General features: G+C 35.8%; 49 protein-coding genes, 1 tRNA gene, 2 pseudogenes, 2 riboswitches and 1 other annotated feature (1 of these 55 running past the window's edge). Of the genes and pseudogenes, 7 read left to right on the forward strand and 45 right to left on the reverse strand.

The annotated features are described in order from the left end of the window. The 3 genes from HMPREF3177_RS01835 to pepF form a co-directional block, all read right to left on the reverse strand. Positions 1-538: helix-turn-helix domain-containing protein (locus tag HMPREF3177_RS01835; protein WP_070456603.1), on the reverse strand; the 538-nt coding region annotated here is incomplete at its 3' end. A 99-nt stretch (positions 539-637) separates the two neighbouring features. Next, positions 638-1,396: a MarR family winged helix-turn-helix transcriptional regulator gene (locus HMPREF3177_RS01840; RefSeq protein WP_070456606.1), complete on the reverse strand. Its 759-nt coding sequence runs from the start codon at positions 1,394-1,396 to the stop codon at positions 638-640. Between the two features lie 92 nt (positions 1,397-1,488). Then, entirely contained in the window at positions 1,489-3,276 is a 1,788-nt protein-coding gene (pepF, locus tag HMPREF3177_RS01845; RefSeq protein ID WP_070456609.1) for an oligoendopeptidase F, read from the reverse strand. Between the two features lie 246 nt (positions 3,277-3,522). Here pepF and rarD point away from each other — a divergent pair, with 246 nt between their 5' ends. Then, complete coding sequence (gene rarD, locus HMPREF3177_RS01850) at positions 3,523-4,458, forward strand: EamA family transporter RarD (RefSeq protein WP_070456613.1); 936 nt, start codon at positions 3,523-3,525, stop codon at positions 4,456-4,458. 408 nt (positions 4,459-4,866) lie between these two features. Here rarD and trpB read toward each other — a convergent pair whose 3' ends face one another. Continuing rightward, positions 4,867-6,045, reverse strand: coding sequence for a tryptophan synthase subunit beta (gene trpB / locus HMPREF3177_RS01855; protein WP_148128594.1), 1,179 nt, complete (start codon positions 6,043-6,045; stop codon positions 4,867-4,869). Between the two features lie 502 nt (positions 6,046-6,547). Continuing rightward, positions 6,548-6,643: riboswitch (TPP riboswitch) on the forward strand. 73 nt (positions 6,644-6,716) lie between these two features. On the opposite strand from trpB, the gene tenA reads away from it, so the two are divergent. Beyond that, positions 6,717-7,388, forward strand: a complete 672-nt coding sequence (gene tenA, locus HMPREF3177_RS01860) for a thiaminase II (RefSeq protein ID WP_070456619.1) — start codon at positions 6,717-6,719, stop codon at positions 7,386-7,388. Beyond that, positions 7,389-7,901, forward strand: coding sequence for an energy coupling factor transporter S component ThiW (gene thiW / locus HMPREF3177_RS01865; RefSeq protein ID WP_070456622.1), 513 nt, complete (start codon positions 7,389-7,391; stop codon positions 7,899-7,901). 54 nt (positions 7,902-7,955) lie between these two features. Here the strand turns inward: thiW and HMPREF3177_RS01870 are convergent, their stop codons facing one another. From HMPREF3177_RS01870 to HMPREF3177_RS01885, 4 genes are all read right to left on the reverse strand, one after another. Beyond that, positions 7,956-9,203, reverse strand: a complete 1,248-nt coding sequence (locus tag HMPREF3177_RS01870) for a peptidoglycan bridge formation glycyltransferase FemA/FemB family protein (RefSeq protein WP_070456625.1) — start codon at positions 9,201-9,203, stop codon at positions 7,956-7,958. Between the two features lie 17 nt (positions 9,204-9,220). Continuing rightward, complete coding sequence (locus tag HMPREF3177_RS01875; protein ID WP_070456628.1) at positions 9,221-10,498, reverse strand: peptidoglycan bridge formation glycyltransferase FemA/FemB family protein; 1,278 nt, start codon at positions 10,496-10,498, stop codon at positions 9,221-9,223. Between the two features lie 16 nt (positions 10,499-10,514). Then, the gene (locus HMPREF3177_RS01880) at positions 10,515-11,753 is read right to left on the reverse strand and encodes an aminoacyltransferase (RefSeq protein ID WP_070456631.1); all 1,239 of its coding nucleotides are present in this window, start codon (positions 11,751-11,753) and stop codon (positions 10,515-10,517) included. Positions 11,754-11,887: 134 nt separating this feature from the next. After that, a complete protein-coding gene (locus tag HMPREF3177_RS01885) occupies positions 11,888-13,150 on the reverse strand; it encodes a Y-family DNA polymerase (protein WP_070456634.1) in 1,263 nt (420 codons plus the stop codon). A 140-nt stretch (positions 13,151-13,290) separates the two neighbouring features. Here HMPREF3177_RS01885 and HMPREF3177_RS01890 point away from each other — a divergent pair, with 140 nt between their 5' ends. Beyond that, positions 13,291-14,262, forward strand: a complete 972-nt coding sequence (locus tag HMPREF3177_RS01890) for a DUF1002 domain-containing protein (RefSeq protein ID WP_070456637.1) — start codon at positions 13,291-13,293, stop codon at positions 14,260-14,262. A 36-nt stretch (positions 14,263-14,298) separates the two neighbouring features. Here HMPREF3177_RS01890 and HMPREF3177_RS01895 read toward each other — a convergent pair whose 3' ends face one another. The 11 genes and pseudogenes from HMPREF3177_RS01895 to parE form a co-directional block, all read right to left on the reverse strand. Next, positions 14,299-15,507, reverse strand: a complete 1,209-nt coding sequence (locus HMPREF3177_RS01895) for an ABC transporter permease (RefSeq protein WP_070456640.1) — start codon at positions 15,505-15,507, stop codon at positions 14,299-14,301. Beyond that, positions 15,500-16,398 (reverse strand): annotated as a pseudogene (locus tag HMPREF3177_RS01900) (ABC transporter ATP-binding protein). The gene HMPREF3177_RS01895 and the pseudogene HMPREF3177_RS01900 overlap by 8 nt, the downstream one beginning before the upstream one ends. 126 nt (positions 16,399-16,524) lie before the next feature. Then, positions 16,525-16,899 carry a DUF3021 family protein gene (locus HMPREF3177_RS01905; protein WP_070456643.1) on the reverse strand — a complete coding sequence of 125 codons (375 nt, stop codon included), beginning with the start codon at positions 16,897-16,899 and terminating at the stop codon, positions 16,525-16,527. Beyond that, complete coding sequence (locus HMPREF3177_RS01910) at positions 16,900-17,343, reverse strand: LytTR family DNA-binding domain-containing protein (protein ID WP_070456645.1); 444 nt, start codon at positions 17,341-17,343, stop codon at positions 16,900-16,902. Positions 17,344-17,684: 341 nt separating this feature from the next. Beyond that, on the reverse strand, positions 17,685-18,137 hold the full coding sequence (locus tag HMPREF3177_RS01915) for a hypothetical protein (RefSeq protein ID WP_070456646.1): 453 nt from the start codon (positions 18,135-18,137) through the stop codon (positions 17,685-17,687). 91 nt (positions 18,138-18,228) lie between these two features. Continuing rightward, positions 18,229-18,615 (reverse strand): annotated as a pseudogene (locus HMPREF3177_RS01920) (acetamidase/formamidase family protein); the annotation flags it as partial. Positions 18,616-18,883: 268 nt separating this feature from the next. Beyond that, the gene (locus HMPREF3177_RS01925) at positions 18,884-19,756 is read right to left on the reverse strand and encodes an Abi family protein (RefSeq protein WP_070456651.1); all 873 of its coding nucleotides are present in this window, start codon (positions 19,754-19,756) and stop codon (positions 18,884-18,886) included. 194 nt (positions 19,757-19,950) lie between these two features. After that, the gene (locus HMPREF3177_RS01930; RefSeq protein WP_070456655.1) at positions 19,951-21,705 is read right to left on the reverse strand and encodes a GMC family oxidoreductase; all 1,755 of its coding nucleotides are present in this window, start codon (positions 21,703-21,705) and stop codon (positions 19,951-19,953) included. After that, positions 21,698-22,498 (reverse strand): gluconate 2-dehydrogenase subunit 3 family protein, encoded by an 801-nt coding sequence (locus tag HMPREF3177_RS01935; protein ID WP_070456658.1) that lies wholly within the window; start codon positions 22,496-22,498, stop codon positions 21,698-21,700. The genes HMPREF3177_RS01930 and HMPREF3177_RS01935 overlap by 8 nt, the downstream gene beginning before the upstream one ends. Positions 22,499-22,564: 66 nt before the next feature. Next, positions 22,565-24,979, reverse strand: coding sequence for a DNA topoisomerase IV subunit A (gene parC / locus HMPREF3177_RS01940; RefSeq protein WP_070456660.1), 2,415 nt, complete (start codon positions 24,977-24,979; stop codon positions 22,565-22,567). Next, positions 24,972-26,945, reverse strand: a complete 1,974-nt coding sequence (parE, locus tag HMPREF3177_RS01945) for a DNA topoisomerase IV subunit B (protein ID WP_371440527.1) — start codon at positions 26,943-26,945, stop codon at positions 24,972-24,974. The genes parC and parE overlap by 8 nt, the downstream gene beginning before the upstream one ends. A 195-nt stretch (positions 26,946-27,140) precedes the next feature. Between parE and plsY the strand changes: the two genes are divergently transcribed. Next, the gene (plsY, locus tag HMPREF3177_RS01950; RefSeq protein ID WP_070456666.1) at positions 27,141-27,737 is read left to right on the forward strand and encodes a glycerol-3-phosphate 1-O-acyltransferase PlsY; all 597 of its coding nucleotides are present in this window, start codon (positions 27,141-27,143) and stop codon (positions 27,735-27,737) included. Between the two features lie 39 nt (positions 27,738-27,776). On the opposite strand, the gene acnA is transcribed toward plsY, so the two are convergent. Then, the gene (gene acnA, locus HMPREF3177_RS01955) at positions 27,777-30,470 is read right to left on the reverse strand and encodes an aconitate hydratase AcnA (RefSeq protein ID WP_070456668.1); all 2,694 of its coding nucleotides are present in this window, start codon (positions 30,468-30,470) and stop codon (positions 27,777-27,779) included. 225 nt (positions 30,471-30,695) lie between these two features. Between acnA and mscL the strand changes: the two genes are divergently transcribed. Further along, on the forward strand, positions 30,696-31,100 hold the full coding sequence (mscL, locus tag HMPREF3177_RS01960; protein WP_070456671.1) for a large conductance mechanosensitive channel protein MscL: 405 nt from the start codon (positions 30,696-30,698) through the stop codon (positions 31,098-31,100). Between the two features lie 39 nt (positions 31,101-31,139). Here mscL and HMPREF3177_RS01965 read toward each other — a convergent pair whose 3' ends face one another. From HMPREF3177_RS01965 to HMPREF3177_RS02025, 13 genes are all read right to left on the reverse strand, one after another. Then, positions 31,140-32,405: a bifunctional folylpolyglutamate synthase/dihydrofolate synthase gene (locus tag HMPREF3177_RS01965; RefSeq protein WP_070456674.1), complete on the reverse strand. Its 1,266-nt coding sequence runs from the start codon at positions 32,403-32,405 to the stop codon at positions 31,140-31,142. Between the two features lies 1 nt (position 32,406). Continuing rightward, positions 32,407-35,034, reverse strand: coding sequence for a valine--tRNA ligase (locus HMPREF3177_RS01970; RefSeq protein WP_070456677.1), 2,628 nt, complete (start codon positions 35,032-35,034; stop codon positions 32,407-32,409). Positions 35,035-35,077: 43 nt separating this feature from the next. Further along, positions 35,078-35,288: a binding site (T-box leader), on the reverse strand. A 33-nt stretch (positions 35,289-35,321) separates the two neighbouring features. Then, complete coding sequence (locus tag HMPREF3177_RS01975) at positions 35,322-36,344, reverse strand: AbrB family transcriptional regulator (RefSeq protein ID WP_168161298.1); 1,023 nt, start codon at positions 36,342-36,344, stop codon at positions 35,322-35,324. A 262-nt stretch (positions 36,345-36,606) separates the two neighbouring features. After that, positions 36,607-37,890: a glutamate-1-semialdehyde 2,1-aminomutase gene (gene hemL, locus HMPREF3177_RS01980; protein WP_070456682.1), complete on the reverse strand. Its 1,284-nt coding sequence runs from the start codon at positions 37,888-37,890 to the stop codon at positions 36,607-36,609. 2 nt (positions 37,891-37,892) lie between these two features. Then, complete coding sequence (gene hemB / locus HMPREF3177_RS01985) at positions 37,893-38,873, reverse strand: porphobilinogen synthase (protein WP_070456685.1); 981 nt, start codon at positions 38,871-38,873, stop codon at positions 37,893-37,895. Beyond that, positions 38,863-39,564: a uroporphyrinogen-III synthase gene (locus tag HMPREF3177_RS01990; protein ID WP_083286825.1), complete on the reverse strand. Its 702-nt coding sequence runs from the start codon at positions 39,562-39,564 to the stop codon at positions 38,863-38,865. The genes hemB and HMPREF3177_RS01990 overlap by 11 nt, the downstream gene beginning before the upstream one ends. Next, the gene (gene hemC / locus HMPREF3177_RS01995) at positions 39,542-40,465 is read right to left on the reverse strand and encodes a hydroxymethylbilane synthase (RefSeq protein WP_040928670.1); all 924 of its coding nucleotides are present in this window, start codon (positions 40,463-40,465) and stop codon (positions 39,542-39,544) included. Before hemC ends, HMPREF3177_RS01990 begins: the two co-directional genes overlap by 23 nt. Positions 40,466-40,472: 7 nt before the next feature. Continuing rightward, positions 40,473-41,822, reverse strand: coding sequence for a glutamyl-tRNA reductase (hemA, locus tag HMPREF3177_RS02000; protein WP_070456688.1), 1,350 nt, complete (start codon positions 41,820-41,822; stop codon positions 40,473-40,475). Between the two features lie 100 nt (positions 41,823-41,922). Continuing rightward, positions 41,923-42,510 carry a ribosome biogenesis GTP-binding protein YihA/YsxC gene (gene yihA / locus HMPREF3177_RS02005; RefSeq protein ID WP_070456691.1) on the reverse strand — a complete coding sequence of 196 codons (588 nt, stop codon included), beginning with the start codon at positions 42,508-42,510 and terminating at the stop codon, positions 41,923-41,925. Positions 42,511-42,559: 49 nt separating this feature from the next. Beyond that, a complete protein-coding gene (gene clpX / locus HMPREF3177_RS02010; RefSeq protein WP_070456694.1) occupies positions 42,560-43,816 on the reverse strand; it encodes an ATP-dependent Clp protease ATP-binding subunit ClpX in 1,257 nt (418 codons plus the stop codon). 114 nt (positions 43,817-43,930) lie between these two features. Next, positions 43,931-45,223 (reverse strand): trigger factor, encoded by a 1,293-nt coding sequence (tig, locus tag HMPREF3177_RS02015; protein ID WP_070456697.1) that lies wholly within the window; start codon positions 45,221-45,223, stop codon positions 43,931-43,933. A gap of 77 nt (positions 45,224-45,300) precedes the next feature. Then, positions 45,301-46,296, reverse strand: coding sequence for a hypothetical protein (locus HMPREF3177_RS02020; RefSeq protein WP_070456700.1), 996 nt, complete (start codon positions 46,294-46,296; stop codon positions 45,301-45,303). Then, a complete protein-coding gene (locus HMPREF3177_RS02025; protein ID WP_068129362.1) occupies positions 46,289-46,900 on the reverse strand; it encodes an NUDIX domain-containing protein in 612 nt (203 codons plus the stop codon). The genes HMPREF3177_RS02020 and HMPREF3177_RS02025 overlap by 8 nt, the downstream gene beginning before the upstream one ends. A 73-nt stretch (positions 46,901-46,973) precedes the next feature. Next, positions 46,974-47,018: riboswitch (PreQ1 riboswitch) on the forward strand. A gap of 5 nt (positions 47,019-47,023) precedes the next feature. Between HMPREF3177_RS02025 and HMPREF3177_RS02030 the strand changes: the two genes are divergently transcribed. Beyond that, positions 47,024-47,482, forward strand: coding sequence for a QueT transporter family protein (locus tag HMPREF3177_RS02030; RefSeq protein ID WP_068129359.1), 459 nt, complete (start codon positions 47,024-47,026; stop codon positions 47,480-47,482). A gap of 36 nt (positions 47,483-47,518) precedes the next feature. On the opposite strand, the gene HMPREF3177_RS02035 is transcribed toward HMPREF3177_RS02030, so the two are convergent. The 12 genes from HMPREF3177_RS02035 to HMPREF3177_RS02090 all read right to left on the reverse strand — a co-directional run. Beyond that, positions 47,519-47,728 (reverse strand): hypothetical protein, encoded by a 210-nt coding sequence (locus tag HMPREF3177_RS02035; protein WP_068129357.1) that lies wholly within the window; start codon positions 47,726-47,728, stop codon positions 47,519-47,521. A 143-nt stretch (positions 47,729-47,871) separates the two neighbouring features. Then, positions 47,872-47,945 (reverse strand) — tRNA-Arg (locus HMPREF3177_RS02040). A gap of 85 nt (positions 47,946-48,030) precedes the next feature. Next, the gene (locus HMPREF3177_RS02045) at positions 48,031-48,510 is read right to left on the reverse strand and encodes a metallophosphoesterase family protein (protein WP_246827351.1); all 480 of its coding nucleotides are present in this window, start codon (positions 48,508-48,510) and stop codon (positions 48,031-48,033) included. 8 nt (positions 48,511-48,518) lie between these two features. Beyond that, a complete protein-coding gene (gene rdgB / locus HMPREF3177_RS02050) occupies positions 48,519-49,109 on the reverse strand; it encodes an RdgB/HAM1 family non-canonical purine NTP pyrophosphatase (protein WP_070456706.1) in 591 nt (196 codons plus the stop codon). 10 nt (positions 49,110-49,119) lie between these two features. Continuing rightward, a complete protein-coding gene (racE, locus tag HMPREF3177_RS02055; protein ID WP_070456709.1) occupies positions 49,120-49,920 on the reverse strand; it encodes a glutamate racemase in 801 nt (266 codons plus the stop codon). Next, positions 49,910-50,356, reverse strand: coding sequence for a MarR family winged helix-turn-helix transcriptional regulator (locus HMPREF3177_RS02060; protein ID WP_070456712.1), 447 nt, complete (start codon positions 50,354-50,356; stop codon positions 49,910-49,912). The genes racE and HMPREF3177_RS02060 overlap by 11 nt, the downstream gene beginning before the upstream one ends. A 91-nt stretch (positions 50,357-50,447) precedes the next feature. Further along, positions 50,448-51,209, reverse strand: a complete 762-nt coding sequence (sdhB, locus tag HMPREF3177_RS02065; protein ID WP_040928684.1) for a succinate dehydrogenase iron-sulfur subunit — start codon at positions 51,207-51,209, stop codon at positions 50,448-50,450. A gap of 18 nt (positions 51,210-51,227) precedes the next feature. Then, the gene (sdhA, locus tag HMPREF3177_RS02070; protein ID WP_070456715.1) at positions 51,228-52,973 is read right to left on the reverse strand and encodes a succinate dehydrogenase flavoprotein subunit; all 1,746 of its coding nucleotides are present in this window, start codon (positions 52,971-52,973) and stop codon (positions 51,228-51,230) included. A 13-nt stretch (positions 52,974-52,986) separates the two neighbouring features. Continuing rightward, complete coding sequence (locus tag HMPREF3177_RS02075; protein ID WP_068129345.1) at positions 52,987-53,598, reverse strand: succinate dehydrogenase cytochrome b558 subunit; 612 nt, start codon at positions 53,596-53,598, stop codon at positions 52,987-52,989. A 92-nt stretch (positions 53,599-53,690) separates the two neighbouring features. Next, positions 53,691-55,475, reverse strand: coding sequence for an excinuclease ABC subunit UvrC (gene uvrC / locus HMPREF3177_RS02080; protein WP_070456718.1), 1,785 nt, complete (start codon positions 55,473-55,475; stop codon positions 53,691-53,693). A 54-nt stretch (positions 55,476-55,529) separates the two neighbouring features. Beyond that, positions 55,530-55,844: a thioredoxin gene (gene trxA, locus HMPREF3177_RS02085; RefSeq protein ID WP_040928688.1), complete on the reverse strand. Its 315-nt coding sequence runs from the start codon at positions 55,842-55,844 to the stop codon at positions 55,530-55,532. A 177-nt stretch (positions 55,845-56,021) separates the two neighbouring features. After that, positions 56,022-57,671: the 3' portion of an endonuclease MutS2 gene (locus HMPREF3177_RS02090; protein ID WP_070456720.1), read on the reverse strand. It continues 672 nt past the right edge of the window; 1,650 of the gene's 2,322 nt are visible here — the last part of the coding sequence; the start codon falls outside the window, past its right edge; the stop codon is at positions 56,022-56,024.

Genomic DNA, 57,671 nt, shown 5'->3' on the forward strand with positions numbered 1-57,671 from the left:
TTCGTTTTTTGTCTGTTGGATCTGTCGGTAAGGCGTTCAACTTTTTTAGAATGATATTTTCCAATTCTTTCATTCTAAGTTCTTCTCTTAAACGTTCTAGCTCTTCGCGTTCTGTTTCATTAAGTGGCTCACTCTTTGATACTTGTTTTTGCTTATTTTCATTCTTAGACATATGTTTTCTTGGTCTCCCTTGCTTACCCTCTAGAGCAGCCGGACCACCTGCTTGTAACTTGTGATTCCAGGTAGCGATTGTTGGATAATGCTTGATACCAAAGTATTCCGCTGTTTCTCTATAGGACAATTGATTTTCTTCTCTATATTTTAAAACAGTCAGTTTAAATTCACTAGTATATTGAGTATTGCCTAGAGATTTAGCGAGTCCTTGATGTCCATATGTCTTATATTGTCCCACCCATTTTTCAACAAGGGACTTGTTTATATTATATTTTTTACCTAAAAATCTGTATCCTCCTTCTCCATTTAGGTATTCATTAACTACTTTTACCTTAAATTCAAAGCTATGCTTTTTATACTTCATACAAAAACACCCCTAAAGTTGGATTTTAGTGTCCAACTTTAGGGGTGCAGCTCAGAATAAGCGCTCTTTTTGTTTACACCAATAATATTATGTTAACTTTTATAAGAATAAGTCATATCGAATATGATCATCTTGATTTTCTGTTTCAAAAAAGTCATGTTTTTCTAATACGCTCTCGTAATTAGCTTCTTTAGGCACATTGACATATAAGTGGTTCGCATAGTCATCATATGCATATGATATAACATTTTTTAAAATTGCATTTAACGCATCTTCCTTCAGTAAATTTTCAGAAAGTATCAATTCAGCCATCCATTCATCGTGTTTTTTATAGAGTAGGGTAGCACCATCACTCGTTTGCCACACTTTATCCTCTTTATCAAACGATTTTATATCATTATCTATTTTCTTCTTTTCTACTGACTCTACATTTAATGCTTCTTTGTTATAAATTTTAATGACTTTTAATAATGCATCATTAAATAATTCTTTTTCCTCTTCGGATAGATGTTTGAACGTTTCAGTAAATGACTGTTCTTGTTCTATTTCAATTTGTTTTCTCTTTACATCTCCATCTTTAGTTAGCTTTAAAACAAAACTTCGCTTATCGTGTTTTGACTGCAAACGATCGATTAACTGTTTATTAACAAGACTTTTGATTGTTCTACTTAAAAAGCCTCTATCTATATGAAGTGCTTTCTCGATTTGGCGTGCTGTGACTTGCTCATTTTGACCGACATAGTCAATTACATCTATTTCAGCTTTTGTTAAACCAATTTTAGTAGGGTTCTGACTGTGATTAAGGATCTCATAAAATTGTATAAATTCATAAATCGTCTCTTTTAATTTATTATCCATAACATCACCTAATATAATTGAGTAGGTCAATTATATTAAAATTAGTTGATGAAATCAAATACCCCTTTAGTTTGTCTAAAGGGGTAGTGTAATTATGATAATTTTTCTAATTCGTCGATGAGTTCACCGATATAATTAATTGTATTATCAAGTGGTTCACTTGTTGTAATATCAACACCTGCATGTTTTGCAAGTTCTACTGCATTTTTCTTACCACCGAGTTTTAATACTTCTAACCAGTCATCCACTGCTGGTTGTCCTTCGTTTAAAATTCGCTTAGATACTTCTGTTGAGATCGTAAGTCCTGCAGAATACGTGTATGGATATAATCCCATATAGTAGTGTGGTTGTCTCATCCATGTAAGTTCAGCACCTTCAGTGATTTCTACATCATCACCCCAGAATTCCTCTAGTACTTCACGTTTAATTCGATTTAAATCTGCAGCGGTTACTGTTTCGTAGTTATCGACCATTTTGTACACTTCACGCTGATATGCGGCTTCAAGTAAGTGTGTCACAAAGTTATGGTAATACGTTCTAGAAATAATAGAACTAATGACCCAGCGCTTAAATTTATCGTTATCACTTGTTTTTAATAAGTGATTTGCCATTAACATTTCGTTTAATGTTGATGGTGCTTCTATAAAGTATAGAGAAGGGCGTGTATCGAAAATATTGTTTTCTCTATTTGCATTATAGAAGTGCCCTGCGTGACCAAGTTCATGTGCAAGAACGAATACTTCTTCCATAAGTGACGTCCATGTAATTAAAATATACGGGTGTACACCATATGGGCTCGAACAAAATGCACCTGTTGATTTACCTTTATTCGATACAAAATCAATCCAGCGTTCATCGTATGAACGGTTGATCATGTTTATATAGTCTTCTCCCATAACGCTTAAGCCGTCGAGTATATATTTACGAGACTCATCAATTGTAATTTCTGGTTCTGAATCAGGATCAAGTGAAATTTTTAAGTCTTCAAATTTCATATGTTCGATATTGTTTTCTTTTTGTAAAAGTTTAGCATAGCGTCTCATATGTGGCGCAAGATCTTTCATAATCGTGTCAATTTGACGGTCATATAACTCACGTGGCACTTCTTGATCATGGAGTAGGTAGTCGATGACTGAATCGAATCCACGTAAGTCTGCTTCTGCTTTTTCTTTTTTCAAATGTAAATCATATGTCGCAGCCGTCGTATGCTCATACTTTCTTAGTACGTCGCTAAATTGTCTAAATGCTGTACGACGAACTTCTTCGTCACGGTGTGATTCTAATTCACCTTCAAATGATAAATAAGAAAGTGGGTACTCTTTACCGTCCACAGTAAACGAACCGAAGTCTAAATCGAGTAATTTCGTTTTTAAATACAGTTCGTATGGTCCACTAAATACATTACTAAAACTAGCAAGTGCTTTTTCAACTTTTGGATCGAGTTGATACGGTTTAAAACGTAGTAAGTGATCGATATAACCTGTATATTCTTCTTTATTCTCTTTTATTTGAGTTAAAAAGTCTTCTTCTTTACTTAGTAAATCACTCGTTAAAAATGATGTCTCTGTTGAAAATAGAGTAGACGTCGTACCGACAACGCTAGAAAGTTTTTGTGCTTCAGCATCGCTTTGGTCACTCGATAGTTTTAAACTCGAATATGTACTAACAACTACGAGTTGCTCTAGTAGTGAACGATACGCATCAATTGCATCGACTGCAGTGTCAACGTCATTTAAGTTGCCTTCAAACTTTGAATTAAATGCTTGAATTTCTTCTTTTAAAGCAACACATTTCTCTTTTGCTTCTTCGTCATTTTTACATAAATCCGTTAAGTTCCATGTGTAGTTCACATCTACTTCGCTTCTTAAAGGTAATGCCATATATTTTATCTTCCTTTCGGTTTTCGAATTATATTCTTATTATACATTGTATTTCTAAAAAATACAGAAAATTTAATCTTCTATCATATTGCTTATTCATATTGTTTATATTAAAATTAAGTTCATGCAATTGAACATATAAATATTATATAAATAAAGCGAAAAAGCTTTGCTATTTGTTGGCCCTTTATATACCTATATAAGGGGTTTTAAAGTGGACAAATTTAATAATGGATGGTGAAGTGAATGACTGAAAGACATGGCATTTTAACTGCGATTTTAGCATATACATTATGGGGGTTAACGCCTTTATATTGGGCATTATTAGAAGATATTCATCCAATTGAAGTCGTTTTAGTTCGAACGATTATGTCGTTTTTATTTATGATTTTAATCATACCAATTTTTAATCATACGTCTCAATTTAAGAAGGATTTAAAATATTTAAAAGAAAATAAAAGTAAGATTTTTACGGTAATACTCGCTGGTTTCGTTATCTCAATTAACTGGGGAATGTACGTATACGGAGTAAATTCTGGCCACGCAGTTGAAGTGAGTATCGGATTTTACTTAACACCGTTAATTACGATAATATTAGCATTTTTATTTTTAAGAGATCGTTATAAGTTAGTAGAGTGGGTAGCCATTGGAATTACAGTGATTGGCATTATGTATATGATCATAAAACTCGGTACTGTACCATATATTGCGTTTATTATCGGATTATCATTTGCATTTTACAGTTTAATTAAATCATCGTTAAGCATACATGCACTTAGCAGTATTACGCTAGAAACACTTGCGTTACTACCATTTGCAATTGCCGGCTTAATCTATATGCATGTGAATTACGGCTTAACAATAGGTATGAATACGTCAACGTACTGGTTACTGTTAGCAGGAGCTGTAACAAGTGTTCCGTTAGTATTATTCAGTGCAAGTGCAAAACAAGTGCCGTTATCATTAATGGCATTTTTACTCTATATCGATCCAACGCTAATATTTATTCTAGGTATATTTATATTTAAAGAACCTTTTAGTATGGACGAATTTATCGGGTTCATATTTATATGGATTGCGATGATACTGTACATTTACACGAAATACAATGAAGGTAAAATCGCACAACGTGCATATGATTCTGGTCAATATAAGCGTCGAAAAGAAGAACTATATGACTAACATGAGATATGTATCATATCATTTAAAAGATGAAGAGCTTCGGTGACACGAGGTTTTTCATCTTTTTATTGTATTATAGAACGATAAATGCTGATATTTGTGTTAATTTTACGCAAATTGAATTTGTGTAAACGACTGAGTTATTATGTGAACAATTAGATGATTTGCGTTAACGAAAAGATAACTGTGTTTACACAAAAGAGCATTATATAAAATTAAATAATTTATATGAACGATAAAGCAATTTGCATAAACGAATTTTCGATACGTTAACGTAAAAAGGATAGTGAGTACTTGTTCGTATCCTACAATACATATAACTTCCTATAATATATGTTATGTAAACTTTATATGTAAAAACAAATACGTATCCAAATATAGCTTATATAAGGATACGTATTGTCGTGTTCATTGATTTAAGTATTCCATGACTTGGTCCATATCTTTATCGCCGCGTCCGGATATTGTTACGACGAGTATTTCGTCTTGATTCATCGTTGGTGCTAGTTTTAATGCATGTGCGACGGCATGTGAGCTTTCTAAAGCAGGAATAATTCCTTCTGTTTTAGATAGTACTTGGAGTGCGTTTAATGCTTCTTCATCTGTTGCGTATTCGTATGAAACACGTCCAATGTCATGATAATAACAATGTTCAGGTCCAGCTCCTGGATAATCTAATCCAGCGGATATACTGTATGCATCATCATCAGTTAAATACATTTTAGTACCATGTAATATATTTACTTTTCCTTTATTTATGGCCATTGAGTGTTGATTCGTTTCAAATCCCTTACCAGCAGCTTCTACACCATATAATTTTACCGTTTCATCTAGGATAAATGGATGCATCGTACCAATTGCGTTTGATCCGCCACCGATACATGCAACAATCGCATTTGGTAGTCGGTTTTCTTTTTCTAATATTTGAGTTTTAATTTCACGACCGATAACGCTTTGGAAGTCTCTGACAATTGTTGGGAATGGATCTGGACCTAATGCACTTCCGAGTAAGTAATGTGTGTCATCGACGTTTTTTACGTAATATTCAAGTGCAGCGTCTACTGCTTCAGTTAACGTACGATTCCCCTCTTCAACAGCGACAACTTTTGCACCAAGAAGTTCCATTCTAAAGACGTTTAATCGTTGTCTACGCATATCTTCAGCACCCATAAAGATTACGATTTCCATATCGAACATCGCTGCGACAGTTGCACTTGCAACTCCGTGTTGTCCAGCACCTGTTTCAGCAACGAGTCGTTTTTTACCCATTCGTTGTGCAATTAACGCTTGCCCAATCGCATTGTTAATTTTATGAGCACCTGTATGGTTTAAGTCTTCACGCTTTAAATAAATTTTAGCGCCGCCAAGTGTTCTCGTTAGATTTTCTGCGTATGTCAGTGGTGTTTCACGACCTGAATATTCTTTTAAATAATAATTAAATTCCTCTTGGAATGATTCATCATGTTTTAATTCGTTGTACACTTCTTTTAATTCTGTCATAGCTGATTTTAATTCTTCAGGTACAAATGCACCGCCATATTCTCCAAAAAATCCGTTGTGATCTGCTTCAGTTTGAATTTTATTTATAGTATTTATATTCATTATTATAGTCTCCTTATATTTTAATATTATTTAGATTTATCACGATGACGCCATCGTTTAAATTCAAACTTACAATAATTATTTAATAACACTGTCATCACTCTCCTTAAAAAAAACGCGCACTTTGAATCCTAAAAAAGGACGCAAAATGCGCAGTGCCACCTATATTAACAGTAAATACTGTTCACTCATTCAATCAAAAAAGCACCACGTAATAATATTCGTAAGGACGATATTATTTCGCGGTGCCACCTTAATTGCTTCTCTTATCAATATTTAGTTAAACATTATTCGCCCAATTCAAAATAGCATTGTACATGTTCGCATCTACCACATGTTTTCTGACTGCTACAACAACTACTTTTACTTTTACGAATAAGTAGTTATTATATTAAACGCTCTATTTTAAATTGTCAACATTTTTTCATCTTTTTATATTTATAAGACAAAATGTAAAAAGTATAGTATACTTCGGTTGTAATCAAATATTAAGCACATGGGGAGCTTCGGCTGAGAAAGGTAAGACCTGACCCACAACCTGATCTAGGTAATGCTAGCGTAGGTGTTGTGTATATGCATGTTTATTTTACATGTATTTATTTCACAAGCCTCCTCTAATGGAGCTTTTTTTGTGCAAATAAAAGGAGAATTATTTTATGAAGTTTAGTGAGAAAGCTCGCGAATTATCAAAGAAATTCTGGGATGGTAGCCACACGCACCCGTTTGTAAAAGGTTTAGCTGACGGTACGTTAAGCGATGAATCATTTAGATATTATCTAATACAAGATGGCTATTACTTAATCCACTTCTCTCGCCTATTTGGTGAAATTGCAGACCGCGCAGAAGATAAAGAAATTAAAGATATTATGACGCGTAACAGAGAAGATTTAGAAGCAGGAGAAATCGCAGTTCGTGAAGATTTCTTTAAAGACCAAAATATCTCAGATGAGGAATTCGATAGCACAGAAGTTGCACCGACAGCTGATCACTACATCGCTCATATGTATAGACAAATTGTAGAGTCTGAAGACTACATTGGCGTTGCGGTTGCGGGGATGTTACCTTGCCCTTGGTTATACCAAGATATCGGTGCTGAATTAGTGAAACATAAGTCTCCAGTACCGATCTACCAAAGCTGGATCGATACGTACGTGACTGACGAGTTTAACAACTTAACTGAAAGACATATCGAGCTTTGCGACAAATTATACGATAAAGCAACTGAAGACCAAAAAGAAAGAATGTTAAACGCATTTTACATGAGTGTTAGATTCGAGTACTTATTCTTCGATATGTCATATAAACAAGAAGAATGGGTGCAAATTTAATTGTCGACAAAGAAACTTACAATCATTTCAATATGTATAGCATTAAACACTGTCTTATCTTCAGTGATTAGAATCGAAGGTATGGCACCTATGTCAACAGTATTTAACATTATATTTGCCACATTTGGCACATTTTATGTCACTCTAATCGCCCTCGTCACAGCAATATTAAGAATGTTTATCTTTAACATTCCACCACTTGCTATAACAGGCGCTCTGTTTGGTGCGATTTTAGCCGGATTATGTTACAAATTCACAAAATCCATATTTGGAGCATGGTTCGGGGAATTCGTTGGAACAGGAATCATCGGTTCACTTGTATCCGTACCTATTATGCAATTCTTTATGGACCTAGACTCAAATGCAGTTTGGTTCTTATATACACCGCGATTCGTCGGTGCGACAATCATTGGTGGAATTATCGCAGTACTGATCTACTCTAGACTTAAACACTCAAGAGTATTTAAGGACATACAACAGTTATTCGATAAAGAATCAACCACATCAAAATAAATATAAAAGAGAAGCACATCAGATTATTATTAACATCTGTGCTTCTCTTTTTCATTATTTTCTAACTTTATCGATTAATTTTTGAGCATTTAAAACGATCGGTTTAAATACTTTTGTAAATGTGCCAGGTAGTTCTTCGATATAAGCATTGTAACCTTGTTTAAACTTAAATACACCGTAATCACTTGCGCCTTCATGGAAATTTCCTGTGATTCCGAACATATTAAAGCGCTCAAGTCCGAGTTCTTTTGCTTTTTTGATCATTTCCCACGTCACAAAGTTCGTGCCTAGATACTGTGAGTGCTCTGGATAACTACCACTATATAGATATACCATCTCATTATTATTGTAGTAATACATACCGACAGATAAATCGATTAAACCACCATATTTATCACGATGTGTGATTGCTTCATTCAATCGTTTTTCTCTACTTTTCACTAGGTTTTTCTTTTCATTTAAGCGGCGTTTTTCACCATTTGATTTATTCTCTTTATTTTCTAATGCTTCAATCTCTTGAGATAATTCATCAAACTCTTTCTCTAGAGACTCTATATATTCGTTTAAATCAATTTGAGACATGACGATAAATGATTTATCTTTTAAATTTCTCAACTGTGCTTTTATACGATGTTCTGGGATTGGATCGAATTGTAATCGTTCTTCAGTATCTTTATAGATTTCAATGAATCTATCATACTCTGATTCATCTAAATATTTTAGTTTCAGAGGGAGTTTCTCACACTGTCTCGTATTATATCGTGTAGACGAGTTCATATTTTTTAAAATATCTTTTAAACTACCGCTTATATCTACTACAGATTGGAATCGTATATTTTCTTCAAAGATCATTTGCCTTGTAAACCCGTGATGTTTAAATCCATTTCTTTCAAAAAGATGAATGACTTCATGATTATTTCGCTCATCGTTTTCTATGACATTTCCTTCAGAATCTCTCACTTGATATATCATATAAGGTGAAAATGTTAGACTTGCTGCGCCTTTTTCTTTTGCAAATGAACTGATTTCTTGAATAAAATATTCTAGCTTATCGTTAGTATAATCGAGAATTAAAGGTCCAGAATGTGTAGTCATCGCTTTAAAGAATCTGACAAGCGGATATTCACTCAGCATTGATACCCCAATTACATTATCCATGTCATCTATTAAACCTAATAGGTAGACGGTTGCGTTATTTTTCATGTAGTCATAATATAGTTCATCGTGCATAAAATGATACATATCTTTATATGTTTTCATAAACGTATAAAATTGTTGTTCTGAAATCTCTTCAACTTTCATTTACAATGCATCCTTTACTATCTTTTTCCGAGCTTTTGTTTTAACTTTGCTTTAACCTTGTTTACATTATTTGCAAGTGGATGAATGACTTTCACAAAATCTCCGACTAATTCTTCGATTTGAGCATTAAATCCTCTCTTAAAGCGATATACTCCGTAGTCTTCACCGTCTTCGCTAAAGTCCCCAGATACGCCGTAGAAATTATAACGTGCAATTCCGTGATCCATCGCATACTTCATCATCTCTAAGTGCATCATGTATGGACCAACAAACATGTTAAATTCCTCGCTTGAAGCACCTGCGTTATATACGAGTTCGTAAGGTGTTACAAAGTATACCCCACTACCGAGATTTAATACGTTGCCGTATTTTTCTCTAAACTCTTTCGCTTTTTCAAGGTCATTTAAATGTCCTTCGATATTTCTCTCTAATTCGTTAATTCTATTTAACGTCTTTTGATTTTGATTTTCTTTTTTCTCTTGCTTTTCTTTTTGTTTTTGAAGTTTGTTGACTTCTTTTTCTGTTTGTTCGATAAAAGGATCGAGCTCGATATATGCTAAAGGTACGAGTACTTTGTCTTTGTAAGTTTCTTTGAATTGTTTAAAGTAAGTTCTAGGATCTTCGTTGACAAAAAAGTCTTGGCGCTCTGCAGTATCGAGATACATATCGACAAAAATGTCCATCTCATCTACTTCTAAAAAGCGAACCTTTACCCCGTAACGCTTGGCTTTACGCATATTTCTTCTGCGTAAGTTATCAAACGACTTTACAAGCTCATCTTCATTTTTAAATTGACTCACGTCTAACACACTCATCCAACGTGCTTGTGATGTATTAGAATAGCCTCGTGTAAATCCTTGGTGAACATACCCCATACTCTCTAATAGTTGAATGACTTCGTCACGGTTTTCATAATCATCATAAGGTTTTACATCTTTATCGTATTTTTTATAAATCCAGTTTGGATCCACTTTAACGAGTGATGCATCGTTTTGCTTTAAGTACTCAGTTAAGCCAGCAAAGTAAGCACGAACGATATTTAAATTATCGTAATCTAAGACAGGTCCTCTATTTGAATAGTAAAAGTATTTGCTTAATACACTCGGTTCTTTTGTAAATAGTCCTGCTGCAATGACTTTGTCCTCTTTGTCTTTAAGACCGAGCAGTTCTACTTCCCATCGTCCATCGACTAAACGATTTGCTTTATTTTCAATCATTTGGAAAAAGGCACTTTCACGCCCATCGTTTTCAATGAAATTTTTATATTCTTCATCAGTTAATTGTACAAACTTCATACTTTTCTCTCTTTCCTTATCTTTTTAACAGGTGATATAACTTATCTAATGTTTTATTGATTGGCTTTACAAAATCTCCAATATATTCATTGACCGTTGCATTAAACCCTTTTTTAAATTGAATAACACCATAGTCTTCAGCATCTTCTGTAAACTTCCCACTAATTCCGTAGAAATTATATATATCTATGCCATGTTCTATAGCGTATTTAATCATTTCCCATTGGATACTATAGCTTCCTGCAAAATGTCTAAATTCATTTGCAGTACCTCCAGCTAAATATGCAACTTCATGTGGTGTATTGATATAATAACTCGCTGCAACCGGCAACTCTTCACCGTGAGTTTCACGAAGTTTTAGACCTTCCTCTAATTTCTTTTCAATGTTAGCAAGTTGTTCTTTAAAGTTCTTTACTTTGTTTTGTGCTTTCTTATTATCTGGATGACGTTCTAACTGTTTTTCTGCTTTGTTTAAATCTCTTTGCATTTTTTGGACGTCAGACTGTAACGTATCCACATACTCGTTTAAATCAACATATGCGAGTGGAATCATAACGTTGTCACCGAAATATTGTTTACGTGACTTGTAAAACTTCGGTCCACGGTCAAAGAATTCTTTCATCTCACTTGTATCTTCCATAAAGTCAGTAAATATATCGATGTCATCTAAATCGAGATATTTAACTTTAATTCCATCTTTTTCAGCTTTTTTAATATTACGTTTACGTAGTTGATCAAAGTCATTAAATATTTCTTTTTCAGTCTTATCTTTTAAATCTAATGTTGAATGCCATCTAATTTGAGTGTCTGGGCTAAAGCCAACTGTAAATCCGTCATGGTCATACCCGAGATTTTTAAACGTATCAAATAATTGATGACTATCTTTTTCTTCTAGAATATTTCCGTCGTGATCACGTACATTTAGTACGACATATGGATCTACACGAAGATACACGACTTTTTTATTTTTTAAAAATGATTCTAGACCTCTAAAAAATGCTTTAACGATTTTTTCGTCACTGTAATCTAACACTGGACCACGGTTCGTATAAGCAAAGTTAAAGAATTTCATTACACGACCGAGCGTAACTAAACACGCTGCTTTTACTTCACCATCATGTTTTAAACCGACGAGATAACTTTCTGCACCCTCATCGACTTTTAAGCGGTAATTATCTAACGTCTGTGTAAAATGACTAAAGTTTTCTTTCGTATATTGTCCAAATTCTTCTTGTGTAAGTTCTACAAACTCCATTCGTTTCAATCCTTTATCGTATACTCGTTTCATCGCTTAAAGTATAGCATTTTTTTACTATAGTATTCTATTCATACCATTTTCTGCATAACTTAATATCAATCTATCATTATAGCATAATTTATATAGCTTTTTTAGCGTTTATGACCCGCAATTAACCCTTCTCTTAGTTTTAACGTCGAGGCTTCTGTCATACTTAACGCACGCATCACACTAAGTGTTCCGTATTTCACTTTTAATTCGTCGATTGTCTTTAACAGTTGATCTCGTTTATACTCTTTTTCATTATCTTTAAATAAATTACCTTGTATATAATCATTACGAATTAAATTCGTTAAGCTAACACTAATCGTACGATACAGTGCGTCTGTATCAGCAATTTTTGTCAGTCGCATCCAAATACCAAACATCACTTCGTTTTCGTCATGTGTCCCTTCATCAATTGTAAATTGTTTCCCGTACGATTTCCCGAATTTTGTCGACACTTGAAAATGTATCGTTCGTGCGCGCTTATTCATTAAACGAAGTCGATGGATGACCTCATCCACGTGCTCGAGTAAGACGACATATAATTCGTGAAATTGATAATCTCTCATTAGTATTTGACTTTTTGCGATTGTCGGGCTTTTCGCATTGTATTTTTCACTTAATTTACTAAAATCAATACCGTTTGCGTGCATATGCCAGTCGATTCCAATCACGCCAAAATCTCTTTTTAAATATTCTACCGGATAAAGTGCTAAGTCTTTAACAGTAAATATACCCCGCTGATTCAATTTCTTTTCTGAACGTTTATTAATACCAAAAAAATCTCTTAACGGTGTAATCGGCCACAGTTTTGCAGGAATGTCATGATAGCGCCACTCTGTAATACCGCTCGGCATTTTCTTTGCTTCAATATCTAAAGATACTTTACTTAACAACACGTTATCTCCAATCCCAATCGCACAGTCAATTTTCGTTTCTCTATAAATATGTGCTTTTAACATTTCAGCTAACGCATACGGTGTTTCAGCAAATAAATGATAACTATCTGTCACATCCATAAAAAATTCGTCAATCGAATATTGATGAAAATCTTCAGGTGCAACGTATTGTAAAGCAATTTCTGTAATACGCTTTGAATACGTTAAATAGGTTTTCATCGAAGGATTAATAACTTTAATATGTTCGCCTTTTGGTATTTCAAAATGTCTCGATCCTGTTTTAATACCGAGTTCTTTCATTTTTGGTGTTGCTGCTAATACGACAGACCCCATCGAATCAACATCACCAACGACTGCGAGGTACGTCGTATTCGGATCCCATCCATTCATAATACAAGATACACTCGCAAAGAAACTTTTCTGATCGATACAAAATATATCTCTCTTTGGACATAAATGATAATTGTACATACGCTACCTCCTATTACGAACATATGTTCTATATTAGAATAACATATTTTTACGAAGCGTAAATACCTTATCTTTTGTATAACGACAATGAATATAGTATCCTTAAAACAAATTTAGAAGTAAGAGAGGTATGTTTATATATGAAAAAGTGGATAGCAGTAATCGCATCGCTTTTATTAACGATTACACTCGCAACACCAGCTCTCGCTGCAAGCGCATGGAAAGAAAGCGTCACAATTTATGGTGCTGGTCTTAAAGATTCACCTCAACAAGAGCAAATAGCAAAATTATTAGGAACTAAAGATGATGACATCGTCGATTACGTATATGGTAACGACACTGAAAAATATATTAACTATCGATATGACGACAGTATTTTATTCTCTAGTATTCGCATTATGGAGAAGAACTCTGGCGGACTAAAAATTGATATCGACGAAACGTACGGTAAAATCACTCAAATTGGTCCACAAACTTATCAAAACGCATTGATTACAGCAGGTGTGACTAATGCAGATGTCGTAATCGCTGCACCACACGACGTTACAGGAGAATCAGCGTTAACAGGAATTTATAAAGCGTATGAAGTCCAAGGAGATAGTTTAAATCCTGAATATACGAAAAACGCTCAAGATGAATTAAACACAATCTCAGACATCACGTCTGAAAACGAAGGTAAAGACGGCTTTAGTGAAGCACAATTAAACAAAGCAATTACCGAAATCAAAATTACGATTATTAACCAAATTAACAACGGTGCAAACCTCACAGAAGACGACATCCGTCAAATTGTCGATGAAAAAATTAAAGACAACGGACTCGATGGCATCGTGACTGAAGAACAAAAAACTCAAATCATTAACATTATTATCCAAATTAAAAACTCAGGATTTTTCAATGAAGAATCTGCAACAAAAATCTTAGAAAGTTCTAAAAACTTACTTAACCAAATTAAAGATAGTGATGCTTTTAAAGACGCAAAAGATAAAGCGAAAAACTTAGGTAACGATATTAAAGACTTCGCTGAAAGTGAAGAAGGACAAGGGCTCATCGAGTCTATTAAATCATTCTTTAGATCACTATTTGAATCCATTAAAAACTTATTTAACTAAGTAAAATGCCGATGGGATATCCCATCGGCATTTATTTTACATATTTTTCAATTTTTTAATCGATTTTAACATATTAGAATCATTCATTAACACGTTTCGCTTGTACACTGTCGTCGTTAAGAACAGCAATAATATGATTGAAATAGCGAGAATTGCGATACCGATATATATTACACTCATCGGTGTATCTAAGTTAAGAAGTCGTACTGGCATTGTATACGGTGTAAAGAATGGGACATAACTACTTATCTTGAGTAAAGTTCCATCACTATTCATGATGTTAAATAGACCGATATAAAATCCACCGATTGAAATAAATGATAATGGCATGAGTCCTTGCTGTAAGTCTTCCATACGCGATATAAACGATCCAAGTAATGCTGCAAATATTAAATATAGTAATAATCCGAGCACTAAAAATACAACAGAGTAAACAATAATTGGTACAGTGTGTTCATTTGAAACTAATTCAAATTCTGATAACGTCTCTTGTAAAGAAGACGTTTTAAATGCAATTAGCCCTAGACCAATTACAATCAATATCTGTGTGAAAGATACGAGTATAATCGCACTTACTTTCGCTAATACGTGCTGCGTTGGAGATATACTTGATACGATCATTTCAATGACTCGTGATGATTTTTCTTGAGCAATTTCCGTTGCGATTTGACTCGCATATCCAATGATGATAAAGAACATAAGCATAATGACTGCATAAATAATAACTAAATTCAGTAAGTTCTCACTTTCGAAAAATCCGCCTTCTTCTACTTCCTCTTCACCGTCAGAGTCACTACTTTTGACAGTTAAATCTACACGTGAATCAAGTAACGCTAAATCCTCTTCAGAGATATCAATCGCATTTGTCACGTAGATTTTATTTAACTCATCAAGAGCAAACTCTATCGCTTGACGGTTATCGTTAGATAATTCGCCGTCAGAAGTTAGCGTTGCTTTGATTGGTAGCTCTTCAGAATCGATTTGTAATACGTTTTTAGCATCTGGCTCTATTAGAATCGTATCGTCGAACGACGTAATAACATCCGTAACGACTTTTTTATCTTCTTCTGTCGCTTCTATCGTTATTACTGTTTTTTCATCTTCACTATCAAATAGATTTAAAATTTTGTCGAAGTTCATACCTGCAAATACGAACAGAACGAGTAATAGCGTCGTAATTATAAACGATTTCGCTTTAATTTTTTGTATATACGTCGACAATAACGTCGCTAAAAATTTATTCATCGTGCTCACCCACTTTACTTATAAATATTTCGTTTAACGTCGGATCTTTTACGCTAAACTCACTAAAATAACCAAGTGGTGTTACGCGATCGTAAATCGGTTGAGCAAATGTTTCATCTTCAATTTTTAGTATCACTAAATCCTTCTTCTTATTGTAAGATAAAACACCTGGATGATCTTTTAAGAACGATACGTCATGCGTTCCACGAATGAATATCGTTTTTTGCTTAAAGTCATCTTTAATAGATTTAATAGAGCCTTCTGCGACTTGTTTCCCACGTTTTAAAATACAAATTGATTCACATAACTCTTCAACGTGTTCCATACGATGTGTACTAAAAATAATCGTCGCACCATTTTTGTTTAACTCTTTGACCGCTTCTTTTAATAATTCTACGTTAACCGGGTCTAATCCAGAAAACGGCTCGTCGAGTATGAGTAACTTTGGATTATGGATAATACTCGCAATGAGTTGAATTTTTTGCTGGTTCCCTTTAGATAACGCTCCGATTTTTTTCTTCATGTTTTCAGATACTTTAAAGCGCTCTAGCCAATATTCTAATTGCTTTTTAGCGTCTTGTTTAGACATGTTTTTAAGTTGCGCCAGATAAAGCACTTGCTCTTCAACAGTTAGTTTTGGATGTAATCCACGCTCTTCAGGCAAATATCCAATGTAGTCTGTAAAGTTGTAATCGATTTTTTATCGTTAAACGTTACAGAACCACTCGTTGGTTTTAATATGTTTAAGATCATACGAAACGTCGTCGTCTTACCTGCACCGTTTCCACCAAGTAAACCATACATATCCCCTTCTTGGACAGTAAAGTTTAAATCGTCAACAGCTGTAAAATCGCCGAACTGTTTTGATAAATGATTAATATTTAATCCCATAAGTGCCTCCTATTTTCTTTATATTTATAATACTACACTAAGAAAACTGTATTTTTCAACGTATATAGTATATATGAGCAGTAAATGAGAAATAAAATTGCCACCGAGAAGCTCAGTGGCAGTATGTTATTTATCATTTAATTTTTTGTTGATTTCTTTACTATCGCGAATTGCCATAATAATAAATACACTTTGAACGATTAAAATAATGACGATGATTGAAGCGGCGTAGAATAATACGTCAGTAAGAGTTGCTGATATCCATCCGTTCATCACCGCAACAATTGTAAAAGCGACTGTACCTACAATGAGTTGTATGAGTCCAGCAAGAGGTGGTGGCATTTTTGTTAAATGTGCACACGTTGCGAGTCCGATAAGTGAAGAGGCAATCCATACTGACATAATCTCCTTAGAAGGTTCTAAAATCATAAGTGAAACTAAATAGATAAAGCTTCCGATTAGTACAGATTGAACCATAAACTTTAATGCATTTACTAACATTTAAATCCCCAACCTTTCTTTTAATATTGATACAAACCGTCTAGAAATATTGACCTTTTGACCGTTCGACATGACTGCAATTAAATTCCCTGAAAAGGACGGCTCTACTTTTTTAATCATTTGAATATTCAATAACTCTGACTTAGATACTTGCATAAACGTATTTGAATTCAGTTCATCTAAAAATGTCGAGAGGCTTTTGTACGTCTCTACAGATTCTTTACTCGTATAAATCGTCAGCACTTTGTTATGAATCTCAGCACAAACGATATCCATCTTTTTAATGACGGTAAATTCATCATTAGATTTCACAGTGATATTTTCCTTGTCTTTCGTAAAGTGGTCGACGTACGACAACACTCGTGCGCCAACAGTGGCATTTTGTGCGTGCACTTGCACTTCATCTTCATCTAAACTACTATCGATAATAAGATTAACCTTCACTTTCGACCCCTCCCTCTCTCGCTAAATTCAGTATACAATTATATTTAAAATTACAGTTAAAAAATTCGTAAGTGGTAAAAATATCGGTATAACCGGTAAAAAAGCACTTCTCTAATAGTGAGAAGTGCTTGATATTGTTCAATATTGTTTGATTTTAGTTTTGATGTACTGGATTAGTACCGTTATTTAACACTTTTACGTTGTTTCGACGCTTTTTTGTTAGATAAAATGATATATCTAACAAAAATCAGCACGTACAATCAAAATATGTTAATTATCCTGAGATATCTAACATATTCCGAAAATTTTTGTTAAATATCCGAGTCTTAAGCTAACTATCCCTACCTAAATCTATCATTATGATGATCAATAATGTCAGGATGACTAGTTATTACATCTTCTCCCTTTGACGTCAACGTATTTTCATCTACATAACCATTTTCCTTCAGCCATTCGAATTCTTCTTTATAGTTTAAACCGTACTCTTGTGAGAAGAACTTCGGTGAACGTTTACGATTCACATTCTTAATCCACCAAAGCATGACGACGTGACCGAACACTAACTCGTTATCATTAATGAACGTCATATACGATTTATGCGGCAATAACGTGTTAGACAATTTAATTTGCTTTAACAGATCATGCGCATCACCTTCAGACGCAATATACGGAATTTTATCGTATTCATCTTCACGATAATCTTGTTCAAGTTTTTCTCTAAGCGATAAAACACCCTCACGCTCACGATCCTCACGACTTCTTTTAGAAAAGAAAAAATCTAAAAACTTCCCCACTACATTCACCTCTATAGAAACACTATTAATTATAATGATAGCACAAAAAGACACTTCTCTTTATAGTGAGAAGTGGCTCTAGTTCTTTATCTTAATAAAAATTTAAGTCATACGTATCTAATACAAATTGTGGGATTAAAAACCGCGTTGTCATGAGTGGATCGACGACTTGACTGATTTGTGCCTGACCGACGGCACTTAGTAACATCGCAGCTTCATCTAATTCTAATTCAGTATTTTTAGCTAGGTAATGAGCCGCTTGTTTTGTAGCTTCTTTCACTGACTCATCGAGCGTTTCTTTTGAAACGATAAAAGAAAGTCCTTCATCATATTTGACGATTGGATGCTCGATCACATTATCTTTAATTACTTCTACTTTTAAAACGGCAGAACCAGCAATTTCAACGCCTGTACCACAAATTCCACCGTCACCCATCGCACCGTGAAAATCACCTAAGCATAATAACGCACCTTCTGTACGAACTGGGAGTTATTTAACAAAATAACTCACAAAATGTTAGATATCTGGATATATCTAACAAAAAGCAGTTGAAAAAACCAAAATTTGTTAATTATCCTGATATATCTAACAAAAACAAGGTCGAAAAACTAAAATTTGTTAATTATCCGCGGATATCTAACAAAATCGCACATTTTTTGTTAAATAAACGCCTAAATAACTAAAAGTTCATAATATTAAGCACCGTAATAAATAAATTTATTAAACCTAATTTAATTCGATACTTTTATATGGTTTCTAAAATATTTGTCCAGTTTTCAGGAAAACCTAATTGAGTAATATCCACTTCTTCATACTCATTAAAAAGTTCTGAGATATTTGTTAATAGTATTTTCGTTAAAACTTTATCATTTAAAATTTTACAAATCACATAAATAGCTGCAAAAGTAGTATTGCCATATTTTATTTTCTTTCGATCCGCTTTTGATAGTTTAAAATGAATAGGTAAATGTCTGTTATATAGTCTACCAAAGTGCGCACAGATATTTCTTAAAGTAGATAAAGCATATAACCAGTTTCTAATATAAAAACGGTTGTTGTTAAAAGTAATTGCAATTCCATCTTGATCATTATCATGTAAGTTCGAGTATATTTTTGAAAGTAAACTGAATGAAGTGACTTCAATTACAACCCAAATTGGAAATATGGATTTATATTTTTCTTTATGATGAATAATAAATAGTTCTTTACTTCTATGTACTTCATGATTAATTTGAGTTCTCATATCGTTGAAATAGTCTAAATTTTTAAAGTTAGATTCATCTAGATATGATGTTGAACCATATTTATGGGCCAAATAGTAGGAGATTTTAGTACGAAAGGAAACTTCAATTTTCTCCAATAATGATAGTAATTCTAAACGTAACTTTCTATCAAATTCATACAATTTATATATATGATTAAATGAAGCACCTTCATAAAATATATCATTACTATTTAAAGTTAAAGTATAGGCGCTAAAACGATAATAATTAATTTTACTAAGTATATCTATAGCATATGATTCATCTTCTATAATAAGTCCACGTTTTTTTAATAAATCGATTTGTTCCTCATATGTTTTTGGTTGTTTAATATGCATATTATCACCGTTTACCATAAGGTCCCCCTTATCAAGATATAAAAAAAGTCCCACCATGGTACGCATTGTTAAGAGGCGTGGTGGGTTCTGTTACTTATATAATAAGCTTTTTATTTCACTTTGTCTATACAAATGATTTTTATTTAAGAAGAAAAACCCCCTAAAACTAGAATTTCATCTAACATTAGAGGGTGTGCGAATTAAATTTTATATTATGCGTTCGCCGCTTCTTTGTCTTTTACTAATTGTCCGCCACCGTCGTCTAAGTATTTTAGAATACCTTCTGACGCACGGTATGCGAGTGCACCGATTGTTGGTGTTGGGTGGTGTCCTCCGAATTGAGGGAATGCTGATCCACCGACTACGAATAGGTTGTCAACGTCCCACATTTGTAGGTAGTTGTTGACTGCTGAGTTCTCACTTGATTCACCCATGATAACTCCACCTGTGTAGTGTCCACCAGAATATACGTGGTCAAATTCTTCTGGTACTTGGTCATCTTCGATGTGGTCTGCACCCATCGCTTCTAAGATTTCATGACATCTTTCTACACCGAACTTCGCGATGTTACGTTCGTTGTCACCAAACTTGTAAGTTACACGTAGTAACGGATCACCAAACTCATCTTTATATGTTGGATCTAAATCCGTGTAGTTGTGGTAGTAAGATAAAGTACATGCAGAGTACCAAACGTGTAGCATACTGTATGCATATTTTAGTGACTCTTCCTTGAATTCTTTACCCCAAGTTGGTGTATCGCCTTTAATATTTTGTCCACTAGCGATCGCACCAAATCCGTATTGACGTAATTCGATACATCCACCACCGATGAAGTCTAAATCAGTGTGGTCAAAGTTATCCGCTTGATAGTCGTTTAAGCATGCACCAAGTGCTCCTGCACCCATGTATAAGTTAAACTTCTTATCGTCGAAGAATCCTCTTGCACCGTTGAATGAAGAGTTGTATTGACCGTTGAAGTTACGTCCAATTACACCTTTACGAGTTTTTGGATCGTACTGTTCACCGATATCTGAAAGCATAAGTAGACGGTTGTTAGAAATCGCAAATGCTGCAAGTACAACAACGTCTGCTGGTTGCTCATATTCTTCACCAGTTACTAAGTCTGTATATAGAATACCTTCTGCTTTTTTAGAATCTTTGTTGTACAGTACTCTACGAGCAAGAGAGTTTGTACGTAATTCAAAGTTATCGTGTTTTAAAGCAGTTGGAATAACAGTTGCGAGTGGGTCAGATTTTGCACTGAAGTCACAGCCTGCACGTGTACAGAATGAACAGTACATACAAGCGTTCATTTTTTCTCCATCAGGGTTCTCATAGTTTTGAGACATGTTTCCTGATGCCATTTGGAACGGATGTAATCCGAGTTCTCTCGCAGCATCTTTAAATAATTTTAATGGAGGAGTTTCTTCCATTGGTGGGTTTGGCCATTCCATTTTACGTTCTGGAGCTAATGGATCTTGCTCTCCACCAATACCTGCTGTTTTCTCCCACATTTCATAATATGGCTCAAGCTCTTCGTAAGTAATTCCCCAGTCTTGAATTGACATTTCTTCAGGAATTTTATCTTTACCGTAGCGCTCTTCAGTCATACTACGAATTTCAAAGTCATATGGCCAGTAACGATATGTACTACCTGCCCAGTGCACACTTGCTCCACCGACGTTAACTCCTAATTGGAAGTCTTTCATCGTACGAACAGGTAACGCTGTTTCGTCCAATTCGTTACGTGACGTTACTGTGTCACCTTTTAAGTTTTGCATGATTTGGAAACGATTATCAAAACGAAGCTCGTCTTTTACACCGATATAGTCTTGTCGGTTTGCGTGTCCACCACGCTCTAGTGTAACTACTTTTTTACCAGCTTTCGCCATTTCAGCACTTACTCCTCCACCAGCCCAGCCGGTACCTACAACAACTACGTCGACTTTATCTAATTTCTTAGCCATAAGTTACGCCTCCTCCTTGATAATCTCTTAAACTTTCAGGTTCGAGTTCTAAGAACTCTTCAGACATAATATCGTGTTCCCATCCCATACGTGGTCCTGGGTAACCGATCATCTTCCAACCTGCCATATCTCTATTGCCGCCGTAAACCGGGTCAGAATACACACCTTCAATCACAAGGCTTCTTAATAATTCAAAGAATGCCTCTGAACGCATACCTGGCGTTTCAACTTCTCCCGCTTCAAATTGTTTTAAAATATCAATCATTTGTTTCTCTTCAAGTTCATGGAACTTTTTATCGTGAGCTTCTTGACTGACATCAGTTAATTTTCTTAAACCGATAATCATCATCTCACCACGTGTAATTCTTTCTTGACGCCCGTGAGTATCTGAACGCATCGGTTCAAATGGTCCAAAACGGTAGTCTGTTGCGTTGTGTCCGTAATGACCATACATTTGTCTATCGATGAAATATGGTACACCGAGTTCAGTTGCACCCGGTCCATTATCATCTTCTGGATAAATAATATCTGCAGCTGCAGCAAGATTTTTAAAGTCGTCTTGACGACTGAAGTATGTTCTCGCATCTTTAATTGGAAGTGATTCAGCCGATTGGCCGCCACCTTCACCAGAATCGCCTCCTCCGACAGTCGGTGCATCAGATTTACCGCCATCTAAGTTGAACCCAATGAGTCCACCAAGTAACGAACCACCGATAATACCACCAGTAGCAACACCTGTTGTCTTCAGGAAGTCACGTCTTGAAAACTGTTTTTCATTTTTGTTTTCAGCCATGATAATTTTCCCCCTTTACATTATCATATCTCTATTTTAACAACTTACATCTAAAATACAATACGATTAAGGTATTAAGTACTTAGAAAAGTTTACGGTTTCTATCTCCCCAAATTTGTCTTCGTCAATCACAAAGGATCCGTTTGAGTATTTGTCGGATAAACGAATATCCATTGCTTCAATATCTACATGCTCCTCATCATTAAATAAGAAAATCTTAAAGTTACCTTTGTAAAGTGTGGCACGGACTACTTCATGCGGTTTTGACTTCACTGTTTTATATAACATTTTACCAACTTGACTACGTTTTCCGAGTTCGAATACGTCGATACTCGTACGTTTCACGGCTCCTCTATTCGTCACAGATAACAAGTAATCATTGTCTTTTACGAGTTGTCCTAATACTACTTTGTCGTCTTCTTTTAACGATATGCCTTTAACACCTTTTGTTCGAAGACCAGTTTCTGATACTTCATCGATATTAAACATAAGTGAAATACCGTTTTTAGTCAGTAACAATATGCTCGTATTGTCTGTTACAACATCCACGCTAACGACTGCGTCATCTTTACTTAAGTTGATTGCTGTAATCACACGGTTAATACGTGTCATTTCGTGATCTTTTAACGGTGTTTTCTTCACTTGACCAAGTTTTGTCGTAATGACGATAGAAGCCGCTTCCTCAAACGACTCAATCGCATACGCAAACAGTGGATACTCATTACTTTCGATATTATATTTACTTGATAAATGTACGCCGTGGTCTTTCCAACGAATCTCTTCTAGTTCATGGACAGGGATTACCATATAATTTCCTCGGTTCGTAAATACGAGTAACGTTTCTAGCGTATGTCCTTCTTTAAAGAACAGTAACTCATCGTCATCTTTCATACCGAGTTCTTCAAATGGACTCGCTCCAAAACTTCTCGGACTTGTACGCTTAATGTATCCGTCACGTGTCACAGTAATTACTGTATCCTCTTCTCGAATTAACATCTCACGATTGACTTCAAGTGATTGTATCTTATCTTCGATGACTGTTAAGCGCTCTGATTTGAATTGTTGTCTCACGTCACGTAACTCTTTTTTAATCACTTTTTTAAGCGTGTTTTCATCATCTATTATTTCTTTTAACATATTGATTTCGAATTCTAAATCGACATGTTCGTTTTCTAAATCGACGATATCCGTATTAGTTAATCGATATAACTGAAGCATGACGATTGCTTCTGCTTGTCGTTCAGTAAAATCATACGCGCTCATCAGGTTTTCTTTCGCATTCTTCTTGTTTTCTGATTCACGTATAATTCGAATAACTTCGTCGAGTATCGATAACGCACGCATTAATCCTTCGATAATATGCATACGTTTTGACGCTGCATCGAGTAAATATTTAGAACGACGTAAAACGACGTCTTTTTGATGTGCGATATATGCTTCTAATATCTCTTTTAAACTTAGTAGTTTTGGTCGGCGATTATTAATTGCGACCATATTAAAGTTATACGACACTTGTAAATTCGTCTTTTTATATAAGTAATTGAGTATCGCATCGATATTTGAATCCTTACGTAATTCGATGATCACTCTTAAACCGTCACGGTCTGTTTCATCTCGCACTTCTAACATACCATCGACTTCTTTATCTAATATAATCTCATCGATCTTTTTAACAAGTGCTGCTTTATTTACTTCAAACGGTAATTCTGTAATGACTAAATGTACTTTGTCTCCACGTTTAGTTTCAACGTCGACTTTTGCACGCACGACAATTCTACCTTGTCCTGTTTCATATGCTTTTTGAAGTTCTTTTTTACCTTGAATAATCCCACCTGTTGGGAAATCAGGTCCCTGCATAATTTCAAGTAATTCACTTGTTTTTACAGTCGGTTTATCGATGACTTTTAGCGTGGCGTTAATGACTTCCTCTAAATTATGCGGTGGAATATCTGTTGCGTAACCCGCTGAAATACCAGTTGAACCATTCACTAATATATTTGGAAACTTTGACGGTAATACTGTCGGTTCTTTTGCCGTGTCGTCGAAGTTATCCATAAAGTCGACAGTATCTTTATCGATATCGTTTAATAACTCACCTGATAATTCAGACAGACGCGCTTCAGTATAGCGCATTGCTGCTGGTGGGTCTCCGTCGACTGAACCTTTGTTACCGTGGATTTGAACGAGCTCTTCACGCATCTTCCAGTCTTGACCTAAACGTACCATCGCGTCATATATACTCAATTCACCGTGTGGGTGGTAGTTACCAATTACGTTACCGACAGTTTTCGCAGATTTACGATATCCTTTGTTAAACGTATTTCCGTCTTTATACATCGCATATAAAATACGGCGCTGTACGGGTTTTAATCCGTCACGTACATCTGGAATCGCACGGTCTTGTATAACGTATTTACTATATCGACCAAAGCGGTCACCAATTACGTCTTCAAGTTTTAATTGTTGAATATGTTTATGCATAACTATCACCATCCTCTAAAATGTCAATACGATCACTATCGAGTATTGACGCGTCATCTTCTAACGTAAAGCTGACGTTCTCTTCAATCCAGTCACGTCTAATTTCAACGTTATCACCCATTAAAGTTGATACTCGTTTTAACGAAAGTGCCTCATCATCAATTAGAACTTGAATGAGTGTACGATTTTCTGGATCCATCGTCGTCTCCCAAAGCTGGTCTGCCATCATTTCCCCGAGACCTTTGTAGCGCTGAATTTCAACGTTATCACCGAGTTCTTCTTTCATTGCTTCAAGTTCCTCTTCTGTCCACACATATCGAGTCTCTTGTTTTTTACCACGTTTTTTCTCTAATTTAAATAACGGAGGTAACGCGATATACACTTTACCTGCATGTAAAAGTGGACGCATATAATTAAAGAAGAAAGTAAGAAGTAGCACTTGAATGTGTGCACCATCCGTATCTGCATCTGTCATAATGATCACTTTATCGTAATTCACTTGATCGATATCAAACTCATTACCAACACCTGCGCCGATCGTATGGATAATCGTATTTATTTCTTCATTTTTAAAGATATCTTCAAAACGTGCGCGTTCTGTATTGATCACTTTACCTCTTAACGGTAAAATCGCTTGGAATTTTCTATCGCGTCCAAGTTTCGCCGAACCTCCTGCAGAGTCCCCCTCTACTAAAAAGAGTTCGTTTTTCTTTCTGTTTTTGCTTTGAGCTGGTGTTAACTTACCAGATAGTAAAACGTCACGACGTTTCGATTTTTTACCGTTACGCATCTCTTCACGTGCTTTACGTGCAGCGACACGTACTTGTCTAGCTTTAATTGCTTTTTTAACGAGTTCAGCTGATAAAACACCGTTCTCTTCTAAAATATATGGTAAATTCTCACTTAAAACGTGATCCATTAATTGTCTCGCTTCAGGTGTACCGAGCTTCCCTTTTGTTTGTCCTTCAAACTGAAGTAACTCTTCAGGAATTTTAACGGAAATGACAGCTGTTACCCCTTCACGAATATCGTTACCTTCGAGGTTTTTGTCTTTATCTTTTAATTCGCCAATTTTACGCGCGAAATCATTAAAAATACGTGTAAATGATGATTTAAAGCCAACCTCGTGCGTACCGCCGTCTTTCGTACGGACATTGTTTACAAAACTCATGACCGTTTCTGTGTACTGGTCATTATATTGAAATGCAACATCTGCTTGCATACCGTTTAGATTACCAGAAAACGCGATCGGTGAACCAAAGTTTTCTTTACCTTCATGTAAGAAATTAATAAAAGAAAGTAAGCCATCTTCGTAATGAAACAATTCATGTTTATCTGTATTTAAGTCAGTAATACTCACTTCTAGATTCTTTTCTAAAAATGCTGATTCTCTCATACGATCAACGATTGTCTCGAAATTAAATTGTGTACCCGTTTTAAAAATCGTACGATCTGGCTTAAACGTAACACGCGTTCCGGTTTGATTCGTATTGCCAATTTCTTTTAACGGCTCGTCAACTTCTCCACCGTTTTTAAATGACATACTATATCGTTTACCGTCTCTACATATTTCAAGTTCTAGCCATTCTGATAATGCGTTTACGACGGACGCACCAACACCATGAAGTCCTCCAGACGTTTTATATCCACCAGAGCCAAACTTACCTCCAGCGTGGAGGATAGTAAAAATAACTTCTGGAGTCGACTTACCACTTTGGTGCATACCTGTCGGTAATCCACGTCCGTTATCACTCACAGTAATACTTCCATTTTTATTGATTGTAATTTCTATTTTATTACCATAGCCGTTAATAATTTCATCTACTGCGTTATCTGTAATCTCATATACTAAATGATGAAGACCTCTTGCGTCTGTAGATCCAATATACATACCTGGACGTTTACGAACTGCATCTAGGCCTTCTAATATTTGAATTGAGTCATCTGAGTAATTTGAATGTGCCAACCGCGTACCTCCTACAAACATACGTTCGAATTAAAATCTCTTCTTATATTTTATAGTACTTCCCTCAATTTGAAAACCTCTAACATATTTTATAAGTTTACATAACATTATTATAGACGCTTCATTAATAATTATATACACACGAGCGAGATGTGTTAAAATATTATTACCTACTATTAAAAATGAGGGTGTCAAATGGAATTATCAACAATCGTTTTACTTATTGCTTCATATATTTTTGGCGCGATTCCGTTTGCTTACATTATCGGAAAAGTGTTTTATAACGTCGATATAAGACAACACGGAAGCGGTAATATCGGTACGACGAATACGTTTAGAATTTTAGGTAAGAAATCAGGGATTATCGTCTTAATATTAGACTTTTTAAAAGGTGCAATTCCAGTATATGTAGCGATGTGGGCGAACGTAGATATACCGGTCATTATATTTGGATTATGTGCAGCACTTGGCCATGTATATTCTATATTTTTAAAGTTTAAAGGTGGAAAAGCTGTCGCAACTGGTGCCGGTGTGATCATGGCCGTTGCGCCTCTCATCTTTTTAATTATTTTACTCTGTTTTTTAATCGTCTTAACTGTATTCCACTACGTATCACTTGCAAGTGTATCTGGCGTAACGATGCTCTTTATACTATCGTTGTTTACAAATAACTTAGCACTTAAAATCGTATCAGGAATACTATTTATACTTATCGTCTTTAAACACATACCAAACATGAAGCGGATTAAAAACAAAACTGAACCAAAAGCATACTTATTTAAAAAGAAATAAAGGCCAAGACAAATGTCTTGGCCTTTTATATTCGACAAATTAGTTTTTAAGTTTGTCTCTAAGTACCATTTGTAAGATACCACCGTTACGGTAATAGTCTACTTCTACTTCAGAGTCAAATCTCACTTTAACATCGATATCTACAGTGCTTCCATCTTCTTTAGTCGCAGTGATTGTAATGATATCTCCTGGTTTAACATCTTCGTTTACAGGGATGTTAAACGTTTCGTTTCCTTCTAAACCGTAGTCTTCAGCGTGTTTACCTTCAACGAATTGAAGCGGTAATACACCCATCATAACTAAGTTAGAACGGTGAATTCTTTCGTATGATGCAGCAAGTACTGCTTTCACACCGAGTAAGTTTGTACCTTTAGCTGCCCAGTCACGGCTTGATCCCATTCCGTAGTCGTCACCAGCAAGTACAACTAAACCAGTGCCGTCTTCTTTATACTTCATAGCTGCGTCGTAAATACTCATTACTTCGCCAGTTGGCCAATAAGTTGTGTATCCACCTTCAGTTCCTGGTGCAACTTGGTTACGAATACGAATGTTCGCAAATGTTCCACGTACCATTACTTCATGGTTACCACGTCTAGAACCGTATGAGTTAAAGTCACGTGGTGATACACCTTGTTCAATTAACCATTTACCTGCTGGTGTATCTTTACCAATCGCACCTGCTGGAGAAATGTGGTCTGTCGTTACAGAGTCACCGAACTTCGCAAGAACTTTAAGGTCATTTAATGCTTCAACTTTGCCCGCTTCTTCTGGTAAATCTTCGAAGAATGTTGGGTTTTGAATATACGTTGAATCATCAGAGAAGTCGTATAATGGTGCATCTGTTACTTTAATGTTGTTCCACGTTTCGTTTGATGTAAATACTGTCTCATACTCACGTTTGAATAATTCTGGTGTTACTGTTTCATACACAGTGTCTCTTACTTCTTGAATTGATGGCCAGATATCTTTCATAAATACGTCGTTACCGTCTTTATCTTGTCCAATCGGATCGTTATAAAGGTCGATATCAACTGTACCTGCTAAAGCGTAAGCAACTACGAGCTGTGGTGACGCTAAGTAGTTCGCTTTAACTAATGGGTGGATACGTCCTTCAAAGTTACGGTTACCAGATAATACTGATGATACGAGCATGTCGTTTTCAGTAATTGCTTCTGTTACTTCGTCACGTAATGGACCTGAGTTACCGATACATGTCGTACAACCGTAACCAACAGTGTTAAACCCTAGCTTATCTAGATACTCTTGAAGACCTGAGTTCTCAAGGTATCCAGTAACTACTTTTGAACCTGGTGCAAGTGAAGTTTTCACGTGCTTAGGAACTGATAATCCTTTTTCGACTGCTTTTTTAGCAACTAATCCTGCACCTAACATTACGTACGGGTTAGATGTGTTCGTACAAGATGTAATCGCAGCGATGACTAAGTCACCTGTTTTAAGAGTTTCTTTTCCACCGTCGTTATACTCAACGTCGACTTTTTGGTCGAAGATTTCTTTAGAATATCCGTGACCGTGGTTACCATTTTCTCTCGTTACAGAAGCTTCAAATTCTTCTTTCATTTTTGTAAGTAAGATTAAGTCCTGAGGACGTTTCGGTCCTGATAATGAAGGCTCTACTGTTGATAAATCTAGCTCAAGCACTTCTGAATATGTCGGTTCTTTATCTGGATTAAAGAATAAGTCGTTTTCTTTTAAATACTGTTCCACTAATTGAATATGATCTTCAGAACGACCAGTTAGTCTTAGGTAGTTTAATGTTTCCTCATCGACTGGGAATAATGCGTTCGTTGCACCGTATTCTGGCGCCATGTTTGAAATCGTTGCACGGTCAGCAAGTGGTAAGTTTGATACCCCTTCACCGAAGTACTCAACGAATTTACCAACAACGCCGTGCTCACGTAACATTTGAGTGATACGTAATGCTAAGTCTGTTGCTGTTGCACCTTCTGGTAATTGATTTTTTAATTTAACACCAATAACTTCAGGTAATGGGAAGTAACTTGGTTGACCGAGCATTCCTGCTTCAGCTTCGATACCGCCAACACCCCATCCAAGTACTCCTAAACCGTTGATCATTGTCGTATGTGAGTCTGTACCAACGAGTGAGTCAGGGAATACGACATCATCACGGTCATGTACGACGTTTGCTAAGTACTCTAAGTTTACTTGGTGAACGATACCTGTAGCTGGTGGCACTGCTTGATAGTTATCAAACGCTTCAGCTGCCCAGCGTAAAAATTCGTAACGCTCTTTATTTCTTTCAAATTCTAATTCCATGTTTTTAACGAGTGCACTATGTGTACCGTATGCATCAACTTGTACTGAGTGGTCGATGACTAAGTCCACTGGTACTTCAGGGTTAATTTTTTGAATGTCACCGTTTTTGTCATTCATCGCTTTACGTAATGACGCTAAGTCCACGACAGCTGGTACACCTGTAAAGTCTTGAAGAATTACACGTGATGGTTTAAACGGTACTTCTTTACCTTGTAAATCACCTTTGTCCCAGTTCGCAAGAGACTCGATATGTTTTTCTTGAATAGAATGTCCATCGTATTGACGTAACACAGATTCTAATAATACACGAATAGAATATGGTAGCTGTTCAACATCACTATGCCCAGCATCTGTTAAAGATCTGAGTGAGTAGTATGTCTTCTCAACCCCATTTACATTCAATGTGCGCTTTGCATTTTCTTGTAAATTGTTTGCCATAAAATTTCCCCCCAGAATATATACGTTAATTTAATTGTAACTGTTTACAGCTCATTTTGAAACATATAAACATTATTTTTCAATACGAACTACCTATATCTAAGTATAAGATTTAGTTATGGAAAAGAATAAAACAATAACAATTCGTTTATTATGGATGTAAACATATACTTTTCATCATTTTAATGTATAATATATAAAGGTTTTAATTTAGGAGTGTATTTAATGATTAAAGAATTTAAAGAATTTATGATGCGCGGAAACGTATTAGATTTAGCAGTAGCGGTCGTAATTGGTGCAGCATTTGGTAAAATCGTCGATTCTCTTGTAGCGAATATTATCATGCCACTTATTGCATTAATATTTGGTAACACAGATTTCGCATCTGCATGGGAATGGAACGGTATTACTTACGGTGTATTCATTCAATCAATTATCGACTTCTTAATCATCGGTTTTGCTGTGTTTATGTTTGTTAAAATCGTAAACAAAGCTACATTCGGTGCCTTTGAAGAAAAAGAAGAAGAACCAGAAACTGCAGAAGAAGTATTATTATTACGTGAAATCTTAGAAGAACTTAAACTTCAAGATGCTAAAGAAGAACAAAAATATTTACGTGATGAAGAGTAAAAAAATTCCCAAATTAGTAAATACTAATTTGGGATTTTTTTATTTGTTAGAAAAGTGTTGTTTAATATAACTGATGAAATATAAACTACCTGTACAAAGCAATACATCACCATCAAACTGATCGACAAATTTTATATAATCATCGACTTGTTTTAAATTCGGATGATTCACGGCATCATAAATGTCTTGAACTGGTTTTTTACGATAAAAATCAAATTCAGTCACGACAAATTCATCTGCAATTGATGCGAGTTCATCGACCATATATTGAATTGGTTTTCCGTCGACACATGAAAATAGAACTGTAATCTTTCTATCCGCATAATTATCTTTGATCGTTTTAATTAAAACGTCAACCGCTTCTTTATTATGCGCCCCGTCTATAATAATCGTCGGGTCTTCTTGTAATACTTCGATTCGACCGACCCATGTGACGTCTTCAACACCGTGGACTGTTTTATTCATATCTAAATTTACAATATTTAAATCATGCATTTCAAGAAGTGATGCGAGAGCTAAGCTCGCGTTTTGCATCTGATGGTATCCAAGCATTTTTAACTGAATATCGTTAAAATCATAATCGTTATATTTAAACGAAAACTCCTTGTCATTATCTAGTAAAATAATGTCTCTTCCGAGCTCTATACCTTTCGCATCGTTTTCTTCTAATACTTTGTAAATGACTTGTTTTGAATCTGTATCATCGACATGATACACAAACGGGGTATTTTCTTTAATAACTCCAGCTTTGTCTTTCGTAATTTCGACGAGTGTTTCTCCTAATATATCTGTATGATCTTTACCGATACTCGTTAAAATGGTCATGACTGGTTTAAATACATTCGTTGAGTCATGAGTCGCACCAATTCCCGCTTCTACTACTACGATATCTACTGGATGGACATTACCGAAATACACAAACATCATCGTCGTAATAATTTCAAATTCTGTCGCTTGTCCAAGTTCAGTCTCTTCAGCCATTCGTTCACTCACAGGACGTACGATATTGGCAACGTGTGCGAGATCTTCGTTAGAAATCGGCGTACCGTCGATTGAAATGCGTTCATTGAACACTTCAATATAAGGTGAAGTGAATGTTCCAACTGAATAATCATTTTCATTTAACGCACTACGTATATACGATACTACAGAACCTTTACCATTCGTACCGACGACATGTACGCCTGTAATATTGTCTTGTGGGTTATCTAGTTCATTCAGCATCCAAACCATGCGTTTAACGCCTGGTTTGATGCCGAATTTTCCTCTATTGTGTATCCATTCTAACGTCTCATCATAATTCATGTTACTTACCTCTTAACCCGTTTAGTCGAGCTTCAACATCTTCATATTGCGCTTTGTATGAAGCTTCTTTTTCACGCTCTTCATTTACGATTTTTTCCGGTGCATTTTGCACAAATTTTTCATTGCTTAATTTACCTTTAACACGTTTTAATTCGCCATCTAAACGCTCGAGTTCTTTTTCTAAACGTTCGAGTTCTTCGTTTATATCGATTAAACCTTCAAGTGGTAAAACGACAGTTGCACCTTTAACAACTTGAGTTTTTGCATCGTCTTGAATGTTCACTTTTTCGCTGATTTCTAACATTTCAGGATTTGTGAATCGAGTGATATAGTGTTTGTTTTCTTCAATAAGTGCTCGACTGTTTGCATCTTTAATTTCAATTTTAATATCGATCGGCTTAGATAGTGGTGTATTCACTTCATTTCTCGTTTGACGTACTGATTTAATAATGTCTACGAGTAAACTCATCGTCTTATTACTTTCTTCGTTAGATAGTGACGCATCAACCGTCGGCCACTCACTCACGACGATAGATTGACTATTATCAATCGCTTGGTAAATTTCTTCAGTGACAAACGGCATAAACGGATGTAACATTTTTAGAATTTTATCAAGTGTGTAAAGTAATACTGAACGCGTCATTTGTTTTTCTTCTTCAGTACCTTCGTTCATTGAGATTTTAGACATTTCAATGTACCAATCACAGAAATCATCCCAAATGAAGTGGTATAAAATACGACCAACTTCACCGAATTCGTATTTTTCAAATAGACGAGTCACTTCACGAATCGTATCGTTTAAGCGCGTTAAAATCCATTCGTCAGCAACTGTTTTTTCGCCCTCTAAGTTAATGTCAGCATGTTTAAATTCTGGACCAATATTCATTAACGCAAATCGAGATGCGTTCCAAATTTTGTTGATAAAGTTCCACACAGACTCAACTTTTTCATCGCTATAACGTAAGTCTTGCCCTGGTGTAGAACCTGTTGATAAGAAGTATCTAAGTGCATCTGCACCGTATTTATCAATCACGTCCATCGGGTCTACTCCGTTACCTAGAGATTTAGACATTTTACGATTTTGTTCGTCACGAACTAGTCCATGTAATAATACATCATTAAACGGGCGCTGATCAGTTTGCTCAAGACCTGAGAAGATCATACGCGATACCCAGAAGAATATAATGTCATATCCAGTAACGAGTACGTTTGTTGGATAATATTTTTTAAGTAAATCTGTTTCTTCTGGCCAACCTAACGTAGAAAACGGCCATAATGCACTTGAGAACCAAGTATCTAATACGTCTTTATCTTGCGTCCAGTTCTCGATATCTTCTGGCGCTTCTTCGCCGACGTACATTTCACCAGTTTCGTTATGGTACCATGCTGGAATTTGGTGCCCCCACCATAACTGTCTTGAAATTACCCAGTCATGAACGTTTTCCATCCAGCGGTTAAACGTACCTTCAAAACGGTTCGGTACGAAATGAACTCTATTGTCCGTCTCTTGGTTTTCGAGTGTTTCATCTCTAAGTGGTGCCATTTTAACGAACCACTGCGTCGATAAATACGGCTCGACAATTGCATTACTACGTTCTGAGTGTCCGACACTATGCATGTGGGATTCTATTTTAATGAGTTGGTCTCTTTTTTCTAATTCTTTCACAATCGCTTTACGTGCTTCAAAGCGGTCCATTCCAACGAATTCCCCACCGAGTTCGTTAATCGTACCGTCTTCATTCATAACGTTAATACGTTCTAAATTGTGACGATTACCTAAGTCAAAGTCATTCGGGTCGTGCGCTGGTGTGACTTTCATTGCACCTGTACCAAATTCTATATCGACGTAATCGTCAGTAATCACAGGAATTTCACGTTCCATCAGTGGTAAAATTACTGTTTTACCAATAATATCTTGATATCTTTCATCGTCTGGATGTACGACAACCGCAGTATCACCGAGCATCGTCTCTGGGCGTGTCGTTGCGATTTCTATATAACCACTACCATCACTATATGGATACTTAATATGGTAAAATTTTCCTTCGATTTCTTTATGAATGACCTCAATATCACTTAACGCTGTACGTGTTTCTGGGTCCCAGTTAATGATGTATTCACCGCGGTAAATGAGTCCCTTGTTATACATATTAACGAACGTTTTACGTACTGCTTTAGAAAGCCCCTCATCTAACGTGAATCTTTCTTTTTTATAGTCTAATCCTAGACCTAATTTTTTCCATTGATCGCGGATGTGGCCTGCATATTCTTCTTTCCAGTTCCACGCGTGAGATAAAAATTCTTCACGTGTTAAATCGTGAATATCAATGCCTTCTTCTTTAAGTCGTTGTACTACACGTGCTTGCGTTGCGATACCGGCATGGTCCATACCTGGTAAGTACAACGTATCAAAACCTTGCATACGCTTTTGACGTGTAATAATGTCTTGTAGTGTCGTATCCCATGCGTGACCTAAATGTAACTTACCTGTTACGTTTGGCGGTGGGATAACGATTGTAAATGGTGGTTTATCTGACGTTACATCTGATTCAAAATAACCTGCTTCCACCCATGTTTCATATTTTCCTTTTTCAACTTCTGTTGGATTATACTTCGTTGGCATATCCATTTATATCAACCTCTTTCTTTAAATGACAAAATCCCGCCCTACTAAATAGGACGGGATTACCGTGGTACCACCTAAATTTGGCATAAATATGCCACACTTAATTATGATTAACGCTCACTAAACGTCTATCTTTACTATACATTCAAGATAAATTCTACACGTAGACTACTTCATATCACTATGACTATGCTCTCACCAACCGCATATTCTCTGAAGACATTTATGATACTACTACTTCTACTCTTCATATTTAACTACGTTAATTTTATTGTATTCACGCGTTTAAGTCAACTTTTCTGAGCACGTGGTCTCATTAAAAGATAATGAACGATCGGTACGACAATTAGGATGATAAAGAATATTCTAAACAAGTGATAACTTGAAATCATCGCAATATCTCCACCACTCTCCATCGCAACGACGATAATTTGAGCGAGACCTCCTGGAGCTGCCGCTAAAAATAAACTCGTAAATTCATGAGACGTAAACATCGTATAGATGATAACAAGTATCATACTTCCGCAGATTAAGCCGATGTTTTGTATGACAATTGCACATATGTCACGTAGTGAAAGTTGACTAAATAACGTCGTAATCTGCATTCCAATTCGAATACCGAATAAAATTTGTGCAAATGCAATGAGCACAAAATCTAGCGTAAATGGTGCTTCCGTTATTAAATTCCATACGATTGTTGGGACCATTGGACCGAGCAAGATTGCTGCTGGGAAATTTATCCTACGTAATAAACGATACATCACATATCCTGCTATTGGTATGAGTAACATATATACTGAAAACACTTCAGATAAGTTTGGCACTTCAGTAATTTTACTGACAGAAGTACTTTGAGAAAAATGTGTAATCATCGGCACTAATATGACGATAAAAACGATTCTTGAAGTCTGTGTCAATGAAACGAGCATTAGATCTGCGTTTTTATTTTCTTCTGCCATTATAATCATCTGACTTAAAGCACCTGGAACACTCGCTAACACTGCGGTTTCAACCGTTGAATTCGTTAAATAGCGAAACGGGATCGATAAAAGTAAAGCGAGCAGAAGCGTTAAAATTGTAATAATAACGATATTGTACCAGTCATCTGTCATTTTAATAATCGCGGGTAATGTAAATGATGTACCAATTTGAATCCCCATTACAAATACACCGGAATTCGCAAATGGTTTTGGAAAATATATATCATTATCGATAATACGTATAAATAATAGCGTTCCGATAATTGACGCAAACAAGTATGCGAGTGGTATTGAGAAAAACTTAAATACAGCACCTATTAATACGATAAACACAAGAAGACATAATAATTTTAAAAATCTCAAACACCATCACCTCAATATAAAAATACCTCGAGAAATCTCGAGGTATTGTCTCTTATAGATGATAAATAAGTACTGGTAACAGTAAAAGAAACGCTACTACAGGCATTAACCAATATACTAATCGTTCTGAAGCAGGTTGTCTTTTATCTTTCTTTTGAATTGGCATAGTCATCCTACTCTCTTACATATTTATATATTAAATTATGCACATTTTTTCTAACGAAAGCAATACCTATTTCATAATACGTGAAAGTGCGTTTCTAAACGCCTCAATTGTAAACTTAATATCTTCCTCAGTATGTTTTGTTGAAAGGAACATTCCCTCGAATTGTGATGGAGGTAAATATACCCCTTCTTTAATCATTTCAGGATATAGTTTAGCAAATAATTTTAAGTCTGATCCATTTGCATCTTCAAAGTTTTCAACTGGACCATCTGTTAAGAAGAATCCAATCATAGAACCTGCACGGTTAATTGTAAATGGTACGTTAAACTCTTTAAAGACTTCTGTTAGTCCTTCTTCAATCATATCTCCTAAATGATTAAAGTGGTCATAACTCTCTTTATTGAGTTGTTTTAACGTGTGTAACCCTGCTGTCATCGCAAGTGGGTTCCCTGATAACGTACCTGCTTGGTAAATATCTCCAGCCGGTGCGATACGTTCGATAATTTCTTTTTTACCACCGAACGCACCGACAGGTAGTCCACCACCAATGACCTTACCTAAACAAGTAATATCTGGATCGATACCAAAGTATCCTTGTGCACAGTTATATCCAACTCTAAAACCTGTCATTACTTCATCGAAAATTAATAGTGAACCATATTCATTCGTAATGTCTCTCACATATTGTAAGAAATCATTTACTGGAGGAACAACTCCCATGTTACCTGCGACTGGTTCCATAATCACCGCTGCAATGTCGTCACCGTAATGTTCAAATGCGACTTTTAAGCTTTCTTTATCGTTATATGGAACAGTAATCGTATTTTTAGCTGTACCTTCAGGAACTCCTGGTGAATCTGGTAAACCAAGTGTCGCAACACCACTACCTGCTTTGATTAACAGTGAGTCACTATGCCCGTGGTAGCATCCTTCAAATTTTAAGATTTTATTGCGGTTTGTATAACCTCTAGCAAGTCTAAGTGCTGCAAGTGTTGCTTCAGTACCTGAAGATACAAAACGAATCATTTCAACTGACGGTACACGGTCGATGACGAGTTTTGCGAGTTCGTTTTCTACCGCTGTAGGTGCACCGAATGAAGACCCTTTTTCAGCTTGTTGTTTAATCGCTTCAACAACCTCTTCATCAGTGTGACCTAAAATTAACGGACCCCAGCTTAATACGTAGTCAATATACTCGTTACCATCAACGTCTTTCACTTTCGCACCTTTTGCGCTGTCGATAAATAACGGATCCATATTTACCGATTTAAACGCACGAACTGGAGAGTTAACTCCACCTGGCATTAAATGAACTGCTTCATCAAATAATTGTTTCGATTTTTGGTACATCGTTAAATTGCTCCTTCGTTAATTTTTTTACATAAGTCTTTTGCAAAGTACGTAATAATCATATCCGCACCTGCACGCTTAATAGATAACATTTGTTCTACGATAACATCTTCATCTAGTAAACCTTGTTCGATCGCATTAACAGTCATCGAGTATTCACCACTGACGTTATATGCAATGATTGGTAAATTCGAATTGTTTCTAACGTCACGGATAATATCAAGATATGAAAGTGCAGGTTTTACAATCATCATATCTGCACCTTCACGTGTATCACTCTCTAGCTCTCGTAGTGCTTCTAAACGGTTTGCCGGATCCATTTGATATGTTCTTCTGTCACCAAATGATGGTGTAGATTCTGCTGCATCTCTAAATGGACCATAGAACTTAGATGCGTATTTAATACCGTAACTCATAATCGGAATATGATAAAAACCTGCATCATCTAATCCTTTACGAATCTCTGTAACAAAACCATCCATCATGTTTGATGGTGCAATAATGTCAGCACCTGCTTTAGCTTGTGACACTGCTGTCTCGATTAAGAGCGGTAATGTTTTGTCATTATCAACGTCTTTCCTGTTTGGATCGATGACACCACAATGTCCATGATCTGTGTATTCACATAGACAAGTATCTAAAATAACAATTAAATCAGGATATAATTTTTTAGATAGTTTACATGCCTCTTGAACAATCCCATTTTCATCATATGCACCACTACCAACGTCGTCTTTATGATTTGGCACACCGAAGAAAATAACCGATTTAATACCAAGTTCATAAACTTCTTTTAGTTCTTCTTCAAGTAAATTTAACGAGATTTGGTAAACACCTTTCATCGATGGAATTTCTTTTTTTACGTTATCACGTTCCACGACGAAAATCGGATAAATTAAATCGTCTTTACGTAATGATGTTTCTCTCACTAAATCTCTCATAAATTCTGATTTTCTTAATCTGCGATGTCTATCAAATTTCATTTTGAAACTCCTTTTCCATTTCGTTAATCATACTTTCTAATGTCGCTTCTTTTGGTATCTTCGTTTTTACACCGTAAGATAATAAAGCACTTTGAGTGACGTGCCCAATAGAAATTACTTTTAAGTCTGTTAAGTCTTCTCTATTAAAATGCTCCATAAAAGCGTGGACTCCAGACGGACTAGAAAATGTGATACCGTCAATATCACTGAGTATACGTTTTAACTCTCTTATCGTAATATCATTCGATGCGGGTGCGTATAACGGTAAATCCGTTAGTTCTGCACCTTCACTTATAAAGTAATCTCGCATAATTGAACGCTTATCTTTACTTGCAGGATAAAGTACACGCATTCCCTTTTCCACTTTAAACTCTTCTTTAAACCCTTCTTGCGTATAATCGCTCGGCTCAAAGTCAACGTGGAATCCCGCTTCGACGAGCGCTTCTGACGTCGTTTTACCAATAGACGCGATATGTTTTACATCGAGCATATTTAACTCGTCTTTAAAGAAGCGGACGGTGTTTTTACTCGTAATTACGGCGTAATCATATTGTTTATTTAATATCGATTTATCATACGGTAATTTTTTAAACGTAATAATCGGTAGATGAATTAAATCTAAAGATGTTTCGACATCTCTAAAATGACTTTGAGTAACGACGACTCTTTTATTTATTTTTGTTGATTTCATCAATAATTTCTTTTGCACCGATTTTTTCCATTTCGTCAGCAACTAAATTACCGAGTACAACCGGATCGTCTCCAGATTTTTTAACGAGAAACTTCTCATTACCATCTTCACTCATAATGAGACCAGTTAAATATAATTCACCATCTACAAATTGTGCATTTGCTCCGATTGGCACTTGGCAACTACCGTCCATTCGTTTTAAGAATGTACGCTCTGCTGTCGTTTCAGTTGCTGTTTCATCGTGGTGAATCGTCTGTAATATTTCGTGCATTTCTTTATCATCTTCACGAATTTCTACGCCTAATGCGCCTTGCGCAACTGCTGGTATAAATTCTTCAGGATCAAAGTATTCAGTGACGACATCATCACTCCAGCCCATACGTTTTAAACCAGCTGCAGCGAGGATGATCGCGTCATACTCACCGTCACGCATCTTTTGAATACGCGTGTCGATGTTTCCACGTACCCAGTTCACCGTAATATCATCACGCATTTGTTGAAGTTGAGCTGCACGACGTAAACTTGACGTTCCGATAATTGAACCTGGTTTTAAATCTTTAAATGACACATTTCCATTCGATAAAAATGCGTCACGTCTATCTTCACGAACTGGTACAGCTGAAAGTTTAAACCCTTCTGGTAATTCACTCGGTACGTCTTTTAACGAGTGTACTGCCATGTCAATATCTCCAACTTTTAGTGCGTGTTCGATTTCTTTAACGAATAGACCTTTACCACCAACTTTACTTAATTGACGGTCGACAATTCTATCTCCTTTAGTTACGATTTCTTTTACTTCAAAGTTTACTTCTGGATTCTTTTCTTTTAACGATTCAATTAATTGCATCGTTTGAGTTTTTGCAAGACCACTACGTCTCGTCCCGACTACAACTGTTTTCATGATTGGCCTACTTTCTCACATTTTGTTTTTCTTTTCTTAGTTTTTCAATCGCTTGTAACGATTCATAATGTCTTTTATGAATATCTTCAACGATAGATTCAATACCAAAAATATGTTCCAGCTCTGTTAACTGTACTGCGCCTTTACGTTCATCCGCGAGTTCTTTCGTGTACGTAATAGGATCACGTAACATTTGGTTAATAATACTTTTCATATGTTTAGATATAATCGTCTTTTCACGTTTAGTTAAATCTGGTAACTTATTCGTGATGCTTTCAAACGTCGTTTCATGTATGTTTAATGCTTTCGTACGCATTGCTTCGATTACAGGTCGTACACCTTGCATTTCAACCCAGTTTAAAAATTCTTGAATTGATGTGTCTATCATCGCTTTAATTTTTTTAGCTTCTTCTTTTCTCTTTTTTAAATTATCATCGACAATTCCACTTAAATCATCGACATTATAATGATGGACGTTATTTACGTTATTAACATTTGGATCGATATCACGCGGTACAGCGATATCAATAAGTATGAGTGAACGCTCATCATCGACGTTACGGACTCTTTTAATCATTTCTTCAGTAATGATAAAGTTCGGTGCACCTGTACTTGAGATGACGATATCTGTATCTTTCAGTGCATCTTCTAATTCGTCCATCGGTCTAAATTGCCCTAAATAACGTTCTGCGAGTTGTTTGCCGTTATCTGGGTTACGGTTTACAACTGTTACATCACTCACACCATTAGACGTTAAGTTTAATAACGTTTCTTCTGACATTTCTCCCGCACCAAGTACGAGAACTTTAACATCTTGAATATTTGTAAAAATCTTCTTAGTGAGTTCTACTGCTGCATATGACATAGACACGGCATTTTTAGAAATATCTGTTTCACTATGTCCGCGCTTTGCGATTGTGATAACCTCTTTGAATAATCGATTAAAAATCTTGCCAGTCGTATGTTCTTCTTGTGCGAGTATAAACGCATCTCTAATTTGACCTAAAATTTGCGTTTCACCGAGCACCATTGAATCTAACCCTGCAGCAACCCGGTATAAGTGATGAATTGCTTCATCGTTCACTTTTAACTCTGTCACGTTTTTAACAGTTTCTAGTGGTATGTTAAAATACTCACTTAAAAAGTTTCTCGTGTAATAAGATCCTGTATGCACTTGATCAGTCACGACATATAATTCTGTTCGGTTACACGTTGAAAAAATTACCGCTTCTAATATGCTTTTTTGATCACGTAACGTATGAAGTGCTGGTACGATATCATGATCACTAAAATTAAGTTGTTCACGTTCATCTACGCTTGCTTTTCTATAGTTTATACTAAGTGCAATAACATGCATTTAGATTGCCCCTTACTTACTAATTAAATATTTTCACTTATATAATAGTATCAAATATAGGACCTTCATTTAGGTTTTTGGCTCAATGTTCAATAATTTGTTAGATTCTCTCCTCAATTGCATCGAGCACTTTATCTACATTGTACTTCTCAGTTGAAGAAAATGGGATAATGACGTCTTCAGGTTCTAATTCTAATTCTTTTTTGATAATTGATACGTGTTTTTGTAATTTACTTTTAGGTAATTTGTCTGATTTAGTTGCTACGACAATTGTTGGTATATCGAGTTGCTTTAAAAAGTCATACATTAAAACGTCATCGTTTGTCGGCGGATGACGTAAATCAATAATTTGAACACACGCATGCAACGTCTCTCTATGAATAAAATAATTCTCTATCATCGATGCCCATTTTTCACGTTCTTTTTTAGATTGCTTTGCGTAACCATAGCCTGGAACATCGACAAATACGAATTGATTATCCGCATTATAAAAGTTTAACGTCACCGTTTTACCTGGTTTACTTGAAATTCTCGCGATATTTTTACGTCCACATATCGCATTGATAAAACTCGATTTACCGACGTTTGAACGCCCTGCCATCGCTATTTCTGGTAAATGTGTTTCAGGATATTGCTCTTTTGCTACTGCCGATATTAAAAATTCAATTTTGTTTGGATTTAATTCCATTTACTCCACCTCTAAAAAAAGGCCGTCTTATAAAAGACAGCCTAATAAATTATGCACTCTGTTCATTTAAGTGAATTTCGTTACCTTCAGCATCATATACTAAAGGATCTGTTTCATTCACAATCGTATCTTTCGTAATTTTAACTTTAGAAATATTATCATTTGACGGTACGTCAAACATAATGTCTACCATACGCTCTTCGATAATTGAACGTAATCCACGCGCACCTGTTTTTCTTTCTATCGCAAGTTTCGCGACCGCAACGAGTGCATCGTCATCAAACTCTAGCTCAACATCATCGAGTTCAAGCATACGTTTATATTGTTTCACTAACGCATTTTTTGGTTCTGTTAAAATTGAAGTCAGTGCGTCTGTATCGAGCTCTTCTAAATTCGATATAATCGGTACACGACCAATAAACTCAGGAATTAACCCGTAGCTTTGTAAGTCGTCCGGACGAACTAATGCCATTAACTCTTCATTCGTATCGACATTTTCTTCGCCGCTACCAAATCCAATTACTTTCGCACCAATACGGCGTTTAATAATCTCTTCAATACCATCAAAAGCTCCACCGAGGATGAACAGAATATCTTTCGTATCGATTTGAATCGATTCTTGGTTTGGATGTTTACGGCCACCTTGTGGTGGTACACTCGCAACTGTTCCTTCTAAAATTTTAAGTAATGCTTGTTGTACCCCTTCACCGGAAACATCTCGAGTAATTGACGTGTTTTCACTTTTACGAGCAATTTTATCGATTTCATCGACGTAAATAATTCCTTTTTCAGCACGTTCAATATCATAATCCGCTGCTTGGATTAAACGGAGTAAAATATTTTCAACGTCATCTCCAACGTAACCCGCTTCAGTTAAACTTGTCGCATCTGCAATCGCAAACGGTACTTCTAACGTACGTGCTAGAGTTTGTGCGAGTAATGTTTTACCTGAACCTGTTGGTCCAATTAAAGCGATGTTACTTTTAGAAATTTCTACATCGTCATCACTTTCATGGTTAATACGTTTATAGTGATTATATACCGCAACACTGAGTGCACGCTTTGCTTTTTCTTGCCCGATGACATACTCATCAAGAGCTGCTTGAATTTCACCTGGTTTAGGAATTTCAGTTAAAAATTCTTGTGGTGCGTCTTTTAATTCTTCTTCAATTATTTCGTGGCATAATTCAATACACTCATTACAAATGTAAACGCCACTTCCTGCGATCAGTTTTTGAACTTGATCTTGGTTTTTACCACAGAAACTACATGTTAGATCTTGATCATCTTCGTTAAATTTAAACATGTATACACCGACCTTTCGCTCTTACGTATATTACTATACTATACCGACTCTTTCAAATAAATTGTATTGATAAAAAAACTCTATACACATCCATGTATAGAGCTTTTCTTGATTTTATTGTTTTCTGTTATCTACTAAGAACTCAATTGCTTTTTGGTTTTTAATATCATTTTCAATGACAGATAAATCACCGAGTACTTTTTTGATGTCGTCTTTTGCCATTTGGAATTGGTCTGCTAACTTTTGTAATTCGTTATCGACATCTTCTTCAGTCGCTTCAATGTTTTCAGCTTGTGCAATTGCTTGTAAAGTTAAACCAGTACGTACACGTTTAAACGCGTCGTCTTTCATTTGCTCGAGTAAGTCTTCTTTCGTTTGACCAGAGATTTGCTCGAACAACTCTAAGTTTAACCCTTGTTGAGCAAGACGTTGTTCGTATTCTTGAAGCATTCTTTGTTGTTCACTTTCAACCATTGCTTCAGGAATTTCCATTTTCGCATTTTCAGCTGCTTGAACAACGAGAGATTCTCTTAATTCATAATCTCTTTCTTGTTCTTTAAAGTTCTTTAAGTCTTCTTCGATTTGTTTTTTAACTTCGTCAGCTGTTTCAACGCCTTCAAAGCCTTCTAATTCTTCTTTAACAAATTCGTCAGTGAGTTCTTTTGCTTCTTTTTCTTTTACTTCGTTTAATTTTACTTTAAACGTTGCGTCTTTACCTTGAAGTTCTTCTGCTTGATACTCTTCTGGGAAAGTAACTTCTACGTCTTTTTCTTCTCCAGCTTTAAGACCGATTAACTGATCTTCAAATCCAGGAATGAATGTACCACTACCGATTTCAAGGTCGTGTCCTTCCATTTCTCCGCCTTCGAATGCTTCTCCATCAACGAAGCCCTTGAAGTCGATGTTTGCAACGTCACCTTCAGCAACTTCGCCATCTTTAACGACAAGCTCAGCATATTGACCGAGTAACGCTTCGATTTGTTCGTTTACATCGTCTTCAGATACTTCGGCATCGATTTCTTTACCTTCAAGTCCTTTGTATTCACCAAGCTCTACTTCTGGCTCTACAGTCACTTCTAATTCAAGTACTAAATCTTTGCCTTTTTCAATTTCTTTAACATCAACGCTCGGTTGATCGACTGGTTTAATACCTGTTTCATCAATCGCTTTGCTATAAGCGCCTGGTAAAACGATATCTAAAGCGTCTTGATATAATGATTCAACGCCAAAGCGTTTTTCGAACATTTGACGAGGAATTTTACCTTTTCTAAATCCAGGTACTTGAATATCTTTTTTTACTTTGTTGAATGCTTGGTCTAAAGCTTTGTCAAAATCTTCAGAAGGTACTGTAATTGTTAATGTACCTACGTTTCCTTCTTTCTTTTCCCAAGTTTGTGTTTGAGACATAATCATTTCCTCCGTTATTTTACATTTTAATTAACCTATTCATTGTAACATAATCGATTTTTCAATAAAAGTATCGACTACTTATGAATTTCTTTTTCAATTTTTAGTATCCAATCCGCCACAAAACCATTAAACGAATGCATGGGTAATTCGTTATTTAACATTTTTGTATACGATATAAACCCTTTTGCTAGTTCTTTAGGTGTGAACGGCACTTTAAGAGGATACCATAGTAAACTAATGTTTAAAAATATTTCAATCGCTTGTTGTATGCGTTCCTCGTGGTCAAAGCGAAGCTGACCCTCTTCGACGATCCAACGAATCGTCGGTTCAACTTTTGCAGATTTCTCAAATTGTTTAAATTCACTCGTATGTGCATCAAACGTTTCACCAAATTTTTCTAGATGAATGACACCGTCATACTCTATTTCTTTTAAATAAATGACCATCAGTGATGCTACACTCATATCTCTTTCCGATTGAAGTAATTTATAAACATCATCACCATATGTCTCATCTTTTAAATCGATTAAATGCTCAACCGCAGCGATGACAAGTGTCGGATTTTCGGCGTTTAAATACTCATCTATATCAATATCTACCGTATTAAACACTTCATCATTATTTTCATTTGGTTGCGTCATCGTATTTCTTTTCTTTAACTCTTCTGTCGCATAATGTTTGCAATGTGTCGCAAATTGTATAAGTGAGGCTGCCATCCCACTCTCTTTACCTGTCACAGTAACGATATTAGACCATTCGAGTAATTCTTCATATAACTCTAAATTGAATAACGCTTGAAGGATCATGTTCAGATGAAGTTCCGCTTCATCACGTGACATTTCTTTCGTTCGAAAACAAAGCTGTGCGTATTTATACATTTTTTCATATTCGTTTTTTTGAATTAACACATCATAATACATTTCGACTAAAGTAATATCTATATGATCGATTATCGTGCTATATTCCGAAAATTTTTCTATGAATAAATCAAAATCATTATCATGATAGAGTGCTTTTAAATCACGTTCGATTTTTTTAATAAACCGTGGGTGTGATGTTAAATTATTCATATAAATCACGAATGATGAGTTCACTCCACGTTTCGTAGTTTCCTAACTCTTTTAACTCTTCTCTTTTTGACCATATAAGTTGTAGCGTGTCTTCTTCATTCGTAAATACTTTTTCTTTGTCGACATTTACTTTAAATACGAGTCCAATATGGACACGTCCGACTTCGTTTGTATCATCGTTAATTAAACCGATTAGTTCAAAGGCGTTTAAGTCTTTCTTTTCTAAGCCAATTTCTTCTTGTAGTTCACGCGCTGCGTTTTCAAACATTTTTTCTTTAATGTTTTCTTCAGATTCAATATCGTTCATATGTCCACCGACACCGATTGAATGAAGTCCATGTAAACGAGATTCACCGCCACCTGTTAAACGTTTATAAACGAGCGTTTCATCTTCACTTTCAACAATCGTATATGATACGAGTTGTTTATACGACTCGTCTTCTTCCATATCTCCACGGCGTTTAATTTCATAGTCATCTAACGTCTTCGTGATTTCATTAAAACGTGCATCAGATTGACTTAAAAAACCGTTAAACGCATGTGCTTCATCATTAAATAAATCTTTTCTATTTACTACTAAAATCATTTCATCAAATTTACTCATCTATATACTCCTAATCTTTTACTGTCTTCATTATACTATAGTAATTTTTAATGTGTTTTGCTATAATTTCACATTGAAACAGGTTCGAAAACTTCCCTGTATAAAAAACTAAGGAGAATTACAATGAAATTTACTTCAAAAGATCTTGCAATTAATGCATGTATCGCCGCTTTGTATGTCGTCTTAACGACAATTAACCCCATCGGTCACGGAATGATACAAGTCCGCGTGTCAGAAATGCTCGCTATTCTTCCGTTTATAAACCGAAAATTTATACCTGGAATGATCGTAGGTGTAACAGTTGCAAACTTCTTTTCACCACTCGGGTATATCGACGTTCTTGTCGGAGTAGGATGTGCGGTCGTTTCGTATACAATTAGTTACTTTATTAAAAACTTATGGATAAACGTCGTACAATACGCAGTTGTATGTGGGCTTATCGTATCACTCATGCTGAAATCTGTATTAGGGATACCATATTGGCCATCAGTCATCGCGATATTCATATCGACATTAATCGTTGGTATGATTGGTGCAGTCATATTTAATGCTCTAAAAGAAAGACTAAAATTAGTAGATTAATATAAGCAGTAAAGCACCCAATATTATGGGTGCTTTTTAAATATACCAATTCACAACTTCTTGATTTTCAATTTTAGCAATTATATACGCCTCTTTATCGTAACCGTCGTATTCCATACCACTTACAGACATATAAATTTGCCCTTCATTCGGTTGATAATAAATGTCATAAGGTTCATCTCTAAATTCTTCATCCATACTGACTAAATCTTCGTTAATCAATAAAATAATATGATTTTTATCCATACGTTAAACTCCTTTATATACTTTTTTAATACGTGTATATCGTATACCCAACATAATCAGTAAAGTAATCTTTCATGAAGTATAAATAAAGGTATTTAAGAAAATAAAAAAGCCTGTAACTTTGAAGTTACAGGCTTTAATTACGTCCCGGGAGGGATTCGAACCCCCGACCGATGGCTTAGAAGGCCATTGCTCTATCCAGCTGAGCTACCGGGACCTATCAATGAACACAATAACCATTATAGTAAATGCCACGTCTAAATGTCAACATGTTTTTTTATAATTATACGTGTTTCATTGATTTACTCGAGTTCGACTTGTTTTAACACTTCTCCATCTCTCTTATAAAACGTTACGTTTTTTTGTTCAGTGTCTAATAATGCATATGTTTCTGGATCAGAACTTCTTGAAGCGGATATTGATCCTGGGTTTATACAGTAAACGTCATTAATTTTTTCAACTTTAGCGATATGCGTATGACCGTATAATGCATATGTAGCACCGAGTGCTTTCGCTTTTGAAGCGAGTAAGTTTCGGTCACGGTTTACATGGTATAAATGGCCGTGTGTAAAATAAATAAGACCGTCATACAATTGTTCAGTTCTAAAATTCATATCATAATCTGTATTTCCTTTAACATACTCATACGGTTCGAGTACAGCATCTTCTGATGACAGTTCACTATCACCGAGATGGATGTATAGATCAGCATCTATTTCTTTAGGCAATTTTTCAATCATTGTTTTTTCTCTATGGTTATCACTGACGATTAATACTTTCATTATTTCACCTAACTTTGAAGTCTATTAAATAAGTTTTCATCTTCTAATAACTTATCGATGGCACGTTTTCGATGTGAAATCTCAGCTTTTTCATCCGTTGATAACTCACCAAAATTTTTACCATCTAACGTTTGAAAGAGCGGGTCGTAACCAAATCCATTAGTGCCAACAGGTCTTTCTAATATTTCACCGAATACAACGCCCTCATACGTATACGCTGTTCCATCCGGAAATGCGACCGCAATGACTGACGTAAAATATGCGGATCTGTTTTCTTTATTACTCATAAGTTGTAATAACTTTTCGTTATTTTCTTGATCTGTCGCGTCATTACCTGAAAAGCGTGCAGATCTAACGCCTGGAGCACCTTCTAACGCTTCTACTGACAATCCTGAATCGTCACTGATTACAGGTAAATTCGTACGTTTTGCGCCTTCTAATGCTTTTATTAATGCATTATCTTTAAACGTTTCACCATCTTCTACAGGATTAAAATCTTCTAAAATAGATTGAATTCCAACAACTTCGAACTGTTTAAAAATTGATTTAAAATCATTAATTTTTCCTTTATTACCACTTGCGATTACTATTTTACTCATAAAAATACTCCTATAACTTTACTGATTGAATTGTATATTTAAAATTTGGCATCCATTCGTTTAAAATCTCTTCGAATTGTTGATGATCACCGTGAACGTATATCTCGTGTATAATCTCATCATCGCTTGAGCTGAGTAACTCTTTAAACTCTAGTAAAGCACTAACGTCTCTTGCTGTCTCTAAACCAGAATCGACAATATGTTTTTCATTTGAAAAATAATCATCAATCGCTTGTTTAATTAACGGATAATGGGTACAACCGAGAATCACTGTGTCTGCATTTGTGTCTTTAACGCTCTGTAACGTTTCGGAAATTACATTATTTCGTATATCATCATTTTTATAATTAAATGCTTCGATAAGTGGTACAAAATCTGGACACGCATGCTCTGTGACGATTGCTGATTTATTAATCTTTTGTATCGTCGACTTATATTTATGTGAAAGCATCGTACCTTGCGTAGATAAGACGAGAATATTGTCATTGTCTGAAATTTGTAATGCACGTCTTGATCCTGGTTTAATAACACCGATGACTGGGATATCTATCATCTTTCTAATTTCAGAAATAGCGAGAGCAGTCGCTGTGTTACAAGCAATGATAAACAGCTTTATATCTTTACGACTTAAAAAATTATATATTTCTTTCGTGAACGATAACACTTCTTCTTTCGATCGTTCGCCGTACGGGCATCTTAAACTATCCCCAAAATATACGATCTTTTCTCTCGGTAGTTGTCGTACGAGTTCTTTTACAACTGTTAATCCACCAACCCCAGAATCCATGACTCCGATCGCCTTATTGTTCATATGACATCGACTCACTTTTACTAATCATTCGTTTAAGTAGAGTGGATAACATTTCTTTCTCATCTTCAGTAAAGTCACTCGTAATTTCTTCGATAAACTGTACACGCTTTTGAATCACTTGAGATAATAATTCTGTACCCTTTTGTTCGATTTTTACGAGAACGACACGTTTATCTTTATGACCACGCTCTCTACGTACAAAACCACTACATTCGAGTTTGTCTATAATATCCGTCGTTGTCGAATACGCAAGATCTAACTTTTTAGCTACCTCTCCGATCGTTTGACCGTTCGAATCACTCACCCATTGTAGTGCGATAAATTGAATTTTTGATAGCTTATATTCTTTTAATATTTCACGTCCATACAGCCTTACTTGCACCGATAAATGCCTCAATGATTTTTCAATCGATGCACTATTCATATTTAAAGGCATACTTATCCCCACCTTAACCTATATGGCTATATTATACATGAATTAAAAATTGAAATAAAAAAAGATGTGTCGAAACACATCTTTTTGTATATTATTCTACTTCATGGTCACTACCAAAGAATGATTTGAACATATGGAATGTTGTTTCTCTTTGCATAGATGCGATAGACGTTGTTAATGGAATACCTTTTGGACATGCTTTAACACAGTTTTGTGCCATACCACATTCAGATACTCCACCTTTGCCCATTAACGCATCTAATCTTTCGTCTTTGTTCATTCGTCCTGTTGGATGTAAGTTAAATAGACGAACTTGTGAAATCGGTGCTGCACCGATAAAGTCAGATTTGTCGTTTACGTTTGGACACACTTCTAAACATACACCACAAGTCATACATTTAGAAAGTTCATATGCAACTTGACGTTGTTTTTCAGGCATACGAGGACCTGCACCAAGATCGTATGTACCATCGATTGGTACCCATGCTTTTACACGTTTTAAGCTATCGAACATACGTGAGCGGTCAATTTGTAAATCTCTAACGACTGGGAATGTGCTCATCGGTTCTAACGTGATTGGTTGAGTGTACTGGTCAATTAGCGCAGTACATGATTGGCGTGCGTTTCCGTTAATAACCATTGAACACGCACCACAAACTTCTTCTAAACAACTCATGTCCCAAGTGACTGGTGTTGTTTTTTCTCCTTTAGCATTGACAGGGTTTCTTTGAATCTCCATAAGCGCACTGATGACGTTCATATTTGGTCTGTAAGGAATTTCAAAGTCTTCCCAGTAGCTTTGTGATTCTGGGTTTTCTTGGCGTTTGATTTTTAATTTAATTGTTTCTGCCATTTTAATACTCCTCTCAGATTACTTAGTATAGTCACGTACGCGTGGTGGGATTAGGCTTACATCAACGTCTTCGTATTCAAAACGTGGTGCTTCCGTTGGCCCTTCGTAATACGCTTTTGTAGTTTTTAACCATTCTTCATCGTTACGGTCAGGGAATTCTGGTTTGTAGTGTGCACCACGAGATTCATTACGGTTTAAGGCACCGATTGTAATTACTCGTGCTAACACTAACATGTTCCATAATTGTCTTGTGAAGAATGCAGCTTGGTTACTCCACTGCTTTGTATCGTCCATATTAATGTTTTGATATCTTTCCATTAATTTAACGATTTCTTTATCTGTTTCAACTAATTTTGCGTTTTCTCTAACAACTGTTACGTTGTTTGTCATTAATTCACCAAGTTCACGGTGTAATTGATATGCGTTCTCTTCACCCTTCATGTTAAGAATGTTTTCCCAGCGATTTTCTTCGACTTTTACTGCTTCATCAAAAATTGCACTATCTAACTCTTCGTAAGTCGTTTCTAAAGAGTTCACATAGTCGATCGCATTAGGTCCAGCAACCATACCACCGTAAATTGCTGATAATAATGAGTTTGCACCAAGTCTGTTTGCACCGTGTTGTGAGTAATCACACTCACCTGCTGCGAATAGACCAGGGATGTTTGTCATTTGATCGTAATCTACATATAATCCACCCATTGAATAGTGTACTGCTGGGAAGATTTTCATTGGAACTTTACGTGGATCGTCTCCAGTAAATTTCTCATAGATTTCGATAATTCCACCGAGTTTAACATCTAACTCGTGTGGATCTTTATGCGAAAGGTCTAAGTAAACCATGTTTTCTCCGTTAATACCTAACTTTTGATTTACACATACATCAAAGATTTCACGCGTCGCGATATCTCTTGGTACAAGGTTTCCATAGTTTGGATATTTCTCTTCTAAGAAATACCAAGGCTTACCATCTTTGTATGTCCAAACACGTCCACCTTCACCACGCGCTGACTCACTCATAAGACGTAATTTGTCGTCACCAGGAATTGCGGTTGGGTGAATCTGGATAAATTCACCGTTTGCGTAAACTGCACCTTGTTGGTACACGATTGACGCTGCTGATCCAGTGTTAATCATTGAGTTTGTCGATTTACCAAAGATAATTCCAGGTCCACCTGTAGCCATAATTACCGCGTCAGCACCGAACGAACGAATTTCACCCGTTTTGATGTCTTGCGCTGTAATACCACGTGCACGACCTTCAGCATCTTTAACGATGCCTAAAAATTCAAAACCTTCGTATTTTGTTACTAAACCTTCAACTTCATATTTTCTCACTTGCTCATCAAGTGCATATAATAACTGTTGACCAGTCGTTGCTCCTGCGAATGCCGTACGGTGATATAGCGTTCCACCGAAACGACGGAAGTCAAGTAAACCTTCTGGTGTACGGCTAAACATAACGCCCATACGGTCGAGTAAGTGAATGATTTTTGGTGCTGCTTCAGTCATTGCTTTAACCGGTGGTTGGTTCGCTAAGAAGTCTCCACCGTACACCGTATCATCAAAGTGTTTATAAGGTGAATCTCCCTCACCTTTTGTGTTTACGGCACCGTTAATTCCACCTTGTGCACATACAGAGTGTGAACGTTTAACTGGAACAATTGAAAATAGATCAATTTGTGCGCCGCTTTCTGCTGCTTTTATCGTTGCCATTAGACCTGCAAGTCCACCCCCGACAACGATAACTTTATTATTTGCCATTAGTGACACTCCTTTAAATAAATGCGAATAATGTTTGAACGCCGATGAATCCAACAATTACAAAAACGATAATCGCAACATAGCTCATTATTTGCTGAGATTTTGGTGATTGTGTAATTCCCCATGTAATCATGAATGACCATAATCCGTTTGCAAAGTGGAATACGACCGCAAGAACACCGACTACATAGAATACAAACCAAAATGGACTACCGAGAATATCTGCCATCATATCAAAGTTTACTTCAGCACCTAGTAGTACTTGGAAACGTGTTTGATAGACGTGAATCGCAATAAATACGAATGCAATAATTCCCGTAATTCTCTGAATAAGGAACATCCAGTTTCTGTATGTACCGTATCGACCTACGTTGTTTTTTGCAGTAAATGCAATATACACACCGTAAATACCATGGAATAAAATCGGTAAGTAAATGACAAATGTTTCAAGAACTAAAACAAAAGGCAAGTTACCCATGAATCCAGCAGCCGTGTTAAACGCTTCTGGTCCACGTGTTGCGAAGTTGTTGATGATCAGGTGTTGAACTAAGAACACACCGAGTGGCACAACTCCAAGCAATGAATGCAATCTTCTCACAAAAAAGCTCGAATCTTGTTTAGACACTATTGTCCCCCCTAACCAAATTAACAAATCATAGTGTTTGCTTTATATTTTACGACTCATTATCAGTTAAATCAAGACACTATAAAGCCTTTTCAGCTATTATTGTTAAGTTTTTCAACAATTGCCTCTGAAATGTTTTGTGGAATCCCAATTCTTTGAAAATCTTCAACGGATTTTGTTTTCATATTTTCTACTGATCCAAAGGCACGTAACATCGCTTGTTTACGCTTTGGACCAAGTCCTTTAATATCGTCTAACGCAGAACGAAATGCTGTTTTTTTACGCGTATTTCGATGGAATGATATCGCAAAACGGTGGACTTCATCTTGTATACGTTGTAGTAAATAAAACGTTTGTGAAGTTTTCTTTAAAGGGACGATTGCTGCAGTTTCTCCGTATAACAACTCTGCCGTATTATGTTTGTCGTCTTTTTTTACACCAGCGACAGGAATAAATACGCCGAGCTCATCTTTTAAAATACTTTTCGCAGCGTTCATTTGTCCGATACCACCGTCTACGATAATGAGATCCGGAAGCGGTAAACCTTCACGTAATACACGGCTATAACGTCTGCGAATCACTTCTCTCATCGATTCGTAATCATCTGGTCCTTCTACCGTACGAATTTTATATTTTCTATATGACTTTTTATCTGGCTTTCCGTCAATAAAAGTGACCATCGCACTAACAGGATCTGCGCCTTGAATGTTTGAGTTATCAAACGCTTCGATATGCCTTGGAGTTTCAATATTCAGTACGTCTCCAAGTGTTTCTATTGCTTCAGTCGTCCGTCTTTCATCTCGCGCAATAATTTCAAAGCGACTTTTAATTGCAACTTCGGCATTTTTACACGCTAGATCAACCATTTCACGTTTACTACCACGTTTTGGGGTGATTGTTTTCATCGGTAATGCTTTATTTAAAATCGCTGGGTCAATTGATACTGGTAAATGAACTTCTTTTGGTTTTAAGTTCGAATCTAGCTCATAGAACTGAAAGACGAAACGGTTAAATTCTTCGTCGACTGTATCATTCATTGCAAACATTTCTGCTTTTTTCTCAATCAGTTTACCGTTACGAATCAGCAAGACACTAATTGCCATCCAACCTTTATACGTGTAAAATCCGAACACATCTCTCGCTGTCATATCGCTCGTTAACATGTTTTGTTTTTCCATCGTCGCATTTATATGATGAATTAAATCACGATATTCTTTGGCACGTTCAAATTCTAATGCTTCTGATGCTTTTTGCATTTTATTTTCAAGATCTGTTATGACTGAATCGGTATCACCGTTTAAAAAGTTTGTGATTCCTTGAATCATTTTGTTATTTTCTGTTTTTGTTACTTCATACACACATGGTCCTAGACACTGCCCAATGTGGTAATACAAACATAATCTATCCGGCATTGTATCGCATTTTCGTAACGGATAAATACGATCAAGTAATCGTTTTGTTTCATGTGCACTATAAGCGTTTGGATACGGCCCAAAATATTTGCCTGTTCGTTTATTTACCGTACGTGTAACGAGTAGACGTGGATGTCGTTCATTCGTAATTTTTATAAACGGATAACTTTTATCGTCTTTTAATAAAATGTTATAACGTGGTTGATGCTTTTTTATTAAAATGTTTTCTAGTAATAATGACTCAACTTCAGAATCTGTGATGACAAAGTCAAAGTCGACGATATCACTCACAAGTCGCATCGTTTTTTCATCGTGTGCACCGGTAAAATATGATCGTACACGATTCCTTAAATTTTTAGCTTTACCGACGTAAATAATTTCATCGCGTTTGTTTTTCATTAAATAACAGCCAGGTTCTTTTGGTAACACCGAAAGTTTTAACTTTAACTGTGAATCTTTTTCCATAAGTGATCCCTCAATTGATATAAAAAAAGCCGCTTATCGCGGCTCAGTCGTATATTATAAGTGTTTTTCGATTAATGAAACGAGTTGCTCTTTTGGTTGGAAGCCAACAACTTTGTCTACTTCTTCTCCATCTTTCATAAGAATTAAAGTAGGAATAGACATAACTCCGTAATCAGCTGCAGTAGCTTGGTTGTCATCCACGTTTACTTTAAGGATGTCCGCTTTACCTTCAACTTCTGTTGCTACTTCTTCTAGTACTGGTGCAATCATCTTACATGGTCCACACCAAGGCGCCCAAAAGTCTACAAGTTTTACACCTTCGCTAATTTTTTCTTTAAAATCTGAATCATTTACATCATAAATTGCCATAGTATTATGCCTCCAAATTGTATTGTAAATATATTATAACAGTTTTTTTTATATAGAAAAATATTATGCTTATTGAAATACAGTTAAATATAATATCCCTGCAATAAACATGATCACTGCAAATGTGATCAGTACTTTTGCGAGCTTATACATATCAAAATTATCCATATTTAGCACCTACTTCATCGTCACAATCGTTACGCCAAATCCACCTTCTGACGGTAAACCTTGTCTAAACGATTTTACTTTACTATGTCTTCTAAGTGTTTTTTCAACTGCCTCTTTTAAAGCACCTGTCCCTTTACCGTGGATGATTTCAACTTCATTTAAATTCGATAACACGACTTGATCTATATAACGGTCAAGTCGAATGACCGCATCTTCATATCGCTCTCCGCGTAAATCCAGTTTATTCGGAACACTTTGTCGACTTACTTTTCTAGAAATGACCGGTTTTACTTTTTTCTCTTTACGCTTTTTAAGCTCGTTACGTGGGATTTTCATCTTAATTATACCCATTTGAACAGTGACCTCGTCACCATCAACTTCGATGACATCACCTTTTTGTCCGTACGATAAAACATCGACAGAATCACCGACATGAAGTTCTGTATTATCTTCTGAAGTAACCTCTTTTTTAATATCTTTTTCATAATAGCTATCTGTTAATGCCTTTTTAGCTTCGATAAGTTTATGTGATTCGATATTATCAACACCGAGAGACTTCATGAGCTCTAGCTCTTCGATAATTTCAGATGCTTTTCTTTCTGCATCTTTAATAATGGTATTCGCTTTATCTTCAGCCGCTTCAATGAGTCGAGTTTTCTGATATTCGTAGTCTGCCATAAATCCGTTTAACGTTTTATGAATATCTTTAGTTTCTTTTAATAATTGATACGTTTCTTCCTCATGGATTCTCGCAGATTTTGTATGTCGTTCTAACGACTCGATCATTTCGTTGATTTCAAAGTTATCTCTTCCGGACAATTCTTCAGCACGACGTATGACTGAGGAATTTAACTTTAGTTTTTCTGAGATTTTAAATGCGTTTGATTTACCTGGAATACCGATCATTAAACGGTACGTTGGTGACAATGTGTCGACATCAAATTCCATCGACGCATTGATTACGTCTTCACGGCTATATGAAAACGACTTTAACTCTTTATAGTGTGTCGTTGCTATCGTTTTAATATTTTTATCGAGTAAAAATTCTAATATGCTGATCGCGAGCGCTGCCCCTTCTTCTGGGTCCGTTCCAGCACCGAGCTCGTCTAAAATAACTAAACTGTCTTTAGTCGCAACGTCTAATATATGACTAATATTCGTTAAATGACTTGAAAACGTCGATAACGATTGCTCGATAGACTGCTCGTCACCAATATCCGCATAAATACTATCAAATACTGGGAGTCTTGAGCCGTCTAACGCTGGAATTGGGATCCCACTTTGAGCGAGCGCTGCACATAAACCAATTGTTTTAATCGTAACAGTTTTACCACCAGTGTTTGGTCCTGTAATAATGACCGACAAATCACCGATATGTATATCGTTTTTTACAACTTCATCGATATCAATCAGTGGATGATACGCCTTTGTTAAATGAAGTTCTTCATCTTCACTTATAATTGGAATTGTTCCGTTTATAGCATTACCGTATTTCGCTTTCGCGTGCACGAGATCTAAATGATGAAGTATATCATCGATAAGAATTAACGATTCTGCTTCTAATACAACTCTCTCTGTAAGTTCAATTAATATCTTTTCTACTTCAACATTTTCTTGTTCACGTAGTCTCGCAATTTTATTTGATAATTCGACGATGGC

This window comes from Nosocomiicoccus sp. HMSC09A07, from assembly GCF_001808485.1.
GTDB lineage: Bacteria > Bacillota > Bacilli > Staphylococcales > Salinicoccaceae > Nosocomiicoccus > Nosocomiicoccus ampullae_A.

Excerpts from the sequence above, each read along its gene's own strand:
- HMPREF3177_RS01890 (WP_070456637.1), top strand. The coding sequence starts at position 13,291 with ATGAAAAAGTGGATAGCAGTAATCGCATCGCTTTTATTAACGATTACA.
- rarD (WP_070456613.1), top strand. The coding sequence starts at position 3,523 with ATGACTGAAAGACATGGCATTTTAACTGCGATTTTAGCATATACATTA.
- HMPREF3177_RS01930 (WP_070456655.1), bottom strand. The coding sequence starts at position 21,705 with ATGGCTAAGAAATTAGATAAAGTCGACGTAGTTGTTGTAGGTACCGGC.
- sdhB (WP_040928684.1), bottom strand. The coding sequence starts at position 51,209 with ATGGCAGAAACAATTAAATTAAAAATCAAACGCCAAGAAAACCCAGAA.
- parC (WP_070456660.1), bottom strand. The coding sequence starts at position 24,979 with ATGCATAAACATATTCAACAATTAAAACTTGAAGACGTAATTGGTGAC.
- HMPREF3177_RS02030 (WP_068129359.1), top strand. The coding sequence starts at position 47,024 with ATGAAATTTACTTCAAAAGATCTTGCAATTAATGCATGTATCGCCGCT.
- HMPREF3177_RS01880 (WP_070456631.1), bottom strand. The coding sequence starts at position 11,753 with ATGGAGTTTGTAGAACTTACACAAGAAGAATTTGGACAATATACGAAA.
- HMPREF3177_RS02020 (WP_070456700.1), bottom strand. The coding sequence starts at position 46,296 with ATGAATAATTTAACATCACACCCACGGTTTATTAAAAAAATCGAACGT.
- HMPREF3177_RS01885 (WP_070456634.1), bottom strand. The coding sequence starts at position 13,150 with ATGTACAATTATCATTTATGTCCAAAGAGAGATATATTTTGTATCGAT.
- HMPREF3177_RS01840 (WP_070456606.1), bottom strand. The coding sequence starts at position 1,396 with ATGGATAATAAATTAAAAGAGACGATTTATGAATTTATACAATTTTAT.
- tig (WP_070456697.1), bottom strand. The coding sequence starts at position 45,223 with ATGTCTCAAACACAAACTTGGGAAAAGAAAGAAGGAAACGTAGGTACA.
- hemA (WP_070456688.1), bottom strand. The coding sequence starts at position 41,822 with ATGCATGTTATTGCACTTAGTATAAACTATAGAAAAGCAAGCGTAGAT.
- clpX (WP_070456694.1), bottom strand. The coding sequence starts at position 43,816 with ATGTTTAAATTTAACGAAGATGATCAAGATCTAACATGTAGTTTCTGT.
- acnA (WP_070456668.1), bottom strand. The coding sequence starts at position 30,470 with ATGGCAAACAATTTACAAGAAAATGCAAAGCGCACATTGAATGTAAAT.
- yihA (WP_070456691.1), bottom strand. The coding sequence starts at position 42,510 with ATGGAATTAAATCCAAACAAAATTGAATTTTTAATATCGGCAGTAGCA.
- sdhA (WP_070456715.1), bottom strand. The coding sequence starts at position 52,973 with ATGGCAAATAATAAAGTTATCGTTGTCGGGGGTGGACTTGCAGGTCTA.
- HMPREF3177_RS01935 (WP_070456658.1), bottom strand. The coding sequence starts at position 22,498 with ATGGCTGAAAACAAAAATGAAAAACAGTTTTCAAGACGTGACTTCCTG.
- tenA (WP_070456619.1), top strand. The coding sequence starts at position 6,717 with ATGAAGTTTAGTGAGAAAGCTCGCGAATTATCAAAGAAATTCTGGGAT.
- uvrC (WP_070456718.1), bottom strand. The coding sequence starts at position 55,475 with ATGGAAAAAGATTCACAGTTAAAGTTAAAACTTTCGGTGTTACCAAAA.
- HMPREF3177_RS01895 (WP_070456640.1), bottom strand. The coding sequence starts at position 15,507 with ATGAATAAATTTTTAGCGACGTTATTGTCGACGTATATACAAAAAATT.
- HMPREF3177_RS01970 (WP_070456677.1), bottom strand. The coding sequence starts at position 35,034 with ATGGATATGCCAACGAAGTATAATCCAACAGAAGTTGAAAAAGGAAAA.
- HMPREF3177_RS01870 (WP_070456625.1), bottom strand. The coding sequence starts at position 9,203 with ATGAAAGTTGAAGAGATTTCAGAACAACAATTTTATACGTTTATGAAA.
- HMPREF3177_RS01905 (WP_070456643.1), bottom strand. The coding sequence starts at position 16,899 with ATGTTAGTAAATGCATTAAAGTTTATGGTTCAATCTGTACTAATCGGA.
- HMPREF3177_RS01875 (WP_070456628.1), bottom strand. The coding sequence starts at position 10,498 with ATGAAGTTTGTACAATTAACTGATGAAGAATATAAAAATTTCATTGAA.
- hemB (WP_070456685.1), bottom strand. The coding sequence starts at position 38,873 with ATGAAATTTGATAGACATCGCAGATTAAGAAAATCAGAATTTATGAGA.
- HMPREF3177_RS02060 (WP_070456712.1), bottom strand. The coding sequence starts at position 50,356 with ATGCCTTTAAATATGAATAGTGCATCGATTGAAAAATCATTGAGGCAT.
- pepF (WP_070456609.1), bottom strand. The coding sequence starts at position 3,276 with ATGGCATTACCTTTAAGAAGCGAAGTAGATGTGAACTACACATGGAAC.
- HMPREF3177_RS01925 (WP_070456651.1), bottom strand. The coding sequence starts at position 19,756 with ATGGTAAACGGTGATAATATGCATATTAAACAACCAAAAACATATGAG.
- trxA (WP_040928688.1), bottom strand. The coding sequence starts at position 55,844 with ATGGCAATTTATGATGTAAATGATTCAGATTTTAAAGAAAAAATTAGC.
- HMPREF3177_RS01965 (WP_070456674.1), bottom strand. The coding sequence starts at position 32,405 with ATGAATTATGATGAGACGTTAGAATGGATACACAATAGAGGAAAATTC.
- HMPREF3177_RS02045 (WP_246827351.1), bottom strand. The coding sequence starts at position 48,510 with ATGAAAGTATTAATCGTCAGTGATAACCATAGAGAAAAAACAATGATT.
- HMPREF3177_RS01990 (WP_083286825.1), bottom strand. The coding sequence starts at position 39,564 with ATGAAATCAACAAAAATAAATAAAAGAGTCGTCGTTACTCAAAGTCAT.
- hemL (WP_070456682.1), bottom strand. The coding sequence starts at position 37,890 with ATGTACCAAAAATCGAAACAATTATTTGATGAAGCAGTTCATTTAATG.
- hemC (WP_040928670.1), bottom strand. The coding sequence starts at position 40,465 with ATGAAAACAGTTGTAGTCGGGACGAGACGTAGTGGTCTTGCAAAAACT.
- HMPREF3177_RS02025 (WP_068129362.1), bottom strand. The coding sequence starts at position 46,900 with ATGAGTAAATTTGATGAAATGATTTTAGTAGTAAATAGAAAAGATTTA.
- plsY (WP_070456666.1), top strand. The coding sequence starts at position 27,141 with ATGGAATTATCAACAATCGTTTTACTTATTGCTTCATATATTTTTGGC.
- racE (WP_070456709.1), bottom strand. The coding sequence starts at position 49,920 with ATGAACAATAAGGCGATCGGAGTCATGGATTCTGGGGTTGGTGGATTA.
- HMPREF3177_RS02035 (WP_068129357.1), bottom strand. The coding sequence starts at position 47,728 with ATGGATAAAAATCATATTATTTTATTGATTAACGAAGATTTAGTCAGT.
- rdgB (WP_070456706.1), bottom strand. The coding sequence starts at position 49,109 with ATGAGTAAAATAGTAATCGCAAGTGGTAATAAAGGAAAAATTAATGAT.
- mscL (WP_070456671.1), top strand. The coding sequence starts at position 30,696 with ATGATTAAAGAATTTAAAGAATTTATGATGCGCGGAAACGTATTAGAT.